This window comes from Streptococcus tangpeifui, from assembly GCF_011038795.1.
GTDB classification, from domain to species: Bacteria; Bacillota; Bacilli; order Lactobacillales; family Streptococcaceae; genus Streptococcus; species Streptococcus tangpeifui.
On record NZ_JAAKDU010000006.1, the window covers coordinates 57,672 to 115,342 of the forward strand.

Genomic DNA, 57,671 nt, shown 5'->3' on the forward strand with positions numbered 1-57,671 from the left:
ACTCCTAGGCTCAGTTTTTGTGTGGTTATCTATACATATAGTCCCTAGTCATGGGCATGGTAGATTTTGTTTTGCCTTTCGATAGCAAGTATTGAACGACATCAATATTTCCTGCTTGGAAGGAGCCGGCACAAGCCTGTAAATACAAGTCCCACATTCTGATGAAGCGTTCATCGTGGAGTTTTCGAACTTCTGGCAGGGCTTTATGGAAGTTTTCTGTCCACATCTCAAGAGTCTTCTGGTAGTGACGGCGCAGGAACTCAATATCAGCAACTTGAAGTCCAGCATCAGAAATATGATCTAGATTTTCAGTTAGCCGAGGAATGTAACCGCCAGGGAAAATATATTTATTAATCCAGCCATTATAGCCATTGCCGTGGTTTCCTCCAGCTTGGCCAGTAATCCCATGAATTAATGCTAATCCGTCATCTGCTAGGTAACGAGAGATGGTATCAAAGTACTGGCCTAAATTCTCTTTACCGACATGTTCAAACATGCCAACACTGGTAATATAATCGTAAGGCCCCTCTTCAATATCGCGGTAATCTTTGAGGATAACCTTTGCCCGATCTTCCAGACCTTTTTCTTTAATGCGTTGATTGACATAATTGGCTTGTTCTTCACTAAGCGTGATACCTGCGACTTTCAAGTCATATTCTTCACAGGCTGTTAGCATGAGAGTCCCCCAGCCGCAGCCAATATCCAATAATGTTTTTCCAGACTTAGGATTTAGTTTCTTAATAATATGGTGGACCTTATTGATTTGGGCCTCTTCCAAGCTATCATCCTCATGCCTGAAGTAAGCACAAGAATAGGTTGCTGTTTTATCAAGCCACAGGCGATAAAAATCATTTCCAATATCATAATGACTTTGGACATCGGATTTGCTATCACTTTTAGTATGGGATTGCTTCGGTAAGAAGCGGGCAAATTTACTGTTTTTCAAAAAACTATCAGAGGCACGGTAGGCCGATACAATCAATTCTTGAATCGATCCCTCAATTTCAATATCGCCATCCATGACGGCTTCCCCTAAAACAATTGAAGCATTTTGGGTTAGATTAGCTACTGAAATTTTCTTATTAAATTTAATTTTAACTCGTGGATTTTCACCATTATAAACCTCAGTTTTGCCATTAGGATAAGTAACCTGCAGCGGGATATCAAATGAATTTTTAATGAGTTGTTTAACAATTAAGTTATCCATCATGAGAGCAAAAACCTCCAATTCTAATTTTAGTTCTATTATAGTTCTTGGAGAAGCTGAACGTAAAAAATTTGATTTGTTCTTGGACAAATCAAGGGAAAGTGTCTAATTTTAAAAAATAGGATGTTTGGGTTGAATAATTATTGATATCAATGCTGACATAGGAGGTCGCTTTTAAGATGCAAAGCCGCTCTATTCTCTGAGAAATCATTAATTGGAAGTAGGGAATAGAGAGTAGACTAGGTTTTCCGCTTTGAACTTGAGGCAAGAGGAAAACCAGCCAGCAGGGTTCATTGGTGCTAAAGTATCTAATAAATGGTTCAGGAGTAATACTTCTTGGCGTAGCCAACAAGTTTTGCTGCCATCTACTGCGCCGAAAGCTGGTTTCTAAACAGGAATATTGGACGAGTTTTTGTCTAATATCAACGAAAGGCATGAAGGAATTCAAAGAATGTGAGATTCCTTTCGTATAATTGTTGCTTTTTAATTTTGAAACCAAGCTTCAACAGTTTTTCCCCAGCTTGCTGAACTTCCTAGAGTGGCAGTCGGATTCAATATAAAACGAAACCGTTTTCCTTATTGGTGCGGAAAAAGTTTAACTGGTCATTTTTCATCTGCCCTCTTATAATGTAAATGAGTCAGTGTGTGACTGTTCAAAAATCAGATCAAGTATCTTTAGTGGCGCTGTGCTTCTTCAAAAATTAGTTGTTTAACGGCTTAGATCTTGATAATTGAACACGGTCTGTGGATTGTGTCAAAAAGATAAGTTCTCCCAGAATCCTTAGTGATTCGTCGTCGTACTCCCTATTTTGACTTTATCCGCGGGCGCCCTTTGTATCTTATCAATTGAACACGGGACTAATTCCCTTGGAAAAAAGATAGCTTGTCTCTGAAATCAGGATTTCCGACCAACCTTCTATTTTTCTGTCGGGAATTTTCGCTAAAGCGAACCGTCCCTTTGTATCTTAAAATAATAGAGGAGGCAGATTATGTCTAAATTACCAAACAACTTTTTATGGGGCGGTGCGGTAGCGGCCCATCAATTGGAAGGCGGCTGGCAGGAAGGCGGCAAGGGGATTTCCGTTGCTGATGTCATGACAGCAGGCCGACATGGTGTCCCGCGGGAAATCACTGATGGTGTGATTGAAGGCAAATACTACCCCAATCATGAAGCTATTGATTTCTACCATCATTACAAGGAAGATATCAAACTCTTTGCAGAGATGGGTTTCAAGTGTTTCCGGACGTCTATTGCTTGGACCCGCATCTTTCCAAATGGGGATGAAACTGAGCCCAATGAAGCAGGTTTGCAGTTTTATGATGACCTCTTTGATGAATGTCTCAAATATGGCATAGAGCCTGTGGTGACTCTGTCGCATTTTGAGTTGCCTTATCATCTAGTTACTGAATATGGTGGCTTTACCAACCGCAAGGTTATTGATTTCTTTGTCCGTTTTGCAGAAGTTTGCTTCCGTCGTTATAAAGACAAGGTCAAATACTGGATGACCTTCAATGAAATCAATAATCAAGCTAACTACCAAGAAGATTTTGCACCTTTTACCAATTCGGGTATTGTCTATAAAGAAGGCGATGACCGTGAAGCCATTATGTACAAGGCGGCCCACTATGAGCTGGTGGCTTCTGCGCGTGCAGTCAAGATTGGCCATGAGATTAATCCTGACTTGCAGATTGGCTGCATGATTGCTATGTGCCCTATCTATCCGGCAACCTGTAAGCCATCTGATGTTTTGATGGCGCAAAAAGCCATGCAAAAACGTTATTACTTTGCTGATGTACATGTGCATGGCTATTATCCAGAACACATCCTAAAATACTGGGAACGTAAAGGCATTGATGTTGATGTGACTGATGACGATAAGGCAGACTTGTTAGCTGGTACAGTGGATTATATCGGATTTAGTTACTACATGTCCTTTGCGATTGATAGTCACCGTCCAAATAACCCACATTATGACTATCTGGAAACCGAAGACTTGGTCAAAAATAACTACGTTAAAGCATCTGAATGGGACTGGCAGATTGATCCTGAAGGCCTGCGTTATGCTCTCAACTGGTTTACTGATATGTATCACCTGCCGCTCTTTATTGTAGAAAATGGTTTTGGCGCTATTGACCAAGTGGCAGAGGATGGCATGGTGCATGATGATTATCGGATTGATTACCTAAAAGCCCATATTGAACAGATGATTAAGGCTGTTGATGAAGACGGTGTTGATCTCATGGGCTACACGCCTTGGGGCTGTATCGACCTTGTATCTGCAGGAACAGGTGAAATGCGCAAGCGCTATGGTTTTATTTATGTGGACAAACATGATGATGGCACAGGAACCTATGCCCGTTCACCGAAGCTGTCCTTCGATTGGTACAAAAAAGTGATTGCCTCAAATGGGGAAAATCTATAATGGCTTCTGCTAGCTATTTGTCCGAAATCAGAAGATGAGATGAGATTTATGTGGAATGTTATTTTGGAAATTTTATCTGTCATTGCTATCCTAGGTTTGATATTTTACCTTATTTTGTGGGTAAGAAAAAGAATAACCACTCCGACCTATCAGGGGAAAAGTGGCAAACCAGCTAGCACTTATTTCATTAATTTTAAGGAAAATGATAAGCCAGATATTCGCCAAAATTCCAAACTGATGGATATTTTATCCATAAAATATGAAACATCGGATGGTTTTGTAGTTGCCTCAACCATCAATGATATCAAGTTGCGGCAGTTAATCATGCGGGAATATCAGCTCAAGCTTAAAAACGTTATTGTAACCTACCGTCAGCTTGTTTAGGCTATTATTTTAGTTGGGTTTTATCGATAAAGAAAAGAAGTCAATCATGGAGGTTGACTTCTTTTTGCGGAAATTTTAGAGAATGCTGTTTTCATAATTTCCGCATTCATAGAGAAATTTTCCGTTGAGATACGGAAAAAGTAGCCATGCACATATTGAAAACGCTGTTATATAATAAAGGTAGAAATAAACTAATAAAGGAGTTCTATATTATGGCAAAACAAGCATTGATTATCTGCGCAGGTGGTATGTCCTCTTCGATGATTGCTAAAAAAACAATGACTATGCTGCAAGAGCAGGGAGAAGATATTGAAATGGATGCGGTAGGCGTACCAGAAGGTCAAAAACGCATTGAAGCTGATGAGTATGACCTTTATCTGGTTAGTCCGCAGACAAAAATGAACTTCAAACAGCTGGCTGATGCTGCTGCTAAAAAGAATAAACCTATCGTTCAAATTCCGCCGCAAGCCTATATTCCTATTCCGATGGGAATTGAAAAGATGGCTGCCTTGGTCAAGGAAAATATCTAAATCTGATGAGGGGAGAGCGTCTTATGCTGAATAAACGTGAAAGACAGATTCTCCAAGTTCTTATTAAGAATAAGGATCATTACACGACCAGCCAGGAGTTGGCCGATCAACTAGCCTGTTCAGATAGGACAGTTAGAACCTACTGCAAATCCTTAGTGGATAAATTATCACCCTATCCCAAATTAGAGTTGACCTCAAAGCAAGGACATGGTTACAAACTTATCATTTCCGATGATGATCAGTATTCTGCCTTCTTGGAAGAAAATCATCTGAATCTAGCTCAGCTCCCCTATAAGGAAATTTCTGATATTAACGATCGTTATAATTATTTGCTTAACAAGCTTCTCTTCGAGCAAAATGAGATTTATTTTGATGATTTAGCGGATGAACTCTATGTCAGCCGTTCAACGCTGTCAAGTGACTTTAAAAAAATTCGAGAAAAGTTTATTCCCTACCATCTAGGAATTGAAAGTAAACCTAACAAGGGGGTTTATATTACCGGCAGCGAACGTGATAAGAGACGCTTTATTATGGATTACTTTATCAGTTCGGGTTTTGTCAATACCATGCATACCTATGTCGATAATGATCTTTTCAGCCAAAAAATAAGCTTTGAAGAACTCACCATTATTGTCTTAGATGAGTGCCGAGAGGGAGAATTAAAGCTCTCCGATTATGTTATCCAAAATTTAGTTATTCATATTGCTTTGGCGATTCGGCGGATTACGGAAGGATTCAAGATTAGTAAGCTCAGCGAGGCAGTTGACATAGCCGATTGGTATGAACGCAAGATTGCTCAGTGTATCCTTGACAGAATTAGTTCAGTGACAGGTATTGATTTTCCTAGTGAAGAAGTCGACTATATTACCTTGCATCTAGTGACTAAAAAACAAGCCACTGCTAATCACCTCGTGCAGGAGCAAGAAGATCGTCTCCGTCAGGAATTGCTGGCAGCCATTGAAACCTTAAATCCAGCAGTCAAGAATGATTTTCAGCTGATTGAAGGTTTGTTATCCCACCTCTCAACCATGCTGATACGTTTGGAAAATGAGGTGATTTTAGATAATCCGCTGACGGATGAGATTGAGAAAAAATCTCCAGATATGTATCAACTGGCTGAAAAGACCCTGTCACTCATGCCGACCTTCAGCCAGTTTTCTGTGTCAAAAGATGAGCTGGCCTATATCGCTCTTCATTTTATGGCAGCTAAAGAGCGCTATAAGGAACATAAAAAATATAATATCCTCGTTATCTGTGCGACTGGTTATGGCAGTGCCCAAATGCTCAAAAGCCGTATTGAAAATGAATTGGGGAATATCGTTCGTGTCGTTGATGTGATCGGCTATTATGAAATCAGCGATGAAAAGCTAAAAGATATTGATTTTATCATTTCATCTATTGATTTATCAACCTTGATTTTTAATATCCCCGTATTTACAGTATCGGTATTTTTAGATGATGAGGAAATTAATCATATCAGGCAAGAAATAGCCAGTTTGTACACCAAAAGTCGCCTAGCCCACTATGCTAATAATGAGAGATTTTCACTAGGGCAGGTTTTTGATGAGTTTTTTACAAAAGAGACCTTCTTTATTTTTGACAAGGGTGATAAAGATGAGGTGCTTGCCCAGCTGATCCACAGTATGGCGGATTGTGAAGGAAAACATTTTGAAAGCCGTATGCAGGAGATGATTAAGCAAAGGGAACTGATGAGTTCTGTCGTCTTCAGTGACAGCATTGCTGTTCCCCATCCGCTTAAGGCAGTGGGAACGAAACACCGAGTAGCCGTAGCAATCATCCATCAGGGCTTAAAATGGAGCGACGATTATCCAATGATTAAGTTGATTTTTCTAACGTCCATGTCAATTTATGAAAATGACGGTCTGCCCGTTATTGCCAGCAGTATCGTTGACTTAGTAGACAGGCCTGAATTACAGACTAAAATCCTAGCTTGCCAAACTTTTGAAGCGTTTAAAGAGCTGTTTTTACAATTAGAAGAAAGGAAATAACGATATGAATACAGAAGAGCTACAGGTTGCCGCATTTGAAATTATCCTCAATTCGGGAAATGCCCGTGCCATCGTTCATGAAGCGTTCGACGCTATGCGACAGGGTGACTATGATTTGGCGGAAACAAAGCTCGACCAAGCTAATGAAGAATTTCTGAAGGCTCATCAGTCACAGACAGAGCTTTTACAAGAATATGCAGGCGGGACTGAAATCAAGGTAGAAATTATCATGGTCCATGCCCAAGATCACCTAATGACAACCATGACCCTACGGGAAGTGGCGCTTGAAATGCTTGAGTTGTATAAAAAAGTAAATTAGAAAGGAGTCGGGATGTCCCATCAATCAAATAGAGATTCAAAAAAAGTAGACAGTCAGGAATTAAAACGGCAAATGACTCTGAAAAATAATTTGTTTTCACGCTACCTGTTGTTTAGGTACAGTCTGGCTTTATTTTTCTTTGTGAATCTTTATTGGATACTTTCTCTGGTTTACAGACCAAGTGTCTATCTCATTTTGCCGGTGGTTTTGCTGTTTCTGTTCATTGCAGCCTGTGCTGAGCAGTTTAAACTTTACGGAGCTAAGGAGGTTCATCTTAAACAGACTGAGCGATCCTTAAAAACTCAAATCAGTGTAGAGCTGTTTTTGCTGGCTGTTTCTGTGATTCCCCAGCAGCTACCCACAGCTGTTCCCTTCTTTTCAGATACTGTACCGGCTCACCTATTTTTTGCCCTAGTGCAATTTCTTGGTTTGCTTATCTGTTGGTATAATCTCAAACGTATTAGACAAATCAAGAGCAATGAAGACAAATTTTACCATCGTTTTCATAATCATATTAAAAAATATATTTAATGGAGGAAAAAATTATGGATGAACAAAAGGGACTATTTGGTTTCCTGAATAAGTATCTTATGGGACCGATGAGCGTTATTGCCCAATATAAGGTTGTCCGAGCTATTACGGCAGCGGGTGTTGCTTCTGTACCTTTTACAATCGTCGGATCAATGTTTTTAGTATTTAATGTTTTACCAGATTCATTTAGTTTTTGGCCGGTTGTAAGAGACATTTATGAAGCAACATTTTATAAGTTTTCAAGTCTTTATATGCTTGCTTATTATGTTACTATGGGCTCTTTGTCACTTTATTTTGTTTTAACCATGGGGTATGAGTTAACCAAAATATATGCCGAAGAGGAAGAATTGAACTTGAATCCTTTGAATGGTGCAATGCTCTCGCTCTTTGCTTTTCTGATGACCGTTCCGCAAATTATTTTTAAAGGCGGTTCAATGTCAACAGTTCTTAATCTGAAAAAAGGTAAAGTAGTATCAGATGGTTGGGCAATTGCTGATGGAGCTATTACACGTTTTGGAACATCAGGGATTTTTACAGCTATCATTATGGCTATTTTGGCTGTCATGCTTTATCGCATGTGTGTGAAACATAACTGGGTTATTAAAATGCCGGAAGCTGTACCGGAAGGGGTATCCCGTGGCTTTACAGCTTTGGTACCAGGATTCGTTATCGCATTTGTTGTCTTATTTATAAATGGTGTGTTTGTTGTATTAGGGACAGATATTTTCCAAGTTATTGCAGCACCATTTGGCTTTGTAAGAAGTTTAACAGATACTTGGATAGGTATCATGATTATTTACCTCTTAACACAAGCATTATGGAGCATTGGTATCCATGGAGCTAATACTATCTTTACGCCTTTTGTTAACCCAATTGCCCTTGCCAATATGGCAGCTAATGCTAAAGGAGCTCACTACATTGTTGCCGGTGAATGGTCTAATATGTTTGTTATCGCTGGTGGATCTGGTGCAACTCTAGGGTTATGTATTTGGTTAGCAACCCGTGCCAAATCAGAACAATTAAGTGCTATTGGTAAAGCGTCAGTTGTTCCAGCAATTTTCAATATCAATGAGCCACTTATTTTCGGGATTCCAATTATCTATAATCCCTCTTTGATTATTCCGTTTATTTTAGCACCTATGACCTCTGCTACTCTTTATTACTTTGCCATGAAATTGGATTTGATTAAAGCAGTATTTGCTCAAGTTGCTTGGCCAACTCCAGTGGGAATTGGTGCCTTTACAGGTACAGGAGACTGGAGGGCGATTATTTTAGCCTTAGTTTGTGCCCTTGCTGCCTTTCTTGTTTATTATCCGTTTATTAGAAATTATGATAGAAAATTGCTTAAAGAAGAGCAAGGTGCTTAATTAGATCTCTTTTATAAGCCTGCAAACTTGCGGGCTTTTTTTATAGCCAAAATTTGCATGGCTCCTAGTTTTGTTTTATGATAGGGACAAAAGAATAAAGTGAGGGAATCTTATGTCTAGTTTTGATCAAGCTGTATCGCTTATGGAACCTATTTCTGCGGCAGAAGCCCGTAATCGTATTGCTGCTCAAGAGAAGTTTATCCTTTTTATTGGCCGTCCGACCTGCCCATTTTGTCGGCGTTTTGCGCCTAAGCTGGGTCAGGCAGTGCAAGAGACAGGCGCAGCTGTTGCTTATCTAAACAGCGAGGATATGTCACAAATTGAGGATATTCAAGCCCTTCGCAATCGCTACGGCGTAGCCACAGTACCCGGACTTCTGGTCTCTCAAAATGGTTCTGTAAAAGTCGTTTGTGATTCATCGTTAACACCAGAAGATATTAAAGATTTTATGGGTTAAAGCAAAGCTATAAAAGGGTGCCTACATTCCGTCCCTTTCTATAAGTATCATAAAAATTCCTAACAGTTCATCAAACTGCTAGGAATTTTTTTGTTTATGATATTAGCGTCGCGGTCTTATAGTTCTGGAAAAAGTTTTTCAATAACTCGAGTTGAAACAATCTGTCCGGGCCCTTGAGCACAGTAGGTATGCATATACATGAGAGGGTTGAAGTTGAGCTCGATACAGGTAGCGTTGGCAGCCTCTTTGGAGTAGGGCTCTCGATAATCAGGGATGATGAGATCCACACCGCAGACCCAGGCGTCCATAGCTTCTGCCATTTGAGCAGCTAATTCTAGGTAACTGGGATGCATCTGCTCGGTCATGTCAATCGAATCTCCGCCAGTTGAAATGTTGGAATTCTCTCTCAGATTAATGCGGCTATCCTTGTCTGGGATACTGTCAAGCGTGTAACCTTGCTGTTCTAACATGAGCCGTTCAATCTCTCCCAGCTCAATTTTTTCTAAGGGTGAACGGTGGCCAGTGCCGCGCAGAGGATTGCTGTTTTTCTTGTCAACCAGCTCTTTGATGGTAGAGTGTCCATCGCCAATGATATTGGCTGGCTGCCGTAAAAGAACAGCCAATGTCTCCCCTTCTAAAACAAAGAAGCGATACTCAGTTCCAGCAACATAGTCCTCAACCAAAATGCTGTCGTCTTCCGCAAAAGCCAGCTTCACAGCCTTGGTATAATCATCTTGACTGACATTGTCTTTAAAAATAGAGATACCCAGCCCAAAATTTGTACTCTTAGGTTTGATGACGATCCCCTTCGTATGACTGAAACGGGCAAAATCATCAAGAGCCTCCTCTAAGCAATGGAATTCGGCCCCCTCTGGAACTGGAAAGCCAGCCTGTCGCAGAATTTTTTTAGTGACGGTTTTATTTTCCATGGCCAAGGGAACAATATAGCTATCCTTAGAGGTCATATTCCCATTTTTGACATATTCGGTATGATCGCCAAGGGTCAATTTGAGGAATTGATCACTTTCGTCCAAGATTTCCAGCTGAATCCCCTTTTGAATGACATCAAACATGATAAGCTGGGTCGATAGTTCCATCGTCCCAAAACCCTTGAGAGCATAAGGCGCCTGCCAAGCTAGATTGCTGAAAGTCTGTCCTTGTTTGCGGCCAAATTCTTCTAAAGAGGCCCCTTTGATTTCCTTAGCTAGTCTGCCACCGATGGTCAAACGAGGATCCGCCAATTGGGTTTCCAGCTGGTCAACCAGCTGGCTATAATAAGGAGGCAGGTTAAAGTGTCCAATAATGGCTCGCATGGCCTGCAGCAGGTCCTCGACAGGGGCCTGATTAGGCAGGGGCTCCAGAGGATTTGCCTTGGCAATGTGTTCATTCAGCTTTTCAGCAGCAGTCAGTTCCTTATCAACAGCTTCGGGACCATCCAACCAGAGCAGGGCTAGGACCAGAAGGTGAACGGTGTCCAATGTTTCTTGAGCAATTCCCTGCTGGTCAAAAGGATCAATGTCAAAGCAGCGAAATTCTAAATAAGTAATCCCTCGTTCCAAAAAGTCTCGGCTGCGTTTTGATCCGCGCAGGCGAACCGGCGAGTAAAATTCTTTTTCTGCAATCAGACGCCCATCAGCCACACAGGCCTCGATGTCTGCCACATACTGTTTTAGGCTGCTGTAGGAAATTTTGACAGATTCATGGTTAACATAACCCAGTGAACTGTTGCGAATAGAGCGAACAGGGCTATCCCAATCGTGGTCAAAGAAGCCTTTTTCCGCAATCGGACTTGCTCCATAAAGATAGGTCAGGAACCAGCGGTACTTGATAAAGTTTTGGGCCAGCTTGAGATAAAGATCATTTTTAAAGGCAACCAAATCCTGATAATTACTTTGCTGGAAAAGCTGGTTCAATAAATCCGTTCCCAGCCCAAAATTATAATGAATACCTGAGATAGTCTGCAATCTTTTACCGTAGACTTTAGCGAGATGCTCCCGATATTCCCGTTCAAAAGCATCCTCTAAGTGAGCAATAACGATCTCGTCTTCGCTAACCTGCGGTGGCATAGATAGAGGCCAGAGATAGTCTTCTTTAGCGATGGAACGGCCAGCGACATCTGTGATAGCCCGCAAAAAGCGGCGTGCTTCCTTGGTCGATTGGCTGATTGGTGTAATCAGTTCAATCTGAGGCTCGCTGTAGTCGGTCTGAATATAGGGATGAAAATTGCGTGAGCCCAGCCGATCAGGGTGGAATCTTTGGGACAGGCGGTTACTTTGGCGGTCAATCCTCAGACTTTCATGTTCCAGTCCAAAAGTCCCTTGGAGAATGGGAAGGCTGGTGGAGCTATTTTGTAGGATTTGGTCGACAGTCATAAAATCTCCTCTTCTAGCAGTTCTTATATCCTATTAAATGAAATAATCAGTCTACCCCCACTATACAACGAAATACCTTGGCATTCAAACGTTGGCTATAGATTAGTCATAGTTTTTTCTTATGGCAGGAGAAATGGTTTCATCAGGAAGAAAAAACTAGAAAGTTCGGCTTTTGCTTACAAAATGATATTATAAAAAGTTTTTCCTTCACTTTTAGCCAATTTCATTGACCAAATCTTGAAAAAAAGTCAGAAATTTCCTATAATAAGATGTTGTAGAAAGCTGATAGGTGAAAGTCCTATCGTCTATTTTCCAGAAAGGTGAGAGGGTCTTATTCAGTCCCTCCAAAGTATTTATATGACATCAGTAGTAGTCGTCGGAACCCAGTGGGGAGACGAAGGTAAGGGAAAAATTACAGATTTTTTGAGTCAGGATGCAGAGGTCATCGCCCGCTATCAGGGGGGTGATAACGCTGGTCACACTATTGTGATTGATGGCAAGAAGTTCAAGCTTCACTTGATTCCATCAGGAATCTTCTTCCCAGAAAAACTGGCAGTTATTGGCAATGGTGTTGTGATCAATCCTAAGTCTTTGGTGAAAGAGTTAGATTATCTTCATGCAGAAGGTGTCAGCACTGATAACTTACGCATTTCGGATCGGGCCCATGTTATTCTCCCTTATCATATTAAATTGGACCAGCTGCAGGAGGCCGCTAAGGGAGATAATAAAATCGGAACAACCAACAAGGGTATCGGCCCTGCTTATATGGACAAAGCGGCCCGTGTCGGGATTCGTATTGCCGATCTTTTAGACAAAGACATTTTTGCAGAACGTTTAAAAGTTAATTTAGCTGAAAAAAATCGGCTCTTTGAAAGGATGTATGAATGTTCTCCCCTTCAATTTGAGGATATTTTCCAAGAATACTATGACTATGGTCAAATCATTAAGGACTATGTCACAGATACTTCTGTTATATTAAATGATGCCCTTGACAGCGGCAAACGCGTTCTTTTCGAAGGAGCGCAAGGAGTTATGCTGGATATCGACCAAGGAACTTATCCTTTTGTCACCTCATCCAATCCTGTTGCTGGTGGCGTAACCATCGGTTCTGGTGTTGGGCCAAGCAAGATTAACAAGGTTGTCGGAGTCTGCAAGGCTTATACCAGTCGCGTTGGAGATGGTCCTTTCCCGACAGAATTAAATGATGAAACGGGTGATCGTATTCGGGAGATTGGCCATGAATATGGGACAACAACAGGTCGCCCGCGCCGGGTTGGCTGGTTTGACTCCGTTGTCATGCGCCATAGCCGCCGGGTTTCAGGGATTACCAATCTTTCGCTGAATTCTATTGATGTTTTATCGGGCTTAGATACGGTGAAAATCTGTGTCGCTTACGATTTAGACGGTGAACGCATTGACCACTACCCAGCTAGCTTGGAACAGCTCAAACGCTGTCAGCCAATCTATGAAGAATTGCCGGGGTGGTCAGAAGACATTACTGGTTGCCGCAGTCTCGATGAACTGCCGGAAGCTGCTCGCAACTACGTTCGCCGTGTCGGTGAATTGGTCGGTGTCCGCATTTCGACCTTCTCAGTCGGACCGGACCGCGACCAAACCAACATTTTAGATAGTGTGTGGGCGAATATCTGATTAAGGGACAAAGCTGTTAAGTGACTTGAAGAAAATAGGAGGTTTGTACTTTTTTCAAATCCTTGTGGCGCGTTCAGTTATATAAAATATAAAGTAATGAGTTGTTTAAGAAAACTATTGCGCATTTATTGGCATAGACAAGAAAAACCTCGACTAGTTTAAACACTAGTCGAGGTTTTTATCAGTCTTACCACACTTACCGCTTAGCCATGGTGACAAAGGTAAATTTATCAGGGCGGTAACTAATGGTACCGTATTGAAAGAGCTGGCCGTTTGAGAGATAGGTCAGGCTGGTGACAACCGCTACCATATTGAAGTCGCCAAGATCCATATTATCCTTTTCTTCCTGAGTAGCGTAGCGGAAGGAAATTTCTCGACGAGAATGGGTGATTTTTAATCCCAGCTGATTTTCTAAATACTGATAGATGGACGTTTCGGCGATCTCTTTATTAAGATAGGGAACTACCCGACGGTCGAAGTAGGAGAGTTCAAACTCCAACCTTTCATCATCAATCAGACGGCTGCGGCTAACACGGTAAAAATCAACACTGTCATCAACCTTGAAGATATCCATCAGCTCTTGCTCTCCTTGAACAATGTAGAGATTGTCTAGCTGAGTTTTGATATCCAGATGTTCATCGCGGTTGAGTTCATCAGAGGTTTTGATTTCAGAGAGATAGTTATTTTTAGTGCGGCCGTGCTCCATGACGATAGAATTGCGGCCTCGCATCTTTTGGATGTAGCCATCCAATTCCAAGAGCGATAAAGCCTTACGAATGGTGTCCTTGGAGTAGCCATAAATGGCCATCAATTCATTTTCGGTTGGCAATTCTTGATTGGGCTGGAGCTTGCCTTCTTCAATTTGTTTTTTTATATCTTCATAGACCTGCTTGTACTTGCTCATCATCATTATATCCTTCAGTTTTATACGATTATTCTACCATAAATTATCGTTAAAAACCAGTTTAATACGTATCAAAGAAAGAGTAGAAAAAAGAATTACGTAAAACTATTGACAAAAGAAATCGCTTCCACTATAATGAAGACTGTAAAATGAAACTTTAAGACCGTTCCGGCGAGCCTAAACAAAGCTCTAGTCTGGTAATTATGGAGGATATTTATGAGAAAACGAAAAAGCGGTGTCTTGATGCACATAACGTCACTGGCAGGAGACAGGGGGATCGGTAGCTTTGGGCAGGCAGCTTATGATTTTGTCGATTTTCTAGTGGAGACCAAGCAAACCTATTGGCAAATTCTGCCACTGACCACGACCAGCTATGGAGATTCCCCCTACCAATCCTTTTCAGCTATTGCTGGTAATACCAATCTGATTGACTTAGATATTTTGCTTGATCAAGGTTGGCTAGAAGAGGAAGATTTAGCAGGCCTTGATTTTGGAGACAATCCTAATAAGGTTGATTATGGCCTGCTTTTTGAGGTTCGACGTCCTCTTTTGGAAAAGGCCGTAAAAGCCTTTTTAGTGGATAAAAATGCCCAAGAGGCTCTGGCTAAATTTGAAAAGGATAATCAATCTTGGTTAGCTGACTATGCGGAATTTATGGCCATCAAGGAGCATTTTGGACTTAAGGCCCTGCAAGAATGGGATGATAAAAAAGCTATCCAGCGTGATCAAGCAACCCTAGTCAAGCTGCGTAAAAACTTGGCAGATACCATTGCCTATCACAAAGTGACTCAGTATTTCTTCTTTGAACAGTGGCAGGCGCTTAAGGTCTACGCCAATAGAGCAGGGATTGAAATTATCGGTGATATGCCAATTTATGTTTCGGCTGATAGTGTGGAAATGTGGACCCAGCCTCAACTCTTCAAGGCTGATGATAATCGTAAACCACTCTATGTAGCGGGCGTACCTGCCGATGAATTCAGCGATGAAGGTCAATATTGGGGCAATCCTATTTATGATTGGGAAGCCCATAAGAAGACTGGCTATGCTTGGTGGATTTACCGCATGGAAGAAACCCTCAAGCTCTATGATGTTATTCGGATTGACCACTTCAAAGGTTTTTCTGATTTCTGGCAGGTTGATGCCAGTCATGATACGGCTAAGTACGGGACCTGGCAGTCTGGCCCTGGTTATGAGCTCTTTGCAGCAATCAAGGAAGCGCTTGGCGACTTACCTATTATCGCTGAAAACTTAGGTTATATTGATGAAAAAGCTGAGAAACTTTTAGCAGACACAGCCTTCCCAGGCATGAAGATCTTGGAGTTTGGCTTACAAGGGCCGGATGAAAGCAATGTCGATTTGCCACACTTCTACACGAGTCACTCAGTAGCTTACACAGGCACCCATGATAATGAAGTAGTGCGCGGGTGGTATCAGGGCTTAAGCGAAGAAGCAAGAGCCTATACTGACCGTTACACCCATCGGGCACCGGGAGAGCCCGTGACACAAGCACTGCTACGAACCCTCTACGCATCGGTTAGCGATATTGCCATCGCCGCCATGCAGGATGTTCTTGATTTGCCGGCCTCCAGTCGGATGAATACGCCAAATACCGTCGGTACCAACTGGCAATGGCGGATGACAGCCGACCAATTAACGGATGATAAGAAAGAATTTTTAAAGACTATTACAGAAACCTATCACAGAGGATAAGAAAATGAGTATTACACAGTATATAGAAGAAAAACAAGGGACTAAGCTAGCAGATTTGGATAACAAGGCCATCTATTTAGCTCTGATGGACTATGTTAAAGAGAAGGCTAGTCAGCTTCCTAAAAATAGAGGTAAACGCAAGGTCTACTACATTTCAGCTGAGTTTCTAATCGGGAAGCTCTTATCCAATAACCTTATTAATTTAGGAATTTATCAAGAAACCAAAGAAGCCCTAGCAACAGTTGGGAAATCCATTACCCAGATTGAAGATGAAGAACTAGAACCATCCCTTGGAAATGGCGGACTGGGGCGTCTAGCCTCTTGTTTCATTGATTCTATGTCAAGTCTTGGTATCAATGGTGAAGGTGTTGGACTTAACTACCATTGTGGCCTTTTTAGACAGGTCTTCCACGATAATCAGCAAGAAGCTGAACCCAACTACTGGATTGAAGATGACTCTTGGTTGGTACCGACAGATATCAGTTATAACGTGCCTTTTAAAGAATTTACTCTCAAGTCCCGCCTGAATCGTATCGATGTGCTGGGTTACCACAAGGATACTAAAAACTACCTCAATCTCTTTGATATCGATGGTTTGGACTACGACCTAATTGAGGATGGCATTACTTTTGACAAGGCACAAATCCAAAAGAACCTAACCCTCTTTCTCTATCCGGATGATTCAGATAAGAACGGTGAGCTTCTGCGGATTTATCAACAGTATTTTATGGTCTCAAATGCGGCCCAGCTTCTGATTGATGAAGCCTTGGAACGTGGTTCTAATCTCTATGACTTGGCGGATTATGCCTATGTCCAAATCAATGATACTCACCCATCCATGGTTATTCCAGAACTCATTCGACTCTTGACAGAGAAACATGGGATTGATTTCGATGCAGCAGTGGCTATCGTCTCTCAAATGGTCGGTTACACCAACCACACTATTTTGGCGGAAGCCTTGGAAAAATGGCCTCTGGATTATCTCAATGAGGTAGTACCACATTTAGTGACTATTATTGAAAAACTGGATGCCTTGATTCGAGACAAGTACAGCAATCCAGCCGTGCACATTATCGATAAAGACCAACGTATCCACATGGCCAACATGGATATCCATTACTCGACCAGTGTCAATGGGGTTGCTGCTCTTCATACGGAAATCCTGAAGACTAGTGAACTTAAAGATTTCTATCAACTTTACCCTGAGAAATTTAATAACAAAACTAACGGTATTACTTTCCGCCGCTGGTTGGAATTTGCCAATCAAGATTTGGCGGCCTATCTCAAAGACCTGATTGGTGATAGCTATCTGACCGATGCTATGAAATTGGAGAAACTCTTGGCTTTTGCTGATGATGAGAGAGTTCAAAATCATCTGGCTGAAATCAAATTCAATAACAAGCTAGCCCTTAAGCGTTACCTCAAGGATAATAAGGGTATTGATTTGGATGAGCATTCTATCATTGACACTCAAATAAAACGTTTCCACGAGTATAAGCGGCAACAGATGAATGCCCTCTATGTTATCCATAAATACTTGGAAATCAAGCGAGGCCATCTGCCTGAGAAGAAAATTACCGTCATCTTCGGTGGTAAAGCAGCGCCGGCCTACACCATTGCTCAGGACGTCATCCACCTTATTCTCAGTCTGTCAGAGTTGATTAACAATGACCCTGAAGTTAGCCCTTACCTTAATGTACATCTGGTGGAAAATTACAATGTTACTGTAGCTGAGCATCTGATTCCAGCAACCGATATCTCAGAACAAATTTCTTTGGCCTCTAAAGAAGCTTCAGGTACAGGAAACATGAAGTTTATGCTCAATGGTGCCCTGACCTTAGGGACCATGGACGGAGCCAATGTCGAAATCGCCGAGCTGGCTGGGAAGGATAATATTTATAGCTTTGGTAAGGATTCTGATACCATCATTGACCTTTACGCTAAGTCTGGTTATGTTTCTAAAGATTATTATGACAAGGATGCTGAAATTAAAGAAGCTGTAGACTTTATAGTTAGTCCTGAACTTAAGACGGTCGGTAATGAAGAACGGCTCAACCGCCTTCATCATGAATTGATTTCTAAGGACTGGTTTATGACCTTGATAGATTTAAAAGACTACATTGCAACGAAAGAAAGAATGGTGGCAGACTATCAAGATCAAGCAGCTTGGAATTGTAAGGTTATCCATAACATCGCCAAGGCTGGTTTCTTCTCTTCTGATCGGACCATTGCTCAGTACAATGAAGATATTTGGCATAGCTATTAACCCTTGACCTTACAAGGAGAAAATAAATTGGCTGGAAGCTAAGGCTTCTGGCTTTTTAAATACCATACAGTGAGACTTTTATTTCGGAATTGAATTGAAAAAAATAAAAAGAATTCCGTAAAACATATTGACAAAAGAAAGCGCTTACGGTATAATGAAAAAGTCTTAAGGAGATTAAGGGAATTATTTACTAATTCCCTTATGAAAGGAGTGTGGAGATGAATCTATTAAGCTTGAATGTTCATGCTTGGTTAGAAGAAAATCAAGATGAAAAGCTTGAACATTTAGCGGAAACGATTGCTGAGAAAAATTACGATGTCATCGCTCTGCAGGAAGTCAATCAGACGATCTCAGCACCAAAAGTTAGCGGAGAGCTGGGAAAGGATAATTACGGCTTGATTCTGCTTGATTTGCTTAGGCAGAAGGGATTGACGGCTTATTCTTACCATTGGTCAATGTCTCATATTGGTTATGATATCTACGATGAAGGAATTGCCATTCTGACCAAATACAAGGTTTTAGAAGCTGAGGGCTTTTACACTTCAAAAAGTCAGGATATTCATACCATTGATTCGCGGAAAATTATTCGGCTCAAGCTGGAAGTTAATAATAGGTTGTTGGAAGTTTATTCCTGCCACATGAATCTACCGACTAGTCAAAGAGAAAGTCAGATTGATAATTTGCAAAGATTAGTTAACCATTCTCATTTCTCTGGGCTTAAAATTTTTATAGGAGATTTTAATACCGATGCCCTTGGCAATCCAGAAGACTACCAAACCATCCTTGATCAGGGGCTGCTGGATACTTACCAGCTGGCTAAGAAAAAGGATTCTGGCGTGACAGTTTCCCAATCCATTGATGGTTGGAAAGGCCAAAAGCAGGATAAGCGTCTGGATTATATCTTCGTCAATCAAGAAATTTCAGTCCAATGCAGTCGGGTCATCTTCAATGGCCAGAACAAGCCAGTCGTTTCCGACCACTTCGGATTAGAAGTGACTTTGAAGATTTAAGGGACAAGAATTCGACCGAACAATTTATGAAAGACCTTGGTTAGCAAATTCTAGTTTGCTCGCTGGGCTTCTAATTTTCCATCATCTTAATAGTTTAATGTCACTAAACTCGAACTAAATTTCTTAGAAAAAAGATAAACTATCTTGTATCTCGCTGAGACTGCACTAGTTTCCCATTTTCTAAGAAATTTTCGCAAGACGAAATGGTTCTTGGTAATATATATACACAAAGGAGTAGCTTTACATGAAAAATCTTAAAAGCTTAGCTAGTTTCGAATTTTGGCAAAAATTCGGGAAATGTTTAATGGTTGTTATCGCTGTCATGCCTGCTGCAGGTTTGATGATTTCTCTCGGTAACTCTCTTGCTTTGATTGCCCCCAATAATACAACTTGGACACAAATCACCAATCTGATTTCTCAAATCGGTTGGGGTTTCCTTAACAATTTGCATCTGCTCTTTGCTTTAGCTATTGGTGGCAGCTGGGCTAAGGAAAAAGCTGGCGGTGCCTTTGCTGCAGGTATTTCCTTTATCCTGATTAACTTAATTACTGGTAACTTCTATGGAGTAACCACTGACATGTTGGCCGATGATAAAGCGGTTGTTCACAATATTTTTGGCGGCACCATGCGAGTTGCTGACTACTTTATCAATGTCCTTAACCAGCCAGCCCTCAACATGGGAGTCTTTGTTGGTATCATCGCTGGTTTTGTTGGTGCGACCGCCTACAACAAGTACTACAACTTCCGTAAGCTTCCGGATGTTTTGACCTTCTTCAATGGGAAACGTTTCGTACCATTTGTGGTTATCCTGCGTTCTGCTATTGTTGGTCTTGTCATGGCTATCTTCTGGCCATTGGTCCAAACAGCGATCAACAACTTTGGCCAATGGTTGGCTAACTCACAAGATACTGCTCCATTTTTGGCGCCATTCCTTTATGGAACTCTAGAACGTCTGCTTCTGCCATTTGGTCTGCACCACATGCTGACTATTCCTATGAATTATACTCAGCTTGGCGGGACCTATCACTCAATCACTACGGGCAAAGATGTCCTTGGACAAGACCCGCTGTGGTTGGCTTGGGTAACTGACTTGATTCATCTTAAAGGTTCTCACCCTGGACAGTACCAACATTTGTTGACTCATGTCACACCTGCTCGTTTCAAAGTGGGTCAAATGATTGGTGCATCCGGTATTCTGATGGGAATGACTGTTGCTATGTACCGTAATGTTGATCCTGATAAAAAGAAAAAATACAAATCAATGTTCATCTCAGCAGCAGCGGCAACCTTCCTGACAGGGGTTACAGAGCCTCTTGAATACATGTTCATGTTTGCTGCAATGCCACTCTACCTTGTCTATGCCTTTATCCAAGGCTGTGCCTTTGCTATGGCTGACCTTGTTCATTTGCGCCTCCATTCTTTTGGTAATATCGAACTCTTAACCCGTACCCCAATGGCTATTAAGGCTGGTCTGGGTGTAGATGTCATCAATTTCATTTGGGTATCTGTCCTCTTTGGCCTGATAACTTACTTTATCGGTAACTTCATGATTCAAAAGATGAATCTTGCAACTGCTGGACGTAACGGCAATTACGACAGCGAAGAAGTTGATGAAGCCATCCATGCCAACAACGGCGATGCTAATACTTCTGTTGATTCCCAAATCGTTCAAATTATCAATCTACTTGGTGGTCGAGACAATATTGACGATGTTGATGCTTGTATGACACGCTTACGTGTAACGGTTAAAGATCCAGAACAGGTTGGCGACGAAAATGACTGGAAGAAAGCTGGTGCCCTCGGTCTAGTTGTCAAAGGGCATGGTGTTCAAGCCGTTTATGGGCCTAAGGCTGATGGTCTTAAATCTGACATCCAAGATTTGCTTGATTCCGGTGCTCGTATCCCAGTGGTTGACTTCTCTAAGAAAGAAGACGTTGCTGCCCCTGAAAATACCTTCAAGGGCGTGACAGAAAATGTACTCTCTGTTGCTGAAGGGGAGATCATCCCAATCGACCAAGTTAAAGACCCAGTCTTCTCTGGTAAGATGATGGGGGATGGCTTCGCAGTTCAACCAACAGATGGCAATATTTACTCACCAGTAGCTGGTGTGGTTACGAGTGTTTTCCCTACGAAACACGCTTATGGCCTCCTGACTGATGAAGGCCTAGAAGTTCTGGTTCACATTGGTATTGATACCGTTAGCCTTAATGGAATTCCATTTTCGCCTAAGGTGACAGATGGTCAACGTGTAGAAGCTGGCGATCTTTTAGCAGTAGTTGATTTAGAGGCTCTAGAAGCCGCGGGTAAAGAAAAATCTGTCATTGTTGTCTTCACGAATGCGGCAGAAGTTAAATCCGTTACCCTAGAAAACTTAGGCAAACAACCAGCTAAGACTTTAGCCGCTAAGGTTGAAATCTAAGAGAAAGTCTCAGTCTATCAAGAAAAAAGCTTGTTAGCCTCAGGAAAGAATGTTTAAGAAGTCGGACTGGCCGACTTCTTTTTTAGATGCAAATCTGAGTGACATCTTTTTCATATTTTGATAGAATAGTAAGGCTAAAATCGCCCTTGCAAGGGGCTTACAAGGGAGAACTATCAATGACTGATGTACCGATTAAATATCGTCTGATTAAAAAAGAAAAACACACAGGTGCCCGCCTAGGGGAAATTATCACCCCGCATGGCACCTTTCCAACTCCCATGTTTATGCCAGTGGGGACTCAGGCGACGGTCAAGACCCAGTCACCTGAGGAACTTAAAGAAATGGGATCAGGGATTATCCTCTCCAACACCTACCACCTCTGGCTGCGTCCGGGAGACGAGCTGATTGCTGAGGCTGGTGGTCTCCACAAGTTTATGAATTGGGACCAGGCTATCCTGACAGATAGTGGCGGTTTTCAGGTCTACTCACTAGCTGATAGTCGTAATATTACAGAAGAAGGCGTTACGTTCAAAAACCATCTCAATGGGGCTAAGATGTTCCTCTCACCTGAGAAAGCCATCTCTATCCAGAATAATTTGGGATCAGATATCATGATGTCTTTCGATGAGTGTCCTCAGTTCTACCAACCTTATGACTATGTTAAAAAATCCATCGAGCGTACGAGTCGTTGGGCTGAGCGTGGTCTCAAGGCCCATCGCCGCCCGCATGACCAAGGCCTCTTTGGGATTGTGCAGGGAGCCGGATTTGAAGATCTGCGCCGGCAATCGGCAGCTGACCTTGTCAGCATGGACTTTCCTGGTTATTCTATTGGGGGTCTAGCTGTTGGAGAAAGTCATGATGAGATGAATGCGGTCCTAGATTTCACGACCCCGCTCTTGCCAGAAAATAAACCCCGTTATCTTATGGGCGTCGGAGCACCAGATAGCTTGATTGACGGAGTTATCCGAGGAGTAGATATGTTTGACTGTGTGTTACCTACTCGTATCGCCCGTAATGGGACTTGCATGACCAGTCAGGGACGTCTTGTGGTCAAAAATGCTGCCTTTGCTAAAGATTTTGGACCTTTAGATCCAGATTGTGAGTGTTATACATGCCGAAACTATTCACGCGCCTATCTGCGTCACCTGCTTAAAGCAGACGAAACCTTTGGTATTCGCCTGACCAGCTATCACAATCTTTACTTCCTAGTCAACCTAATGAAGAAAGTTCGCCAAGCTATTATGGATGACAACCTGCTGGAATTCCGACAAGATTTCATGGATCGTTATGGTTATGGTAAAAATGGCCGCAATTTCTAAACAAAACAATCACTCCTCATAAGGGGAGTTTTTAATCGCCCTATTTGTTAACCTCTATAAAAAAATAAGTTGACGAGCAAAAACTAAGATGGTAGTATAAGATTATACTTAGGAGAAAAAAATGCTAGAAATTTTAGGCTTAGATTTAGATAAAGCAGGTCGTTGTCAACACTACTACGGTCCCAATGATGTTCTTGCTTTGAAGTGCCGGGACTGCCAGAAATTTTATGCCTGTTACCAATGCCATGATGCTCTTTGCGACCATCCCTTTAAAGCTATGGATAAACGGGAAGTAAAATTGGTCCTTTGTGGCAATTGCCGGAGTCTCTTGAATTGGCAGGATTACCAGACGGGAGCTTGTCCTTCTTGTCACCACGTTTTCAATCCCAAATGTTCTTACCATCACGATATTTATTTTGAATAGAATTGAACCCGCCTACACTTCTGCGAAAAAAGACCCACCTGTCTTGAATTTATAGGATTCATTGTCCGGTTTGCTTTTCTTCGGAGTGCTTGACAGTTTAGTATCTTATGAAAGGAAGTCTTATGAAGACTAAAGATTTGGCTGCGATTGCCATGATGACAACGCTTCTAGTCGTTCTCAGTTATATTCCAGGAATTCCTTTGGGCTTTATTCCTGTTCCTATTGTTTTACAGAATCTAGGAGTCATGCTGGCTGGCTGCTTGTTAGGCGGTAAAAAAGGAAGCTTATCGGTTTGCTTACTCTTTTTAGTCGGCTTGGCTATTCCGGCTTTTTCTGGCTTTACTACAACTATTCAGGTTCTCATTGGCCCAACCGCTGGCTATGTTTGGACTTGGCTATTGGTTCCTCTCTTGCTCGACTGGGGGCTGTCTCATCTGCGAAAAATTACGGCTTTGACCAGTTTTATTGTCATCTGGTTGACTGGTGTTTTTTTCGTTGACTTACTGGGTGGTCTCTATTTGGCGGTCTATACAGGGATGTCGATCTTTACAGCGGTCGTTTCCAGTAGTCTCGCTTTTATTCCTGGGGATAGTCTTAAAGTTTTAGTAGCGACCCTTGTTTTTCTGCGTTTTCATAAAATTTCAGCAAGTCATAAGTCTTAGAAAAATTTTTATCTGTCGCCGTCCTTTGAGGTCAGGCGACTTTTTTACATTGACAACCCCCATCAAGCGTAATAGAATAGTAGTATTAAACTGTATAAATGACAAAAGGGTTTAAAAGATCAACCTATCTGCCCTTTGAAATTGATAGTGAAGGAGTTTACTGTGAAAACAAGGAAAGATTTAAAAGAGCAAGCAAAAACAGCCCTTCGAGGGAATTGGCCCTGGGCAGTTGGGGTCCTTTGGGTTCCAACTATCATTCTGGGACTCATCTCCACCTTCTTGCTGGGAGTGCTGGCTCTGGTTTGGAGAGCAGCTTCATCAGATTTTACTGCCACATCTAATGTTGTCCTGATTTTTATCGTAATGGCTTTCTTGCTGCTGGTGCTCTTTACCTTCTTTGCCTCTGTTGGTATAGGTGCCGGAGCCAGTTATGCCTACTTGGATTTGATTCGTGGTCGTAAGCAATCCTTTAGAGAAGCGGCAACTTATGCTTTCAAGGAGCAGCGCTTCGATAGTATTTTTGGGGTCGTTTTGATGACTGCCATTTATACTTTACTTTGGATGGTGCTTTTGATTATCCCTGGCTATATGAAAGCCGTGTCCTATTCCCAAGGACTTTTCATCCTCAAGGATGATATGGAAGCAGGTAAGGGAATTACCACAACCTCTGCTATTACCAAAAGTAAAGTGATAATGGAAGGACACAAGAGAGATTACTTCATGCTCATCTTGAGTTTTTCGAGGTGGTTCTTGGTGCCGGCAATCTTTGTTGCTTTGTCAGTTTTCCTTTTCGCCAATCAGCAAGTGGTTTGGGGGGCTTTCTTTTTCCTTTGCTATTTCCTTACTCTGGCTGTTTGGATTCCCTATGTGGCAACAACTCAAGCAGCTTTCTATGAAGATTTGATCCATCAGGAACAGCCCAAGGAAATTGTCCAGCTTGAAGAAAAACTAGCCAATGCTAAGTTAGAGGCTGATAAAGCTATGTCGGATTATAATGACCGTATCGCCGACCGTAAGGCTGATAAGAAAAAGGCTCACGACAAAAAGATGGCCAAAAAGTTGAAGGCTAAGAAGGAACGTGAAGAACAGCGTCGTGAAAGAGTTGCTAAGAAACGTCGAGAGCGTGAAGAAAAAGAAGCGAAAAATCCTAAAAAGAAAGCGTCTAAAAAATCCAAAGTGGCCGATAAGCAGCCTGTTGAGTCCAAAAAAACAGAAAAACTGTCTAAAAAAGTAGAGGATGCTAAGCCAGAAACTCAAGAAGAATCTAATAAGAAAATCATTAAGGCTGAAAAAGAAGTAACAGAGCAAACAAATCAATCGTCCAAGAAGTCAGGACCTAAGTCAGATAAGGTTCATCACTCAACGTCTAAAAAGCCTAAGACCAAAGCCAAAAAGAAAAAAGGTAAGAAACGTAAGTAATTGTCTAAACTTTTTGTATTTGTGAAAAAGTAAGGTAATCAAGCCGTCTAAAACTAAGTACTTAAGGAGTGGGATAGGCAGCTGCAGTCAAACTACCCTATTTAAAACAGAGTGGGACTCAATCAGTAAACCGTGATTTATCACGGTTTTGATTTTCCTCGCTCTCCCGTTTTAAGGCTCAGGCCTCTGCCACTTTCTTATTTTTAGGTGGCAGGCTTTGGCAGTCTATCCCCAGATTGCCAAAGTCCACTGGAGCATTTTGACACTTGCTTTGCAAGCTTTATTTCCCGATTAAAAAGCTCTACCAGAGCGTTTTAACCCACCTTCGCACAGCTCAAACATATTAAGATTAGTAGTGATAAACTCCCCCGACGGGAGACAGTCCTCACTACTTTTTCTTTATGATAAAGTAGAGGAGTCTTGTTAAGTCGTAAGACCTTTTGAGGTTGGAAATAAGATGAACAAGCTTCATCAGATTAGTAACCTCCAACAGTTTGGAAAACTGTTGGAGCTATCACTTACGTGGTAATTAAACAGTCCTGTAGACTGTTTAAGGGGTGCCTGAAAATGAGACTGCGCCCTAGCCCCAAGATAAGGATCGCCAATCAGCAGTGGTTCATTGGTGCTAAAGCACCTAATGAACTGTGCAGGAGTAAGACTTGTTGGCATAGCCAACAAGTCTTACTCCCAGCCACTGCGTCAATCTAGTTAAATCTATAATCATGTTAACGAGACAGGACCTTGTCCAGTCTTTTTTTGATTTGGTCTTGGCTAAGGGAACTTATGGTTTAAATATGCTATAATATAAGGGCTAAATTGGCCAAGGCTAGGTTGAAAGTTGATCCAAGGGCCTAGGTCAAATGCTACAAGTATCGTCAGGAAACTCGTCATTTTAGGAAAAAACGGGAGTCAGTCATGTCAGAGCTATTTAAAAAATTGATGGAACAGATTGAAATGCCGCTTGAGATGAGACAGTCTCAGGCCTTTTTGTCTGCTGATATCAAGGAAGTCAAGGTACATGCCCTTAGTCGTCAATGGGATTTTCATTTTAGTTTTGAGCAAATTTTACCGATTGCGCTCTATCAAGAGCTGGCTTATCGTCTTGTTTCGACCTTTAAGGCAGCAGATATTAAAGCTACCTTTACCATTGAGGCAGAAAATAGAGATTTTTCTGATTCTGATTTATTACAGGCCTACTATACAGAGAGTTTTAATCACCCCCTCTGCTCCAGTGCCAGCTTTCGCTCGAGCTTTTCAAATCTGACAGTCACCTATGATCCAACCAAGGAACAGATTCTTATCCATGCTCCAGGCTTTTTGAATAATGACCATTTTAAACAAAACCATTTGCCCAAGCTGGAACAGCAGTTTGCCCAATTTGGTTTTGGTCAGGTCTCTTTTGCCATTGAGGTTGATGAGGATAAGACGCAAGAGCTTACCCAAGCCTTTGAGTCCAGTCGACATAAGAAGATTGAGCAGGCTCAGGAAGAAAATGCCCAAGCGGTTGCTTCTTTGGAAGCTTCTATGCCAGCTCAGGAAGAGTCAGCGCCGGCTCCTCAATTTGATTACAAGGAAAGAGCAGCCAAACGTCAAGCTAGTTTTGATAAGGCGGAAATCACGCCTATGGTTGAGATTGAGACTGAGGAAAACCGCATTGTCTTTGAGGGAATGGTTTTTGATGTGGAACGCCGGACGACGCGGACCGGCCGGCACATCATCAGCTTTAAGATGACCGACTACACTTCTTCCTTTGCTATGCAGAAGTGGGCTAAAGACGATAATGACCTCAAAAAGTACGACATCATTGCCAAAGGAGCCTGGCTCCGAGTTCGAGGAAATATTGAAAATAACCAATGGACCAAGACTTTGACCATGAATGTGCAGGATGTGAAGGAAATTGTCCACAAGGAACGCAAAGATCTTATGCCTGAAGGACAGAAGCGGGTTGAGTTTCACGCTCATACTAATATGTCTACCATGGATGGTCTGCCTACGGTTGAACACTTGATTGACAAGGCGGCTAGTTGGGGCCATACAGCCGTTGCTATTACCGATCATGGCAATGTGCAGAGCTTCCCTCATGGCTATCATCGAGCCAAAAAGGCTGGTATCAAGGCCATCTTTGGTTTAGAGGCTAATATCGTTGAAGACCGGGTGCCAATCACCTATAATGAAGTGCCTATGGACTTACATGAAGCGACTTATGTTGTCTTTGACGTAGAAACCACGGGGTTATCTGCTGTTAACAATTCCTTGATTCAAATTGCGGCTTCCAAGATGCACAAGGGCAATATCATTGATCAGTTCGATGAATTTATCAATCCTGGACATCCTTTGAGTCAATTTACGACAGATTTGACAGGGATTACGGATAACCACCTTAAAGATGCCAAGCCCCTCTTGCAAGTTTTGCAAGAATTTCAGGAATTTTGTAAAGACACTGTCTTGGTAGCCCACAATGCCACCTTTGATGTAGGCTTTATGAATGCTAATTATGAGCGTCATGATCTGCCTACCATTACTCAGCCCGTTATTGATACTCTAGAGTTTGCCCGCAATCTCTATCCTGAATATAAGCGCCATGGTCTAGGGCCTCTCACTAAGCGTTTCCAAGTTGCCCTGGATCACCACCACATGGCCAACTACGATGCGGAAGCGACTGGACGTCTGCTCTTTATCTTCATCAAGGAAGCGCGTGAAAATCGTGGTATCAGTAATTTAGCTGATCTTAATACGAAATTAGTATCGGAAGATTCCTACAAAAAAGCCCGTGTCAAACATGCCACTATTTACGTGCAAAATCAGATTGGTCTTAAGAATATTTTCAAGCTGGTCAGTCTGTCTAATGTTAAATACTTTGAAGGTGTAGCTCGGATTCCCAGAACAGTGCTGGATCAGTATCGAGAAGGCTTGCTTTTGGGGTCGGCCTGCTCAGAAGGGGAGGTCTTCGACGCTGTTCTTTCCCATGGGGTCGATAAGGCTCTCGAAGTGGCCAAGTATTATGATTTTATCGAGGTCATGCCACCAGCCATCTATCGCCCTCTGGTTGCCCGTGAGCTTATTAAAGATGAAGAGGGAATTCAGCAGGTTATCCGTGACTTGATTGAGGTTGGTCGCAAACTCAATAAGCCAGTTCTGGCAACAGGTGATGTCCACTATCTTGAGCCGGAAGACCAGCTCTACCGAGAAATCATCGTCCGCAGTTTGGGTCCGGGGGCTATGATTAATCGTCCAATCGGCCGAGGTGAAGATGCCCAACCCGCCCCCCTGCCGGATGCCCATTTCCGAACTACCAATGAAATGTTGGATGATTTCTCCTTTTTGGGTGAAGACTTAGCCTACGAAATCGTTGTAACCAATACACAAGAATTTGCGGAACGGTTTGAAGAAGTGGAAGTCGTCAAGAATGATCTCTATACGCCTTACATTGATAAAGCCGAAGAGACTGTTGCGGAAAAAACTTATGCCAGAGCCTTCGAAATTTATGGCAATCCTCTGCCGGATATTATTGATCGCCGTATTGAAAAGGAATTAACTTCTATTTTGGGAAATGGTTTTGCCGTGATTTATTTGGCTTCCCAAATGTTGGTTGATCGCTCCAATAAGCGTGGCTATCTAGTCGGTTCACGGGGGTCTGTTGGATCTAGTTTTGTGGCGACCATGATTGGGATTACCGAGGTCAACCCTATGCCGCCTCATTACATCTGCCCAGACTGTCAGTATTCAGAATTCATCACCGATGGTTCGGTTGGATCAGGTTTTGACTTGCCGGACAAAGATTGTCCAAACTGCGGTCACAAGCTAACTAAGGATGGTCACGATATTCCCTTTGAAACCTTCCTAGGATTCGATGGAGATAAGGTTCCCGATATCGACCTTAATTTCTCTGGGGACGACCAGCCATCTGCACATTTGGATGTCCGTGATATCTTTGGTGAAGAATACGCCTTTCGGGCTGGGACCGTTGGCACAGTCGCCGAAAAGACAGCCTACGGCTTTGTCAAAGGCTATGAGCGCGATTACAATAAATTCTACCGTGATGCTGAAGTGGACCGTTTAGCCATGGGATCAGCCGGCGTTAAGCGGACAACGGGTCAGCACCCTGGCGGTATCGTTGTTATTCCAAATTATATGGATGTCTATGATTTTACGCCGGTCCAATACCCTGCTGATGATACCTCAGCAGAATGGCAAACAACCCACTTTAATTTCCACGATATTGATGAAAATGTCCTCAAACTCGATATTCTGGGCCATGATGATCCAACCATGATTCGTAAGCTTCAGGACCTGTCTGGAATTGATCCTACAGATATTCCGGCCGATGACCCAGATGTCATGAAACTCTTCTCAGGTACGGAAGTCCTTGGTGTTACAGAAGAACAAATTGGTACCCCGACAGGTATGCTGGGAATTCCAGAATTTGGTACTAACTTTGTTCGGGGGATGGTTGATGAAACTCATCCGACAACCTTTGCTGAATTGCTCCAGCTCTCTGGACTCTCTCACGGTACGGATGTTTGGCTGGGCAATGCCCAAGATTTGATTAAAGAAGGCATTGCTACTCTTTCAACAGTTATCGGCTGTCGGGATGATATCATGGTTTATCTCATGCATGCAGGCCTTGAGCCTAAAATGGCTTTTACGATTATGGAACGGGTTCGTAAAGGACTTTGGCTTAAAATTTCTGAGGAAGAGCGCAATACCTATATTCAAGCGATGCGGGATAATAATGTGCCAGACTGGTACATCGAATCTTGCGGTAAGATCAAGTACATGTTCCCTAAGGCCCATGCAGCGGCCTATGTTATGATGGCCCTACGGGTAGCCTACTTCAAAGTGCACTATCCTATCTATTACTACTGTGCTTACTTCTCTATTCGGGCTAGAGCCTTTGAACTCAAGACCATGAGTGCCGGACTGAGTGCCGTTAAGGCCCGCATGGAAGATATTGCAAATAAACGCAGGAATAACGAAGCTTCTAACGTTGAAATTGACCTTTATACCACCTTGGAAATTGTCAATGAAATGTTGGAGCGAGGCTATAAATTCGGTCAGTTAGATCTTTATAACAGTGAAGCAACTGAATTCAAGATTGAAGATGATACCTTAATTCCGCCATTTGTCGCTATGGATGGTCTTGGTGAAAATGTTGCTAAACAAATTGTTGCTAGCCGTCAAGAAGGAGAGTTCCTATCTAAAACCGAGCTGCGTAAGCGCGGTGGTGTTTCAGCAACCCTAGTCGAAAAAATGGACGAAATGGGTATTTTAGGCGATATGCCAGAAGATAATCAGCTATCTTTATTTGATGATTTCTTTTGATTATTTACAGCGATTGCTTCAGTGGGGTGCAACTCCTTCGCTAATAGCCAATGCAACACTGTTCGGTTGTCTTTCATCCCATCAGCTGTTAAACAACTTATAAAATTTAGGGAAACCATCTAGCATAAAAATCTACATAAGTATGACAGCTAATGTTAACTCGCGAAAGGAAGACAGTACGAAGGTCGAACAAGAAGGGAGATTTCAATGCAATTAGATATCAAATGGGATGACAAATCAAAAAACGAACATTTTGATTACCATTTAGAAATTTCTGGTAAGCAGGTTTTTGGGGTAACCATGGTCATCTGTGGGACAGTTATTCTAGGAAAATGTTTGAAAACTATATACAGCAATAAACACCACTAAACATTTAGCATAAAGTGGTCAGGACAGACAATTTTTCTTTTGAAATTTATTTGTCATTACATCAAGCTTCTTGATATAAAAAGTAAAACCGAACACATTAGAATTTTCACCTTTAAAAATCTAATCGTGTTCGGTTTTTAATATTACTGTCGGATTATGGTACGTCATACCCTTTGAAAGTCAAAACGATAGGCCGTTGCTTCAGACGATACTAAGTAACAGGTTAGTAAGGAAACAAGGTAAGTTAGTAGGGGATTTGCTTTCGTTAAGGTTCCACAGAACCTGACGTGATAAGCCTGATAGCAGCGGATTTAACCAAGGCCCCGCCTTGTCTATTTTGTGATTTTCAGAAAGTATAAACTGATGAAGCACATGATATTGTCTGTGAGAACGCTGCTCAAAGATGTCTATTCCAGCCTCGAAAGCCTCAAGAAGTCAACTCGCTTGCTTGACGTACTTTTTAGTGCTACAATGAATGAAATTGGATGTCATTTTAGGAAAGAATTACTAATTAGTGCAAAACGTTTGACAGGAAAATTCTTTCGCTCTACAATAATCACACCCTGCTTAATAGCTGGCGCATTTGAGTCAAATTTGCGCATGTGAGCAGAGAAGAACGTAGAAAGGAAGCCTTCCCTAACAGACCCTCTATAACCTGAATCTAGATTTTTCATAATTCCGAGAAGTCTAGATTCTAAAGCTTAGTGGCTAAATGCCTCTTCTGCTTAGGTTGTTCTGTCTCGTTTTGTTGGTTTTAGGAGAACGTCCATGACAAAATTTAAGAATTCTGCTGTCAAGAGTATGGTTGTAATGCGTAAGGCATTTCGAACTATTGATACCAGAGTTTCCGCAACTTTCCGTGATTTTGATTTAACACCTGCTCAATTTAGTGTCTTAGATGTCCTTTATGCTAAGGGTCCTCTGCGTATTGGTGATTTGATTTCTAGTATCTTATCAACGTCAGGCAATATGACCATTGTCATTAAAAATATGGAAAAAAATGGCTGGGTCCAACGTCGGGTCAGCAGAAAGGACCATCGCGCCTATATTATCTCGATTACAGATAAAGGGCGACGCATTATAGAAAAAGCCCTACCGGCTCATATTGAGGCCGTTGAAGAAACCTTTAGCGTTTTGACTGAAGATGAGCAAAACCAATTAATTGAACTTTTGAAGAAATTCAAAACTCTTAATGATAAGGACTGAGCAAATTACTGTGCAGTCTTTTAATTTAATGCTATTATTACTACATAGTAATAATATGCAGGGCAGTTTTATGTCAAGCATTACTAAAAAATCTATTTCAAAAGGAAAACCAAAAAAATGAAAAATATTCTTTTTATCGTTGGCTCTCTTCGTGAAGGGTCCTTCAACTATCAAATGGCTGAACAAGCTGAACAAGTTTTAGCAGAAAAAGCTAAGGTGTCTTATCTTGACTGGTCGCAAGTGCCAATGTTTAATCAGGATCTTGAAACACCAGTCTTGCCGGCTGTTCAAGCTGTTCGCGATGCCGTTGAAGCAGCAGATGCTATCTGGATCTTCTCACCAGTTTACAACTTCTCAATCCCAGGTTCTATTAAGAACCTTTTGGACTGGTTGTCACGTGCTAAAGATCTTTCAGATACAACAGGTGCCTCAGTTCTTCAGGATAAAGTTACAACAGTTTCTCTCGTAGCTAACGGTGGTACTGACCAGACAGCAGAAATTTACCGCAACCTTTTGCCATTCATCCGTACTAATTTCGTTGACGAAGTGACGACTTCTCGTGTTAATGATTCGGCTTGGGCGGATGGTCAATTTGTTGCTGAGCAAGAAACTCTGGCACAGCTGAACAAACAGGCTGATGCTCTTCTAGCAGCCTTGGCTGGCTGATACTAAAGCAATAGAAAAGAGTGTGGGACAGAAGTCGATTTTTTATATAAATTGACTTCGTCGTCCCACCTCCGTACAGTTGATTAAGAAGACCGCTAACAATTGCGGAGTAGTTAAACAGTCCAGTGGACTGTTTAAGGGGGTGCCTGAAATGCCAAGGTAAGGACTCCCAATTACTGCGTCAAACTGTTATTACTGAAAAAATAGAAGGCTGGAATACTTTTTTCCAGCCTCTTTTTGAAAACTGAAAACATCTTCCAGCAAGCAGAATTAGAAAGATTTTAAGATTTTTGAAACCATCAAACGGGTACTGTACGTCCTCTACTTTATTGATTTACATAAGAAAGGTAAACAAGATAGCTACTAGATTATTGAAAATACAGAGGCTGTAGCTTATTCATCACAGTTACAAAACCAATCACAAATCTCCTGTCTTCGTAAATACTCTGAACTTCTGGAGCAGGAAACAAGAAAGGGTGATGAAAAGTTGGAGAAAACCAAAAAGTAGAGAGGCGAAGCCCCCACCCTCCAATCATTTTGGTCAGCTATCACAACTTAAAAGCCTTTTAAGAAGGCATTGCAGGAAATATCTTTTTCAACCATAGGAGCAAATCACAGGTAAAAAAGATGGGGTAAAGGCAAAGGGCATGCCAAGTTTAATGCTGCCTGACTAGCCGAGGTCGTTGTAGGGCTAGCCATCCTCATCACAAAGCCACCGATAGATAAATTTAACAGCTAATAACACCGCGATACCAAAGACGTAAAGACCATATATGTCCCATCTAATCTTTTTACAGTTTCTAGATCCTTGTAATAATTAGAGAAACAGCCAAACTAAGGCGGCAAAGACGACTGAACTCAAATTAGCGACTAAAGCTGGTTCAATTTGTAACAAGTGCTCATGAGTCATAAATAGAATTTGAACCAAGTAGTCAAGAACGAGAAAGGCAGGGACTAAGACAAGCTATTTTATCTTATTTCTAGAGAGAGTTTTTGATCTTATTTTTTATCAGCCACCCCTTTGAGATAGTCTTTTCTCCTAGGGAAGAGGAGGGTCAAAGCCAGCATCAGAATCATGAAAGGAATCCAAATCTTGTAGATGGAGATATAGGCATCTGCCATAGTGCTTGGTGTATAGAGCTTTAGGGCCTTAAGATTATTGGTCGCCATAGAAATGAAGACAGAAACGGCTAGAACAGAGCCGATTTGACGGACAACTCCAAGAACACTTTGGGAGGAAGTTAAGAGCTCCCCTTGCAGACTGGAGGCCGCCAAGACATTGACAGGACCAGCAATAGTCCCAAAGCCGATACCGAGAATAATAGTAGCAGCAGTCATTTCCCAAGTCTTGGCAGGGTTAACGGTGACTAGTAAGCCATAGGAAAGGAGGATGCTCCCCAAACCGATTAGGACCAAAATCCGTGGGCCTAGCCTATTGATGAGCAGGCTTCCTAGGCCACCAAAGATGAAGACAATGATGGACATAGGTAAGAGAATGAGAGCTGCACCAAGCTCCGCCTTACTTTGCACGTTGGTGAAGTAGGTTGGGAGAATAACGAGCACACCGACATAGAAGAATTGCACGACCGTAGCCATGAAGGTAGAGGCAGAGAATTCTCGAAATCTAAATAGATTAAGGTTGATCATAGGATGCTCAATCCACTTTTCAAGGAAAATAAAGATGATAAGAGCTATGAGGAAGACAAGAAAACATACCAAACTTTTAACATCCCAAAATCCCCAGTCACGAATTTTAATAATACCAAGGGAAGCAGCAAAGAGACTCATCATAGAAAGGAGACTACCTATCCAGTCAATCTTGGTTAAAATTCGTTCGTCATTGCGAAAATGATAAGTAAAGCAAATAAGCAAAAAAGCGAATAGAACAAAGGGGAGATTGATAAAGAAAATCCAATGCCAAGACAGACTATCTGTTAAGAATCCACCGAGAGTAGGACCGATAGCGGCAGCTCCTCCTTGGGTCAGGCCTAAGGCAGCAACGACCTTAACCCGATCCTCAATGGGCCAAGTGGAAATACCTAAGGTATTTCCAACGGGCAAGAGAATGGCAGCTCCAAAACTGGCAATGAGACGGCCGACCAGCAGCCAATTAAATCCTGCTGAAAAACCAGATATTAAACTGCCGCAGCCAAAGAGGCAGAGACCAAGTGCAAAGAAATGTCCCTTGCCGTAAATATCGGCGAGCTTACTTAGGGGGATAGTAAAACTGGCAAAAATAATAGTGTAAATATTGATAGCCCAAGACAGTCTGTCCAAGCCGATGTTAAAACTTTTCTGAATAGCTGGAATAGTGATATTCATGATGGTGGTATCTAGCATCACCAGAAAAACTCCCAGACACATGGCCAGTGTCAGTAAAATCTTTTTCAATTTAGTCATAATGACCTCCTTTTATAAAACGTGAGTAAAAGCTCATATTTAAAATGTATTATAATCTTACACGGCAGTCTTGTCAAGATAAAAATGAGTAAATAATCATATTTTTAAATATTTGAGGGGTTCCATTATATGCTATAATAGGAGTAGCTTTGATAAAGAGGAAATCACATGATAGAAAAAAAGGTTCGCTCTCCTCGGCAGGAGAGAAGCATTGAAAAACGAGAAAAAATTTTAAGGATAGCTAAGGAGCTGTTTTCAGAAAAAGTCTATTTTAATGTGACAACCAACGAAATTGCCAAGACGGCTGGTCTGTCTGTTGGGACTCTCTATTCCTATTTTGCCAGCAAGGACGATATTTTAATCACCCTCTTGGAACGCTACAATCACGCCTTTATCGATAAGATTTTTACGGAACTCAGCACCAAGGAGTCTTTAGACCTGTTTGCTCAGGCTCCTAAAAAATGGCTGCATTCTCTGGTAGAGCAATTGCTGCGGGTAGAGGATACAAAATTTCATGCCCAGATCGAAATGCTGGCTTATGCGGTTCCTCAAGCCAAATCTCTTCTTGAAGAGCACAATGAGAAAATAAAAACTCTGACTTATCAATGTTTCTTGGATTACCAAAACAAGCAATCAGATATTAGTCTCAAAACTTTGTCGCTCGTGGTCTTTGATTTTATATCCGCCTTGGTGGATGAACTGCTCTACCATGATCATAGCCCAAAGGAATTTGAACAGATAAAAAAGACTGGTATTGACAGCCTTTACCTGATTATAAATACTTATTTGAATGAAAACCAAAACAAGCCCTGACTTTATTAGCCAGAGCTTGTTCGTTTTTTATTGAATAATCAACATACCTTCCTTGATTTCGAAGGGATTGCTTTCATTGATGCGATCATAAAACATGATACCGTTGGTGTGGTCAATTTCGTGCTGAACTACCATGGAGTTGTAGCCCCGAAGTTTGACCTTTTGTTTATTACTGTTTTTATCCACATATTCAATGGTTACCCGTGAATGACGAACAACGTAACCAGGGACTTCACGGTCGACAGAGAGACAGCCTTCACCGTCGGCTAAGGCTGCATCCTGTACAGAGTGAGACACGATACGAGGATTGTACATAATTTCCTGCAGGCTGTAGGGCTGAGCGGGTGGATTGCCTTCTTCGTCTTCTGGATTGGGGACTAGGACGGCAATAATTCGTTTAGAAATATCTAGCTGAGGAGCTGCGAGGCCGACTCCTCCCCGAAGGCCCATTTTTTCAGCCATGACCGGATCTTGTGAATTTTTGAGAAACTGCATCATTTTTTCGCCTAAAATAATATCTTCATCAGAGAGTGGTAATTCCACATCCTTGGCAACCGCCCGCAAGGTTGGATTCCCTTCACGGATAATATCGGACATATCAATCAGATGACTGGCTTTAATGATTTTTTCTTGTGGTGACATGATTAAACCTCTTTAGATGTAAAATTTATACTTGAGTTCAGTATAGCACGAAAAAAAGGAGAAAGAAAGATTGGGACACTAATCGCGAATACTAGCTATTTCTAATTGTGAACGATCGATAATTTTATAGGTTTTAAAAGCAATCTTTTCTATAATGCCTCGATCCTGCAACTGCCTGATCACTCGTCCAAGGTGCCGATAGGAAGTCCCGAAGACATCGGCTAAGACACTAGGGTGTAACTGGAAGATGTTGTTGTCCTCCTGAGCCAGAATATAAGTAGCCAAGCGCTCCTTGACGGAATAGGAAATATTGGTTGAAGAGATGATGTTTTGCTGCTCCAATTTTTGGGCAAGCTGGCGGCCAATCTGATAGAGAAAGAGGGGATCTCGGTAGAGCTGATCGCGATTGGTCAGGGGCAGCTGGATGACTAAGCTGGGTTTCAGGGCGATAACAGATGAGACACTGACCTCGCTAGTCATCAGCTCAATATCACCGATGAGGGTTGGTTGTTCCTGAGTTTCTAAAATATGTTCCTTGCCATTAAAAAGCCGACGAACAATCTTAATATGGCCTTCGATAAAATAGAAGAGATGCTGTAAATTTTGCCCCTGTTGGCAGATAGCCTGTCCCTTATCGTAAAGCACAAGCTGGAGTTGATTAATATAATGCTGAGGGAAAATACGATCTAGCTGGTATTTGTTTAGATAGTACTCTAAGGACTTTTTTGCCATAGCGACCTCTTTTTAGGACCTATGTCCTATTTTTCTTTTCTAATTTTCATTATACTGGTATCATTACTGTTTTTCAAGAAGGAATTATTATGAAAATAACGATGGAGAAAATCAGCCTCTTGGCCTTATCCCTGATGCTGGTTTCAACCTATGCGATCTCGCCTGCTTTACCAGAAATGATTCATTATTACAACCAGAGGGGGATTAGTTCTGACCGAGTGGAACTGCTTGTTTCCCTGCCTTCCTTTGCTATTATTGCGGTTTTATTAATAACGCCTGGGATTAGTCGTTTTTTTTCTGAACGCTTGATTATCGTTAGTGGTCTTTGTCTGCTGTCGCTAGGGGGCTTTTTTCCTCTAATGAATCAAACTTATAACCTAGTTTTTCTTTCGCGTCTGGTTTTGGGACTAGGGATTGGTCTCATCAATGCTCGTGCTATCAGTATTATCAGTCAACGCTTTACAGGACGAGACCGCATCAAAATGCTGGGACTTCGTGGATCGGCAGAAGTTCTAGGCTCAGCTCTTTTGACCTTTATAGCAGGTCAATTACTGAATTTTACGTGGTCAGTAACTTTTGCAATTTATGCCCTAGGTTTCCTTATTTTAGGGCTTTATTTAGCATTTGTTCCTCAATCTCCCGAGTCATCGCCTGTCCAGCAAGAGCCTATTAAAAAACAGATAAAAACTGATCATTTAATTCCTCGTCAACTGCTGTATATTTTATCCCTTGCCCTCTATGCAGGTTTTGTCATCCTTATTAATTCGGCTAATACCCTGCGAATTCCTCTTGTTGTGACCCAATACGGACTGGGCAGTGCTCAGCAGGCCAGCCTGATTCTCAGTTTGATGATGTTGATGGGGATTGTAGCAGGAACTTTCTTTAGCAGCCTAGTGGAGCTTTTGGGCCGCTCTCTAATGAGTTTAGTTGTCTTCATTTTGGGTTTAGGACTCTTTGTTATGTGGCTGGCTCCTGATATCATTATATTGGGCTTAGGAGCTCTTCTGACAGGCTTTGTCTATAGCTTAGGTGTCACCTATGTCTTCAATCTCATTTCTGAAACCATCCCCAAGCGTCACCTCCACACAGCTACCACCTTGGTTCTTCTGGGCTGTAATCTGGGCGGAGCTTGTGCCTCGCTGGTTCTGCGCTTTTTTGGCTTCTTTGCCAGCGGATCGGGAGCCACTTTTGCTATTTTTGGGGGTCTGAGTATAGGACTGGGTTTAGTTCTTATGTTAAAAAATCTTTTGCTTAAGGGAAATAAATGAGGAAAACAGAATCAAAAAAATTAGAAGAGACAGGAAAAGCTGACTGTTCTAGCTAAGCACGATGAGAAATTATGACTAAAGAAAATCATACAGAAGGACCTATCGAGAAAAATCGAACAATGGCTATCCTAGGTTGGTCGTTTTAGGAGGATGTCTAGTTTGCTTGATCTTTTTGGGAGTTTTAACACTTGCTCTCTGTATAGGCAGTCGCATCGGTCTAGCTCTGCTAAGGACTCTTACTTTTGGACTGAGCCAAAATCTCATGATATTAAGAACTATATGGATGCTGATTATCAGTTCGACTGGACATTAAAGGAAGTTAAGCAATTAAAAATCAATAAAACCATTCTCAATAAAGTGCTAAAGAAACATGGGAAAGCGTCCCAAGCCAGTAGTTACGATGAAGGATAATAGTAAAATATATTTGGATTACAATAGTAACGACAATGATTGGCAGCTTGCTGTCCATTTAACCTTTGAGAAAAATGGATTTGGCAAGTACCAATTGACAGATGTCGATGGAGGCCTAGTAGCTGATGATGTTGAAACTGTCAAACAAGAAAACCCCACAATCGGCTGGTCACGAGAACAATTTAACCAGCTGATTGAAGGTGACTATGAAAACCAAGCCAAGGGTGGGACAAGTTGGAAGACCATTCAAAAAGATCATCCTTACTCAGCCCATTATCTATTTGAATACGATGACACCTCCCCAGATGCAAAAAGAGGATCCCTAAGCTAAAAGCTAGAGGTCAGGTATGGTGATGATATTGATCCCAATGGTATCGTTCTGGAATTTTTGTCCCCAGATAGTGGAAAAAATTTTTACTTGAATGAGAAATCTGGGCCAGACTCTTTTTCAGATTAACTTGTTAAGGGATGAAATTTATCTTGTCCAAATTAAAATACTTTGACAGACCTAACCCAATTTGCTAGAATGTAAGAGTCGCAAAGACAAACTAACTTCTTCTTGGTAGTAGGATTTGCCAAAGCCTACCACTCGGATGGAGCAATAAAAGGAGAAAAAATATGGCAATTTCAAAAGAGAAAAAAAATGAAATCATTGCTCAATATGCTCGTCACGAAGGCGACACTGGTTCCGTTGAAGTGCAAGTTGCAATCCTAACTTGGGAAATCAACCACCTTAATGAACATATTCAGCAACACAAAAAAGACCACGCAACTTACCGTGGTTTGATGAAAAAAATCGGTCACCGTCGTAACCTTTTAGCTTACCTTCGCCGTACCGATGTTAATCGCTATCGCGACCTCATTCAATCACTCGGACTTCGTCGGTAATAAAATGATGCTGAGGGCGATTAAAAGGTGTAGGATTTTAGGAGCCTGTTAAGGAATTTTGATTTCTTAAGACAGATTCCTAAAACCTGTTAGCCCGAGCTTGAATAACTAAGCTTAGTTTTACAACTGAGCTTATTTTTATTGTCTATCAGTCTCAAAGAAAAATAGGGAAGCAGGCAGTGAAGCAAGAAACTTCAAGCCTGCTTTTTTCTTTTTTACAGAGTTGTAGGCTCTGCAAGTCACTTTTTTAGACTTACTAACCGTTTGGTTTGATAGTTTTTTCATAGAAAGGAAAGCAGTTTATTGTATAAATTAAAAAAATCGTGAAAAAATTCACAAAAGTACTTGACATTATTTTGTAAAAGATTACAATATTAATGTGAAGAAAATCACAAACTAATTTTTTAAAAATTCTTATGTGTGATTATCTTCTTAGTCAAACATTCGTTAATGGATTATCGTTGGAGGATAAATTTATGGCAAAAGCAACTAAAACTGCAGAACTCAGTGCTGAAGAATTGGCGCAACAGTATACAGGGGAACTTGTAGACAAAGCCGTAGAAGCTGAACGTGTTTATGCAACTTACTCTCAAGAGCAAGTTGATAAAATTGTTGCAGCTATGGCGCTTGCCGGTTCAGAAGCCGCTCTTGAACTGGCGAAAGAAGCACATGAGGAAACAGGTCGCGGTGTTATCGAGGATAAAGATACTAAAAATCACTTTGCGACAGAATATGTTTATGAACGTATTAAAAATGAAAAAACGGTTGGCATTATTGGTGAAGATAAAGTAGCTGGCAGTATCCAAATTGCAGCCCCTCTTGGTGTTTTAGCTGGTATTGTACCAACAACTAACCCAACATCAACAACCATGTTCAAAATTTTGGTTGCTTTAAAGACACGCAATGCGATCGTCTTTGCCTTCCACCCATCAGCTCAAAAATGTTCAGCGCACGCCGCACAGATTCTCTACGATGCTGCGGTCAAAGCCGGTGCTCCTGAAAATATTGTTCAATGGATTGACACACCATCAATCGCTAATACCAATGCCTTGATCTCAAATAAGAAAATTGCCTCCATCTTAGCAACCGGCGGCCCCGGCATGGTTAATGCAGCTCTTAAATCTGGTAACCCATCAATGGGGGTTGGTGCTGGTAATGGTGCTGTTTATGTAGATGCAACGGCCCACCTTGATCGTGCAGTCGAAGATCTTCTTTTGTCAAAACGTTTTGATAACGGCATGATTTGTGCAACAGAAAACTCAGCAGTAGTTGAAGCTCCAATTTACAAAGAATGGCTGGCTAAAATGCAGGAAAAAGGTGCTTACTTGGTACCTAAGAAAGACTATAAAAAACTTGAAGATTTCGTCTTCAATGACAATCACGGTGTTAACGGACCCGTTGCTGGTATGTCAGCTGCCTGGATTTGTGAACACGCTGGTGTGAAATTACCAGAAGGTAAAGATGTGCTCTTGTTTGAATTGGACAAGAAAAACATTGGTGAAAAATTATCTTCAGAGAAGCTTTCTCCAATCCTTTCAGTTTATAAAGCGAAAGATCGCCAAGACGGTATCGAGATCGTGGCTGCTTTGCTTGATTATCAAGGTGCTGGTCACAACTGTGCTATCCAAATCGGTTCTCAAGCTGACCCATTCGTTACGGAATATGGTGATGCCCTTAATTCATCTCGTGTCTTGGTTAACCAGCCAGACTCAGTCGGTGGTATTGGTGATGTCTATACAGATGCACTGCAAGCCAGCTTAACTCTTGGAACAGGATCATGGGGGAAAAATTCATTGTCACACAATCTATCTACTGGCGACCTCTTGAACGTAAAAACTGTTGCGAAACGCCGTAACCGTCCTCAATGGATTCGTTTGCCAGAAAAAACTTACTACGAAAAGAATGCTATTTCTTATTTGCAAGATGCCTATGAACCAATGACACGCGCCCTCATCGTTGCCGACCCGGGGATGGTTCAATTTGGTTTTGTTGATACGGTTTATGCGCAATTAGCACTTCGTGATGAAAAAGTGGTGACCTCACTTTATGGCACCATCAAGCCAGACCCAACTCTTGGTCAAACAATTGAAATCGCCAAACAAATGCGTGACTTCAAGCCTGATACCGTTATTGCTATCGGTGGTGGTTCTGCGATTGATGCCTCTAAGATTGCTCGTTTGATTTACGAAGTATCTCTTGATCGTGAAGAAGGATGGCTTGATGCTTATGAAAATGTGAGTGAATTCTTCCTTGAATTGCAACAAAAATTCATCGATATCCGCAAACGTATTGTGAAGTTCAAACATCAAACAGAGACTCGTCTCTTCTGTATTCCAACAACATCAGGTACAGGTGCAGAGGTAACGCCGTTTGCTGTTATCACAGATGATTTCACACACGTGAAATACCCACTTGCCGACTATGAATTAACACCTCAAGTCGCTATCGTTGATCCAGAGTTTGTTATGACTGTACCAAAACGTACAGCTGCTTGGTCAGGTCTTGACGCTTTATCACATGCCCTTGAATCTTACGTATCTGTTATGGCGTCTGACTTTACACGTCCATGGTCACTTGAAGCTATCAAGTTAATCATCGAAAACTTGGAAGATGCTTATAACTATGATCCTAAGAATCCAACACTTCGCGGTGAACAAGCCAAAGAAAACATGCATTATGCTTCAACGCTTGCTGGTATGGCTTTCGGTAATGCCTTCCTTGGTATTAACCACTCACTGGCACACAAGACTGGTGGCGAATTCGGCCTTCCGCACGGCCTTGCTATCGCAATTGCCATGCAGCATGTTATTCGCTACAATGGCGTAGCAGGAAATGTCAAACGTTCAGTTTACCCACGTTATGAAGAATACCGTGCACAGCGTGATTATGCAGATATTGCTCGAGCCCTTGGACTTGAAGGTAAAGACGATGCTGAATTGGTTGAAGCACTCTGCGCACGCATTGACAAGTTGATGCATGCAGTAGGTGTTGAACCAAAACTTTCAGCTAACGGGGTTACCAAGGAAGCCTTTGACGCAGCTGTGGATCGTCTGGCTAGTTTGGCTTATGATGACCAATGTACACCAGCTAACCCACGTCAGCCATACATTGAAGATATGAAACAACTTTTGATTGATCAATTCTAAGGTACAATCGGATAAACTAGAAGAAGGCTGGACAAGAATTCGTCCAGTCTTCCTATTTTGGAACAAACTCTTGGCGCAGCAGTTGAGAGTAAGACTTCTTCGTAACCAACAAATCTTACCCTTGCATAGTTCATAGGTGCTTTAGCCTCTATGAACTGCTGCTGGCAGTTTTTCCTTTTGCCGCAAGGCCAAAGTGGAAAACCTAGCCAATTGTGCAGAGGATAGTGGGATAACAAAATCAAAATCGTGATTTTATCACAATTTACTGATTTTTGTCCCACTCTCCTCTTTTTTTGCTGACTTGGCTTTTTAACCTTTATGCTATAATAGAGCCATGTTAGTTCAGCTTCTCTTTATTTTTATTCTAGCCATGCCAGCCTTAGGTCTGGTTTTTCTCGGGCTAGCCCTGTCCTCAGGCTACCGCAAATTGGTCTGGATCAGTTTCTTAGGTATTCTTGTTTTTGGTCTGTCTTTTTACAGTCTTCATCTAAAAAATGATGTCTTTTTTTATAGCTTCTTTATCCTAGGCCCCTTTTTGTTTGGCTTAGGACTGCCACTAAATTTAACCAAGCCCAAGCGGATTCAAGCCGGATTTTCTGGCTTCGGAATTATTGTCGTGTTTTTCTTAGCCTTGTTAATCATAGCTCAGATGCTTAATCGCTTCTAATGCTTTTTGAAAAACTAAATGATATGTCATTGCCTTAGGCCTTGCTTCGTTTCAGTGTTATCAATTGTCGTTTGTCTTATTCCAACCTTAAATCCACTAGATAATTTAAGCTGCCTGTGCTTGATGCCTAGTCTGATTTTATATAAACATAGACTTCAAAGGACAATTTTGAGGCTTTTTCTTAGCTTTAATCCTGTTCCTAATCTTATCATTAGCCTCCTTTTGTGGTAGAATATAAGCGATACCATGATTTTATACAAAATTAAGTCAAGAGGCCTTGCAGTAAATCTTTAAGCTCATCTTTATTTAATTTTGTAAAAAACAGGTATCAATTTTAACTAGAACATTCAAGGATTAGCGAGGGCCAGGCTTTAGCCTATGAAAAAGTTCTTGCTGATTCATGGGTATGAGGTAGATTCATGGCAAAACAAACCTTTCAAATGACTTTTGCAGGGAAACCCCTAGTGGTTGAAATCGGTCAAGTAGCCAAACAGGCTAACGGTGCTGCTGTTGTGCGTTATGGAGATTCAACAGTCCTATCCGCTGCAACCATGTCCAAAAAAATGGCTACAACTGACTTTTTTCCTTTGCAGGTTAATTACGAGGAAAAGATGTATGCGGCTGGCAAATTTCCTGGTGGATTTATGAAACGGGAAGGTCGTCCTTCGACCGATGCCACTTTAACGGCTCGTCTGATTGATCGTCCTATTAGGCCCATGTTTGCCGAAGGTTTTCGCAATGAAGTACAGGTCATCAATACGGTTTTATCCTACGATCCTGATGCTTCTGCTCCAATGGCAGCGATGTTTGGAAGTTCTCTCGCTCTCTGTATTTCTGATATTCCCTTTAATGGACCGATTGCAGGCGTTCAGGTTGCCTACCTAAATGGTGATTTTATCATTAATCCTACAGCTGAACAAAAGGAGGCCTCCAGTCTGGAGTTGACGGTGGCGGGAACTAAGACAGCTATCAATATGGTTGAGTCGGGTGCTCAGGAATTATCCGAAGATATTATGCTAGCAGCTTTACTCAAAGGACATGAAGCCATTCGGGAACTGATTGCCTTCCAAGAAGAAATTGTCGCTGCAATTGGTAAGGAAAAAGCAGAGGTTGAGCTCTTGCAGGTTGCCCCTGAGCTTCAGGCTGAAATTATTTCAGCTTATAACAGTGATCTGCAAAAAGCTGTTCAAGTTGAAGAAAAACTGGCGCGTGAAGAAGCAACGCAGGCGGTCAAAGACCAAGTTTTGGCAATCTATGAAGAACGCTATGCTGAAGACGAAGAACTCGAGCGCATCTTGCGTGATGTTGCTGAAATCTTAGAAGAAATGGAGCATGCTGAGGTTCGTCGCCTGATTACCGAGGAGAAGGTTCGTCCAGATGGCCGCAAGGTCGATGAAATTCGTCCTTTAGAGGCTGAAGTCGATTTCTTACCCCAAGTGCACGGCTCAGGGCTCTTTACCCGAGGCCAAACTCAGGCTCTGTCGGTTTTGACTCTGGCACCTATGAGTGATAGCAAGATTGTCGATGGCTTGGATCCAGAGTACCGCAAGCGCTTTATGCACCACTATAATTTTCCTCAGTATTCTGTCGGAGAAACAGGTCGCTATGGAGCGCCTGGCCGCCGAGAAATCGGTCATGGTGCTCTGGGGGAGCGGGCTTTGGCTCAGGTTTTACCGCGTTTTGAAGACTTCCCCTACGCTATCCGTCTGGTGGCAGAAGTACTGGAATCCAATGGCTCTTCATCCCAAGCTTCCATCTGTGCTGGCACTCTAGCCTTAATGGCAGGGGGAGTTCCCATCAAGGCTCCGGTAGCAGGTATCGCCATGGGACTGATTTCTGATGGCAACAACTACACCATTCTAACAGACATTCAAGGTCTTGAAGATCACTTTGGTGATATGGATTTCAAGGTGGCCGGAACCCGTCAAGGGATTACAGCCTTGCAGATGGATATTAAGATTTCAGGGATTACTCCAGAAATTCTTAAGGAGGCTTTAGCTCAAGCCAAAAAGGCCCGTTTTGAAATTCTCGATCTGATTGAACAAACGATTCCAGCTCCGCGGCCTGACTTGGCTCCAACCGCGCCTAAGATTGACACTATTAAGATTGATGTCGATAAAATCAAGGTGGTCATCGGCAGAGGCGGTGAAACTATAGATAAAATTATCGAAGAAACAGGGGTTAAGATTGACATCGACGAAGAAGGAAATGTGCAAATCTACTCTCCTGACCAAGCAGCCATTGCTCAAGCCAAGGAAATCATTGCCAATCTAGTGCGTGAAGCCAAGGTTGGTGAGATTTACCATGCCGAAGTTGTCCGTATCGAAAGCTTTGGTGCCTTTGTCAATCTCTTTGATAAGACTGATGCCTTAGTCCATATTTCAGAATTAGCTTGGGAACGAACTAATAAAGTTGAAGATATCGTTAAAGTGGGTGATAAAGTCGATGTTAAGGTGATTAAAATAGATGATAAAGGTCGGGTCAATGCTTCCATCAAGGCTCTCTTGCCAAAACCTGAAGGAAACGAGGGACAAGAGACTAAAAAGCATCATTATAAGAAACGGAACCATCAGTCAGCAGGACAGCATCCAATGATTGAAAAAGATGAACACCATCACCGCAAAGGTCACCACCCCCATCAATCTAAGAATCAAGAAGAACAAGTAGTAGAATCAGAAGAAGGTCATCATGAATAAATTTAACTCAGAACTCGATTTTGCCTTACGTAATTTTATTGCTAATCCAGAGAACTTTTTAGACGGGTTGACCCTAGTTAACTGTCTTCATTCTATTCCAGTGATAGCAGCTGCCCAACCCTATGCTGTTGCTATGCAAGGTCAAAAAGTTATTCCTGTTTTCAGTAATAAAAGTGATTTGGATACTTTCAAAAAAGAACACCCTAGTGCTAAAACGCAAGACTGGGTAGAACGGCCTAGTATTGAAGTTTTAGAAGAGGCGGTAACTAACCGCTTGCATGGTTTGGTCTTTAATATTAAAAAAGCTGGCGACTTTGCCAACTCCACTATTTTCAAGAGCAGTGAATTGATTCAACTCATCAATACTTACACCAAGCTTTTGAATGATGTTTTAGGGGAAGAAAATCAAGGTCGAGATAGCTTGCAACGTCAATACTTTGTCCCTGTCATTATCTTGGCTAGCGAAGATGGCAGCTATCAACGCAGTTACCCGGCTTTGACAATTGAAAATGAAACTTACATCCCATCCTTTTCTAACATTCCTAGCTTTGCTAAATGGTATAATGACGGGGATTTAGGCTATCCTTTCCGTCTAGCCAAGGGAACAGTCATGACTTGGACTGTGGATCAGATTGCCCATCCAGCTCAAGGAGAGAGCGGTGTTGGCGATACCAAGGGTGTGGTACTTGATCCCCTCAACGAAAATCAAACCTTGGTGGATTGGGCTAGTATCGAAAATTAAGTGAGGTGCCTATGGGTTGGTGGAAAGAATCAATAGATATTGTTAAGCAACAGGATCCAGCGGCCCGGACTTCCCTAGAGGTGATTTTAACCTATCCGGGAATCAAAGCCCTCGCTGCTCATCGGATTTCTCACTTTCTCTGGCGACACCACCTGCGACTGCTGGCTCGAATGCACAGTCAATTTTGGCGCTTTTGGACAAATATTGAGATCCATCCAGGAGCTCAGATAGCCAGCGGGGTCTTTATTGACCATGGAGCGGGATTGGTTATCGGAGAGACAGCTATTGTTGAAAAGGGAGCTATGCTCTATCATGGTGTTACCCTAGGTGGAACCGGTAAGGATGTTGGCAAACGACACCCCACTATCCGCCAAGGAGCCCTAATCTCGGCTCATTCTCAACTGATTGGTCCTATTGAGGTCGGTCCCAATGCTAAAGTAGGTGCAGGAGCTGTTGTCCTATCGGATGTCCCAGCAGATGTCACCGTAGTCGGAGTCCCAGCTAAGGTTGTTCGAGTCCATGGGCGAAAAGATGAGGTGGCCATCAAAACTTTGCAAGAAGCTCGTGAAGCTAGCTATCATTCATCCCACCTGTAGGCTAGTAACTAGCGATTACCCAGATGTGAGAATCTCGTCAGTTCGGACACCGTAAAAGAGGGAATAATGAACTTTATTAAGAAAAATTGGTTAAATTTACTGGTCATTATTTTGGCCTTTCTCAATGTTGGTCAGCAATGGCTCAATGGCAGTCGTAGCTATGCTTATATCTGGCTGGCTATCGGTATCTTTTGGGTTATCCTGACCTTTATCATCAAAGATGATGGGCCAAAGAAGAAATAGGCTAAGCCTAAGTTTTGTGCTTTACTCTTGTTAGGTAAATACTTGTCTAGTTCTTGATGACAGTGGACTTTGAGAAATCTGAGAATATTATGAGAGGGGACTCAATCGATAAATCGTCATGAAAGGCGATTTCGATTTTCCTCGCTCTCCTATTTTAAGGCTCAGGTCTCTGCTGCTTTCTTATTTTTAGGTGGTGGGCTTTGGCAGTCTATCCCCAGACTGCCAAAGCCCACTGGAGCATTTTGACACTTGCTTTGCAAGCTTTATTTCCCGATTAAAAAGCTCTACCAGAGCTTTCTAACCCACCTCCGCACAGTTTAATCAAGACATAAAGCTGCTAAGCCTGCAAAGGAATTTAGGAAAATCGACGCAGGTGTAAAACACCTGAGAGATTTTATACTGTCAGAGCCATATTTGTAAAGTACTAAAGCACCAACAACTATGTCTCTAATTCCACAGCACTGTAGGCGTGCTCGATTATTAGCTATCTCTTGTATGGCACTTAAACAGTTCAGTGGACGGTTTAAGAGGGACGCCTGAAAATGGGACTGCGCCCCAAGATAAGGACTTCCAATCATCAGTGGTTCAGTGGTATTAAAGTACCTAATGAACTGTGCAAGAGTAAGACTTCTCGGCATAACTAACAAGTCTTACTCCTAACCACTGCGTCAAACTACTCTATCTAAACTAGTTAATAGGAGGCAGGACTTTTGTCCCACCCTCTGACTATTTCATGAGGAAAAACATTATGATAAAAATCTATGATACCATGACGCGAAGTTTGCGCGACTTTGTCCCCCTACATAAGGGTCAAGTCAATATGTATGTCTGCGGACCAACAGTTTACAATTATATTCATATTGGTAATGCTAGATCCAGTGTAGCCTTCGATACTATTCGTCGCTATTTTGAATACGCTGGGTATCAAGTTAACTATATTTCCAATTTCACTGATGTTGACGACAAAATCATCAAGGCAGCCAAGGAAGCTGACATGCTCCCAAAGGACTTGGCTGATAAGTTCATCGCAGCCTTCATGGCCGATACCAAAGCGCTAGGGATCAAACCAGCTACGCAGAATCCTAGGGTTATGGACTTTATGGATCACATTATTGATTTCGTCCAAGTCTTGATGGATAAAGGTTTTGCCTATGAAGTTGAGGGAGATGTTTATTTTCGTGTGCAAAAATCGCAAAATTATGCAGCTTTGGCCAATAAAACTCTAGCTGATCTGGAAGTTGGAGCCAGTGGCCGCACTGATAGTGAGACTGAGCTCAAGGAAGACCCCCTCGATTTTGCTCTGTGGAAATCAGCTAAACCGGATGAAATTTCTTGGGACAGCCCATGGGGAGCCGGTCGACCAGGCTGGCATATCGAGTGCTCGGTGATGTCGACTACTATTTTAGGAGACACTATTGATATTCATGGTGGCGGAGCAGATCTTGAGTTTCCTCACCATACCAATGAAATTGCCCAGTCTGAAGCCAAGACGGGGAAAACCTTTGCTAACTATTGGATGCACAATGGTTTTGTTAATGTTGACAATGAAAAAATGTCCAAGTCCCTGGGTAATTTCGTAACTGTCCATGACCTTCTCAAAACAGTTGATGGTCAAGTGCTTCGTTTCTTCTTAGCAACCCAGCACTACCGCAAACCTATCAACTTCACCGAAAAGGCCCTCCACGATGCCAAGACCAATCTCAAGTACCTCAAGAATACCTATACGCTTCCGCTGAGTGATCAGGTTGATCAAGCCGGCTTGGACAAGTTTCTAGCAGATTTCAAGACTGCCATGGATGATGATTTCAATGCCGCTAATGGCATTACGGTTATCTTTGAATTGGCCAAATGGATCAATTCAGGTCATTATAACCAAACTATAAAGGAATCGTTTGCTAAGATGCTGGAGGTTTTTGGCATCATCTTCCAAGAAGAGCGTTTAGACAACGAAATTGAGGACTTAATTGAAAAACGCCAAGCCGCCCGGGCACAAAAAGATTTTGCGACAGCTGATAAGATTCGTGATGACCTAGCAGCTCAAGGGATTAAACTGTTGGATACCAAAGATGGCGTGAGGTGGACCCGTGACTAAAGTCAATGTCAATCTCATAAACGGTATCGCCCTAGCTTTTGAGGGAGATGCTGTTTACTCCCTCTATATTCGCCGTCACCTGATTTTTCAAGGACAGACTAAACCTAACCTGCTTCATCGTCTAGCTACTCACTATGTATCAGCCAAGGCTCAAGCTATGCTGATTGAGGCCATGCTGAACCGCAATCTTTTAACGGAAGAAGAAGTGGTTATTTATAAGCGGGGCCGTAATGCACACAGCCATACTAAGGCTAAAAACACCGATATTATCACCTACAAGATGTCAACCGGTTTTGAAGCCATCATGGGGTATCTCCACATGACTGAACAAATCACCCGACTGGAGGAACTGATTGACTGGTGTATCAGTTATGTCGAAGAAAATAGGGGGAAAAAATAAAAGAGCTAGACTCAATTGTTAGGACAAAGCTAACAATTGAGTCTAGCTTTTTAGTTGCAGGGTTCAAAAAAATCGTGACTATGATATGAACGACTGTCCTTTTCCTTAAGACTCACTTTTTAAAACAGCACAGCGTTTGAAAGTGATTTATCACACGAAAAAAGTTTCCTCCTAAACTTCCTTTCCCGCACAGTTGGATTGGATTTCCGCTTTGGTCTTGTGACAAAGAAAAGCTAGCCAGCAGTGGTTTATTGGTGCTAAGCACCTAATGAACTGTGCAAGGGTAAGGCTTCTTGGTATAGCAACAAGTCTTACCCACCTGTGTCCGTCTGATAAATCTAGAGTCATAACAAAAGAGGCAAGACTTTTATCTCGACCTCTTGTTGCATCTTACTTTATAGCTTTTCGTTGACGTAGCGGACGAAGTGGTTCCACCATACCTTGAGGAAGAAACTCTTTTTGACAGGTTTCTGAGCTACTAAGGTTACTTGCGGTGGACCATCTAGATAACCTGTACCGATTAAATCGGGATCATCGTAGGTCAGAGTACCAACCTTGGTACCTTTTTTGATTGCTGCTGTGACCGGCTTAGTCTTAGCTTTAGCACTTGGTTTATTGTCGGAGCCAATCTTAGTGACTACACGGAAATCGTCTTTGGAAACTGCAGAGACGTTTTTTGATTTACCATCCAAGACTTGAGCCTTACTGGCTTTGTAGGCCTCTCCTTCGACTGTTAGGTTAGTCAGTTGGAAATTATAAGCTACGTAGTTGAGTAATTTATTTGTAGCATCAAATCGAGCATATTCATTGGTGTCAGCATGATCCGCATGGAGAATAACCGAGATAATTCGCATACCATTTTCAGTCGACGTTGCGACGAACGACTGACCAGCTAGTTCAGTCGTTCCTGTTTTCAGACCATCGACGCCTTCACGAGCATAAGGCATTCCATCTAACATAAAGTTAAAAGTAGTCATGGTTGTACCATGAAAGTCTGCCTTGGTTTTCTTACTAATATTCAGAACATCGGGATAATCTTTAATCAGGTGCTGGGCAATAATAGCAACATCGCGAGCGCTCATGAGGTTTTCGTCATCAGACTTAGAATCAGGATAAATATGGTCGCCAAGATAGCTATTGTTGAGGCCAGAGGCATTGACCAGTTTGGCATCCTCAATTCCCCACTCCTTAAGTTGGGTCTGCATCATATCGACGAAGGTCGGTTCGTCCCCCCCAATTTTCTCAGCCAAGGCAATAGCAGCACTGTTGGCACTGGCAATCATAGCAGCCTTGACCAATTCTTTAACTGTGTATTCGCGGTCATCCATAGGGACATTGCTGGCTTCAGAATTGGTCGTTAGTCCATAGGCATAATCGGAAATTTTAACTTTAGTACTCCAAGAGAGTTTGCCATCATCAATAGCCTTGTAGACCATATAAACGGTTAAAATTTTGGTAATTGAAGCAATGCCGTCTGGACTGGTAGCATCCTTTTCATAGAGTACTTTCCCAGTTGAAGATTCAACGGCAATAGCATGCTCAGCGGGGGCCTCGAAGTCATCAGCCTGGACTAGATTGCCAGCAAGGATTAGAGCAAGAGCCATTAAGAGGCTAATAAAAAATTTCTTCATAATCATTCCTTTTTAAAGTAGACTGGGACAGAAAAAAGAACGTCAATCAAAAATAAGAGGTCTTCACCTTCCCATCCTTTTATGAGTCAAGATATATTTTCCGTAAACAATCTCCCTAATTATATCATAAAAGCTAAGGTTACGAGATGACAATCTGATTAAGGCTAAGAATGCTTTTAATTGAGCAAGGCAAAATAAAAGCCCTCGAACTGAGAGCATTTGAAAATTATTTATCCTGACCAAAGAAAGCCTTATAAATCGCCCGAACTGCTGTTTTTTCATGGCTGGACTTGATAACCAGCATGACGGAAACTTCACTGGAGCCTTGGGAAATCATTTCGATATTAATGCCTTTATCAGACATAGCTTTAGTTGCAGTTGACATAACCCCAACTTGATTTTTCATGTTTTCTCCAACAATCATAATGATGGAAAGATCCCTTTCAAATTCGACCTCATCGACACCCAAGTTACGGGTTAGTTGCGTCAGAATCTCTCTTTCTTTGATAGGGGTCAGTTCTCTTTCCCGTAGAATGATGGACATATCGTCAATTCCGGTTGGAATGTGTTCCCAACGGATGTTGAGGTCTTCCAAAACTTGCAAAACCTTGCGGCCAAAACCGACTTCTCTGTTCATCAGGTATTTGGAAATATTGATGCTGACGAATTTATCATCGCCTGAAATCCCTACAACAGGTAGTTCTTGTTTGCTATGTTCTAGGACAATGCGGGTTCCTGGATGGCTAGGATTATTGGTATTCTTAATAACCAGCGGAATCCGTCCTCGATAGGCAGGGATCAAGGCTTCATCGTGCAAGACAGAAAAACCAGCATAGGCCAGCTCCCGCATTTCCCTGTAGGTCAATTCCTCGATGGAGTGAGGCTTATGGACAACACCTGGATGAGCTGCAAAGATACCGTCAACATCAGTGAAATTTTCGTAGAGATCAGCCTTGACACCGGCAGCAACAATAGAACCAGAGATATCAGACCCCCCGCGGGAGAAGGTACAAATTTGCTTGTCAACAGTCACACCGAAGAAGCCAGGGATAACTAGTACCTCATCGCTATCTCGCAATTCTTCCAGTTTATCGTAACTTGAAGGAAGAATTTGGGCGTTGCCGGGTTCACTGGAAACAATAATACCGGCCTTACCAGGGTGCAGGTAACGGGCAGGCAGACCATTCTTACGGAAGTAAGCCGCCACTAACTTAGCATTGTTATCTTCTCCGGCTGCTAGGAAGGTATCGTAGAGAAAATCGTTTCCTTCAATAGGCAGGGTGGCTAATTCTGTAATTGAGGCGGTAATCCTATCAAGGATACTGTGAGATAGGCCTAGTTCATCAATGATACCTTTGTAGCGTTTGATAATCCAATCTTGATCTGCTGAGACATCATCTTCGTTGGTATACGAACGATAATATTTAATGAGAGCATCGGTAACCTTAGTATCCTCAGGGGTACGTTTTCCTGGTGCTGAAACAACTACGAAGCGTCGTTCAGAGTCCGAGCGGACAATATTGAGAACCTTTTTTAACTGTTCTGCAGAAGCCAGCGAACTTCCACCAAATTTAATGACTTTCATAATAATTCCGTCTATCTTTCCTTGTGAGATTGCCTAAAATTATAGCAAAATTCAGACATCTTTTCAAATTCAGTTTTAATCCCCATCAGTCTGCCTGGTGCCTGATTGAACTTTGTCCAGACAGACTCTTTATGGTAAAATGAGGCTGAGGTTTTTCATGAAGCAAGCAATTATTTTTGATATGGACGGTGTTCTCTTTGATACTGAAGAATTCTATTACAGCCGTCGTCAAACTTTTTTAGCAGGTCTGGGAATCTCGATTGACCATCTGCCCCTTAGCTTTTTTGTCGGTGGCAGTATGAAGCAGGTCTGGCAAAAAATTTTAGGTCAAGATTATGAGAACTGGGATATCAACCAGCTACAGGCAAATTATACAGCCTATAAGACCGCCCATCCTCTCCCCTACCAAGAAGTTATTTTTTCAGACGTTCGCTCAAGTTTGGAACGTTTAAAAAGGGCTGAGATTAAAATTGGTTTGGCCTCTAGTTCAACTAAGTCAGATATCTTGAAAGCTCTGGGGGATACGGATTTGACTGCTTATTTTGATGTCATTTTATCGGGGGAAGAATTTCCAGAGAGCAAACCGAATCCTGCTATCTACAATACTGCAGCAGATCTCCTAGGCCTTGCTAAGACAGACTTACTGATTATTGAAGATAGTGAAAAAGGTATTGCTGCTGGGGTTGCAGCTGGTATTGAAGTTTGGGCTCTCGAGGACAAGCGTTTTGGTCTTGATCAGAGTCAGGCAGACCGTCTGATAAGCAGCCTAGATCAGGCTATGGAGCTCCTCCGGATACCTGTGTTAGAAGGATAAAATAAAGATAAGTGAGAGGCTGAGCCTAGCATTCGGCCTCTTTTGTTACAAATATAACAAAGGCAAAAGACAGTAATTCCTTGTCAAACTCGTATTTTCAGATATAATAAATTGGAATACGACAAAACCTTTATTTTTGTTTGAGCATTAAAATAATTGGAGGTATCTTATGAATTTTTCAACCATTCTTTATGGTGTCGAAGATGGTGTCGCCACCCTAACTCTCAATCGTCCTGAGGTTTCTAACGGGTTCAATATTCCTATCTGTGAAGAAATCATCGAGGCCATTAGTCAGGCTGAAAAAGATGAAACTGTGCAAATTTTACTTATCAATGCTAATGGAAAGGTCTTTTCAGTCGGTGGAGATTTAGATCAGATGCAAAAGGCTGTTGATGCTGACGATGTTCAATCACTCGTAAGGATCGCAGAATTGGTAAACACTATTTCTTTCATGATTAAGCGTCTGCCAAAACCTGTTATTATGAGTGTTGATGGACCAGTTGCAGGGGCAGCTTTTAACATGGTGTTGGCGGCAGATTTTACCATTGCCTCCGAAAAAGCTAAATTTATCCAAGCCTTTGTTGGTGTCGGTCTAGCACCCGATGCTGGGGGCCTCTTCCTCCTAACACGTTCAATTGGTATCAATCGTGCTACGCAAATTACCATGACGGGTGAGGCTGTTAATGCTGAAAAAGCTTTAGACTGGGGTTTTATCTACCGTCTAGCGGATTCTGAAAAATTGGAACGTGACACGGACCGGTTGATTAAGCGACTGAAACGCAGTTCACCAAACTCCTTTAAAGCGATTAAAGAAATGGTTTGGAAGAGTGAATTTGCCGGTTGGGAAGAATATGCTGACCTTGAATTGGCACTGCAGAAATCTTTGGCCTTTACTGAAGATTTTAAAGAAGGGGTTAATGCCTTCAGTGCTAAACGTAGGCCGAAATTCATTGGGAAATAGATGGTAGATGGCCTTAATCAACAAAGGATTTTGGGAAAATTAGCTGAAGTATTAAATACCCTGAGAGTGCTTTTTTAAATTCAAGAGTTGTATGAGCCCCAGTTTCAAGGGACTAGATTTTGGGAGAAAAATTCCAGTTCTTTTCTCGTCTTAACCTTATCTTTACATTAAAGTGCTAAATAGTCTTAAATTTACTTTTAATTAGTAATATTGCGACTGAGCCAGTTTTGTCAAGGATAAGTTCCAGTCAGTTAATTAATTGGTAAAATAGGACCTGAAAATAAGCTGAAATCCTGCTAAATCGTTAAGAAAATATTTCATTTTTCTTGCAAAGAGATTTCGCATCTGATATACTTTGAATATCAAATTATTTGAGAATCGAGGTATAAGAGATATAAATTGGATTATAAACTAGTAAATGAATATCTAACCAAAGTTTTCAACAATGTCTTAGTCATTGAGGAAATGAGTTTAAAAAACAGCCGCTTTAATGACGTCTCCATGAAGGAAATGCATACTGTTGATATTATTGGTCATATTCCGGATGCTACCCCAAGCGATATTGCTCGTGAGCTGATGGTGACCTTGGGAACGGTGACAACCAGCTTGAATAAGTTGGAAAAAAAAGGTTATGTTGAACGCCATCGCTCAAAGGTTGACCGTCGTGTTGTTCACCTCAACTTGACCAAAAAGGGTCGCTTGATTTATCGTCTTCATAACCGTTTCCACAAGAACATGGTGACACAAATTACAGAAGGAATGGATGAGATAGAGATTAAAACCTTAGAACGTGGGTTGCATAAGCTCTATCAATTCCTTGAGGAGTTGAAATAATGGCTTTTGCAAAAATTAGTCAAACAGCCTACTATGTACCTGAGCAGATTGTTACTAATGATGATCTGTCCAAAATTATGGATACCAGTGATGAGTGGATTTCCAGTCGAACTGGTATCAAAGAGAGACGTATCAGCCGCAATCAAGAAACAAGTGAATTGGCTACTGAGGTGGCCAAGCAACTGTTGGCAAAATCAGGCAGTCAGCCTGAGGAACTTGACTTTATTATCGTAGCTACTATCTCACCCGATTCTATGATGCCAACGACTGCAGCACGTGTACAAGCTAATATTGGTGCAATCAATGCCTTTGCCTATGACTTGACTGCTGCTTGCAGCGGCTTTATTTTCTCACTATCTACAGCGGAGAAACTGATTAAGTCCGGGGCTTATCGAAAAGGAATGGTTATTGGAGCCGAAGTTTTATCAAAAACTCTGGATTGGTCAGACCGCCGTACGGCAGTTCTCTTCGGAGATGGTGCTGGTGGTGTCCTTCTCGAAACAAGTGAGGAAGAGCATTTTCTTGCTGAGTCCCTTAACACAGATGGCAGTAGGAGCGATAGTTTATGCTCAGGAAAGTCAGGACTTAACTCGCCTTATTCGGAGTCTAGTGAAAATGCTCCATTCATGACTATGGATGGTCGAGCTATCTTTGATTTTGCTATCCGAGATGTAGCTTCTAGCATTAAAGATCTTTTAAAAAGTTCGGAAATTTCTAGTGATGACTTAGACTATGCTCTGCTTCACCAAGCTAATATCCGGATTTTAGACAAGATGGCTAAAAAAATTGGTATTGAGCGGGACAAATTTCTGGCGAATATGATGTCTTACGGTAACACCAGCGCTGCTAGCGTGCCAATTTTGCTGGCAGAGTCGGTTGAAAATGGTATAATTAAACTTGACGGTAGCCAAACAGTGCTCCTATCGGGATTTGGTGGGGGATTGACATGGGGCAGTCTAATTGTTAAAATTTAGTATAGATAACTGTGACAAACAGTATTTATAAATATTATTTTTTATTTTAAAGGAGAAATTTTAAAATGGCAGTATTTGATAAAGTACAAGAAATCATCGTTGAAGAACTTGGTAAAGAAGCAGAAGAGGTTCAAATGACAACAACCTTTGACGAACTTGATGCTGACTCACTTGATGTCTTCCAAGTTATC

General features: G+C 41.9%; 46 protein-coding genes (1 of these 46 only partly in view). 38 read left to right on the forward strand and 8 right to left on the reverse strand.

Annotated elements, in window-relative coordinates:
• Positions 1-25: 25 nt before the first annotated feature.
• Positions 26-1,210 (reverse strand): SAM-dependent methyltransferase, encoded by a 1,185-nt coding sequence (locus tag G7Y32_RS06535; RefSeq protein ID WP_165212219.1) that lies wholly within the window; start codon positions 1,208-1,210, stop codon positions 26-28.
• A 986-nt stretch (positions 1,211-2,196) separates the two neighbouring features.
• On the opposite strand from G7Y32_RS06535, the gene G7Y32_RS06540 reads away from it, so the two are divergent.
• The 8 genes from G7Y32_RS06540 (at position 2,197) to G7Y32_RS06575 (ending at position 9,227) form a co-directional block, all read left to right on the forward strand.
• Positions 2,197-3,630: a 6-phospho-beta-glucosidase gene (locus G7Y32_RS06540; protein WP_165212221.1), complete on the forward strand. Its 1,434-nt coding sequence runs from the start codon at positions 2,197-2,199 to the stop codon at positions 3,628-3,630.
• A 39-nt stretch (positions 3,631-3,669) separates the two neighbouring features.
• Entirely contained in the window at positions 3,670-4,014 is a 345-nt protein-coding gene (locus tag G7Y32_RS06545; protein ID WP_165212223.1) for a hypothetical protein, read from the forward strand.
• Positions 4,015-4,226: 212 nt separating this feature from the next.
• Complete coding sequence (locus G7Y32_RS06550; RefSeq protein ID WP_165212225.1) at positions 4,227-4,544, forward strand: PTS cellobiose transporter subunit IIB; 318 nt, start codon at positions 4,227-4,229, stop codon at positions 4,542-4,544.
• 23 nt (positions 4,545-4,567) lie between these two features.
• Entirely contained in the window at positions 4,568-6,553 is a 1,986-nt protein-coding gene (locus G7Y32_RS06555) for a BglG family transcription antiterminator (protein WP_165212228.1), read from the forward strand.
• A gap of 4 nt (positions 6,554-6,557) precedes the next feature.
• Entirely contained in the window at positions 6,558-6,872 is a 315-nt protein-coding gene (locus tag G7Y32_RS06560) for a PTS cellobiose transporter subunit IIA (protein WP_165212230.1), read from the forward strand.
• Positions 6,873-6,884: 12 nt separating this feature from the next.
• Positions 6,885-7,403, forward strand: a complete 519-nt coding sequence (locus G7Y32_RS06565) for a hypothetical protein (protein WP_165212232.1) — start codon at positions 6,885-6,887, stop codon at positions 7,401-7,403.
• Between the two features lie 14 nt (positions 7,404-7,417).
• A complete protein-coding gene (gene celB / locus G7Y32_RS06570) occupies positions 7,418-8,770 on the forward strand; it encodes a PTS cellobiose transporter subunit IIC (RefSeq protein WP_165212234.1) in 1,353 nt (450 codons plus the stop codon).
• 112 nt (positions 8,771-8,882) lie between these two features.
• Entirely contained in the window at positions 8,883-9,227 is a 345-nt protein-coding gene (locus G7Y32_RS06575) for a DUF6568 family protein (protein ID WP_165212236.1), read from the forward strand.
• Between the two features lie 116 nt (positions 9,228-9,343).
• Here G7Y32_RS06575 and gshAB read toward each other — a convergent pair whose 3' ends face one another.
• Positions 9,344-11,599 (reverse strand): bifunctional glutamate--cysteine ligase GshA/glutathione synthetase GshB, encoded by a 2,256-nt coding sequence (gene gshAB / locus G7Y32_RS06580; RefSeq protein ID WP_165212238.1) that lies wholly within the window; start codon positions 11,597-11,599, stop codon positions 9,344-9,346.
• Between the two features lie 357 nt (positions 11,600-11,956).
• Here gshAB and G7Y32_RS06585 point away from each other — a divergent pair, with 357 nt between their 5' ends.
• Positions 11,957-13,249: an adenylosuccinate synthase gene (locus G7Y32_RS06585; protein WP_165212240.1), complete on the forward strand. Its 1,293-nt coding sequence runs from the start codon at positions 11,957-11,959 to the stop codon at positions 13,247-13,249.
• A 196-nt stretch (positions 13,250-13,445) separates the two neighbouring features.
• Here G7Y32_RS06585 and G7Y32_RS06590 read toward each other — a convergent pair whose 3' ends face one another.
• Positions 13,446-14,156 (reverse strand): UTRA domain-containing protein, encoded by a 711-nt coding sequence (locus G7Y32_RS06590; protein ID WP_004226876.1) that lies wholly within the window; start codon positions 14,154-14,156, stop codon positions 13,446-13,448.
• A gap of 213 nt (positions 14,157-14,369) precedes the next feature.
• Between G7Y32_RS06590 and malQ the strand changes: the two genes are divergently transcribed.
• The 12 genes from malQ (at position 14,370) to G7Y32_RS06650 (ending at position 32,945) form a co-directional block, all read left to right on the forward strand.
• A complete protein-coding gene (malQ, locus tag G7Y32_RS06595; RefSeq protein ID WP_165212242.1) occupies positions 14,370-15,863 on the forward strand; it encodes a 4-alpha-glucanotransferase in 1,494 nt (497 codons plus the stop codon).
• 4 nt (positions 15,864-15,867) lie between these two features.
• Positions 15,868-18,129 carry a glycogen/starch/alpha-glucan family phosphorylase gene (gene glgP / locus G7Y32_RS06600; protein ID WP_165212244.1) on the forward strand — a complete coding sequence of 754 codons (2,262 nt, stop codon included), beginning with the start codon at positions 15,868-15,870 and terminating at the stop codon, positions 18,127-18,129.
• A 218-nt stretch (positions 18,130-18,347) separates the two neighbouring features.
• On the forward strand, positions 18,348-19,139 hold the full coding sequence (locus tag G7Y32_RS06605) for an endonuclease/exonuclease/phosphatase family protein (protein ID WP_165212246.1): 792 nt from the start codon (positions 18,348-18,350) through the stop codon (positions 19,137-19,139).
• Positions 19,140-19,383: 244 nt separating this feature from the next.
• The gene (locus tag G7Y32_RS06610; RefSeq protein WP_165212248.1) at positions 19,384-21,558 is read left to right on the forward strand and encodes a PTS transporter subunit IIBC; all 2,175 of its coding nucleotides are present in this window, start codon (positions 19,384-19,386) and stop codon (positions 21,556-21,558) included.
• A gap of 176 nt (positions 21,559-21,734) precedes the next feature.
• Entirely contained in the window at positions 21,735-22,877 is a 1,143-nt protein-coding gene (tgt, locus tag G7Y32_RS06615) for a tRNA guanosine(34) transglycosylase Tgt (protein ID WP_165212250.1), read from the forward strand.
• Between the two features lie 121 nt (positions 22,878-22,998).
• Positions 22,999-23,301, forward strand: a complete 303-nt coding sequence (locus G7Y32_RS06620) for a CHY zinc finger protein (RefSeq protein ID WP_165212252.1) — start codon at positions 22,999-23,001, stop codon at positions 23,299-23,301.
• A gap of 122 nt (positions 23,302-23,423) precedes the next feature.
• Positions 23,424-23,963: a biotin transporter BioY gene (locus G7Y32_RS06625; protein WP_165212254.1), complete on the forward strand. Its 540-nt coding sequence runs from the start codon at positions 23,424-23,426 to the stop codon at positions 23,961-23,963.
• A gap of 162 nt (positions 23,964-24,125) precedes the next feature.
• The gene (locus tag G7Y32_RS06630) at positions 24,126-25,382 is read left to right on the forward strand and encodes a DUF975 family protein (protein WP_165212256.1); all 1,257 of its coding nucleotides are present in this window, start codon (positions 24,126-24,128) and stop codon (positions 25,380-25,382) included.
• A 915-nt stretch (positions 25,383-26,297) separates the two neighbouring features.
• Entirely contained in the window at positions 26,298-30,704 is a 4,407-nt protein-coding gene (locus G7Y32_RS06635) for a PolC-type DNA polymerase III (protein WP_165212258.1), read from the forward strand.
• A 207-nt stretch (positions 30,705-30,911) separates the two neighbouring features.
• Entirely contained in the window at positions 30,912-31,073 is a 162-nt protein-coding gene (locus G7Y32_RS06640) for a hypothetical protein (RefSeq protein ID WP_165212260.1), read from the forward strand.
• A gap of 768 nt (positions 31,074-31,841) precedes the next feature.
• The gene (locus tag G7Y32_RS06645) at positions 31,842-32,279 is read left to right on the forward strand and encodes a MarR family winged helix-turn-helix transcriptional regulator (RefSeq protein ID WP_004225599.1); all 438 of its coding nucleotides are present in this window, start codon (positions 31,842-31,844) and stop codon (positions 32,277-32,279) included.
• 117 nt (positions 32,280-32,396) lie between these two features.
• Positions 32,397-32,945, forward strand: coding sequence for an NADPH-dependent FMN reductase (locus G7Y32_RS06650; protein WP_165212262.1), 549 nt, complete (start codon positions 32,397-32,399; stop codon positions 32,943-32,945).
• Between the two features lie 999 nt (positions 32,946-33,944).
• On the opposite strand, the gene G7Y32_RS06655 is transcribed toward G7Y32_RS06650, so the two are convergent.
• Positions 33,945-35,345 carry an MFS transporter gene (locus tag G7Y32_RS06655; protein ID WP_165212264.1) on the reverse strand — a complete coding sequence of 467 codons (1,401 nt, stop codon included), beginning with the start codon at positions 35,343-35,345 and terminating at the stop codon, positions 33,945-33,947.
• Between the two features lie 168 nt (positions 35,346-35,513).
• Here G7Y32_RS06655 and G7Y32_RS06660 point away from each other — a divergent pair, with 168 nt between their 5' ends.
• A complete protein-coding gene (locus G7Y32_RS06660; protein ID WP_165212266.1) occupies positions 35,514-36,158 on the forward strand; it encodes a TetR/AcrR family transcriptional regulator in 645 nt (214 codons plus the stop codon).
• A 27-nt stretch (positions 36,159-36,185) separates the two neighbouring features.
• On the opposite strand, the gene def is transcribed toward G7Y32_RS06660, so the two are convergent.
• The gene (gene def / locus G7Y32_RS06665; RefSeq protein ID WP_165212268.1) at positions 36,186-36,800 is read right to left on the reverse strand and encodes a peptide deformylase; all 615 of its coding nucleotides are present in this window, start codon (positions 36,798-36,800) and stop codon (positions 36,186-36,188) included.
• A gap of 78 nt (positions 36,801-36,878) precedes the next feature.
• Positions 36,879-37,532, reverse strand: coding sequence for a Crp/Fnr family transcriptional regulator (locus tag G7Y32_RS06670; protein ID WP_165212270.1), 654 nt, complete (start codon positions 37,530-37,532; stop codon positions 36,879-36,881).
• An 89-nt stretch (positions 37,533-37,621) separates the two neighbouring features.
• On the opposite strand from G7Y32_RS06670, the gene G7Y32_RS06675 reads away from it, so the two are divergent.
• The 11 genes from G7Y32_RS06675 to G7Y32_RS06725 all read left to right on the forward strand — a co-directional run bounded on the left by G7Y32_RS06675 (position 37,622) and on the right by G7Y32_RS06725 (position 50,681).
• On the forward strand, positions 37,622-38,800 hold the full coding sequence (locus G7Y32_RS06675; RefSeq protein ID WP_165212272.1) for an MFS transporter: 1,179 nt from the start codon (positions 37,622-37,624) through the stop codon (positions 38,798-38,800).
• Positions 38,801-39,170: 370 nt separating this feature from the next.
• On the forward strand, positions 39,171-39,542 hold the full coding sequence (locus tag G7Y32_RS06680; protein WP_165212274.1) for a hypothetical protein: 372 nt from the start codon (positions 39,171-39,173) through the stop codon (positions 39,540-39,542).
• A gap of 287 nt (positions 39,543-39,829) precedes the next feature.
• Positions 39,830-40,099: a 30S ribosomal protein S15 gene (gene rpsO / locus G7Y32_RS06685; protein ID WP_165212276.1), complete on the forward strand. Its 270-nt coding sequence runs from the start codon at positions 39,830-39,832 to the stop codon at positions 40,097-40,099.
• Between the two features lie 476 nt (positions 40,100-40,575).
• Positions 40,576-43,245, forward strand: coding sequence for a bifunctional acetaldehyde-CoA/alcohol dehydrogenase (gene adhE, locus G7Y32_RS06690; RefSeq protein ID WP_165212278.1), 2,670 nt, complete (start codon positions 40,576-40,578; stop codon positions 43,243-43,245).
• A gap of 334 nt (positions 43,246-43,579) precedes the next feature.
• Positions 43,580-43,912 carry a hypothetical protein gene (locus tag G7Y32_RS06695; protein WP_165212280.1) on the forward strand — a complete coding sequence of 111 codons (333 nt, stop codon included), beginning with the start codon at positions 43,580-43,582 and terminating at the stop codon, positions 43,910-43,912.
• Between the two features lie 419 nt (positions 43,913-44,331).
• On the forward strand, positions 44,332-46,608 hold the full coding sequence (pnp, locus tag G7Y32_RS06700) for a polyribonucleotide nucleotidyltransferase (RefSeq protein ID WP_165212282.1): 2,277 nt from the start codon (positions 44,332-44,334) through the stop codon (positions 46,606-46,608).
• Complete coding sequence (locus G7Y32_RS06705; RefSeq protein WP_165212284.1) at positions 46,601-47,350, forward strand: SseB family protein; 750 nt, start codon at positions 46,601-46,603, stop codon at positions 47,348-47,350. The genes pnp and G7Y32_RS06705 overlap by 8 nt, the downstream gene beginning before the upstream one ends.
• Positions 47,351-47,361: 11 nt before the next feature.
• Entirely contained in the window at positions 47,362-47,946 is a 585-nt protein-coding gene (gene cysE, locus G7Y32_RS06710; protein WP_165212286.1) for a serine O-acetyltransferase, read from the forward strand.
• A 66-nt stretch (positions 47,947-48,012) separates the two neighbouring features.
• Complete coding sequence (locus G7Y32_RS06715; RefSeq protein ID WP_165212288.1) at positions 48,013-48,189, forward strand: hypothetical protein; 177 nt, start codon at positions 48,013-48,015, stop codon at positions 48,187-48,189.
• A gap of 748 nt (positions 48,190-48,937) precedes the next feature.
• A complete protein-coding gene (gene cysS / locus G7Y32_RS06720; protein WP_165212289.1) occupies positions 48,938-50,281 on the forward strand; it encodes a cysteine--tRNA ligase in 1,344 nt (447 codons plus the stop codon).
• Positions 50,274-50,681, forward strand: coding sequence for a Mini-ribonuclease 3 (locus G7Y32_RS06725; protein ID WP_165212291.1), 408 nt, complete (start codon positions 50,274-50,276; stop codon positions 50,679-50,681). Before cysS ends, G7Y32_RS06725 begins: the two co-directional genes overlap by 8 nt.
• A gap of 395 nt (positions 50,682-51,076) precedes the next feature.
• Here the strand turns inward: G7Y32_RS06725 and pbp3 are convergent, their stop codons facing one another.
• Complete coding sequence (pbp3, locus tag G7Y32_RS06730) at positions 51,077-52,312, reverse strand: D-alanyl-D-alanine carboxypeptidase PBP3 (RefSeq protein ID WP_165212293.1); 1,236 nt, start codon at positions 52,310-52,312, stop codon at positions 51,077-51,079.
• Between the two features lie 226 nt (positions 52,313-52,538).
• Positions 52,539-53,897 carry an aspartate kinase gene (locus G7Y32_RS06735; RefSeq protein WP_165212295.1) on the reverse strand — a complete coding sequence of 453 codons (1,359 nt, stop codon included), beginning with the start codon at positions 53,895-53,897 and terminating at the stop codon, positions 52,539-52,541.
• A 157-nt stretch (positions 53,898-54,054) separates the two neighbouring features.
• Between G7Y32_RS06735 and G7Y32_RS06740 the strand changes: the two genes are divergently transcribed.
• The 5 genes from G7Y32_RS06740 to G7Y32_RS06760 form a co-directional block, all read left to right on the forward strand.
• The gene (locus G7Y32_RS06740) at positions 54,055-54,711 is read left to right on the forward strand and encodes an HAD family hydrolase (protein WP_165212297.1); all 657 of its coding nucleotides are present in this window, start codon (positions 54,055-54,057) and stop codon (positions 54,709-54,711) included.
• A gap of 169 nt (positions 54,712-54,880) precedes the next feature.
• Positions 54,881-55,672 carry a trans-2-decenoyl-ACP isomerase gene (fabM, locus tag G7Y32_RS06745; RefSeq protein WP_165212299.1) on the forward strand — a complete coding sequence of 264 codons (792 nt, stop codon included), beginning with the start codon at positions 54,881-54,883 and terminating at the stop codon, positions 55,670-55,672.
• A 399-nt stretch (positions 55,673-56,071) separates the two neighbouring features.
• On the forward strand, positions 56,072-56,506 hold the full coding sequence (gene fabT / locus G7Y32_RS06750) for a fatty acid biosynthesis transcriptional regulator FabT (RefSeq protein WP_004229930.1): 435 nt from the start codon (positions 56,072-56,074) through the stop codon (positions 56,504-56,506).
• Positions 56,506-57,480 (forward strand): beta-ketoacyl-ACP synthase III, encoded by a 975-nt coding sequence (locus tag G7Y32_RS06755; RefSeq protein ID WP_165212301.1) that lies wholly within the window; start codon positions 56,506-56,508, stop codon positions 57,478-57,480. Before fabT ends, G7Y32_RS06755 begins: the two co-directional genes overlap by 1 nt.
• A 65-nt stretch (positions 57,481-57,545) precedes the next feature.
• Positions 57,546-57,671 carry the 5' portion of an acyl carrier protein gene (locus G7Y32_RS06760; protein ID WP_165212303.1) on the forward strand. 99 nt of this gene lie beyond the right edge of the window, so only the first 126 of its 225 coding nucleotides appear in the window; the start codon lies at positions 57,546-57,548; its stop codon lies off the right edge, out of view.

Bases quoted from the DNA above. Each gene is read 5' to 3' on its own strand.
- G7Y32_RS06695 (WP_165212280.1), top strand. From the start codon at position 43,580: ATGTTAGTTCAGCTTCTCTTTATTTTTATTCTAGCCATGCCAGCCTTA.
- G7Y32_RS06625 (WP_165212254.1), top strand. From the start codon at position 23,424: ATGAAGACTAAAGATTTGGCTGCGATTGCCATGATGACAACGCTTCTA.
- pbp3 (WP_165212293.1), bottom strand. From the start codon at position 52,312: ATGAAGAAATTTTTTATTAGCCTCTTAATGGCTCTTGCTCTAATCCTT.
- tgt (WP_165212250.1), top strand. From the start codon at position 21,735: ATGACTGATGTACCGATTAAATATCGTCTGATTAAAAAAGAAAAACAC.
- G7Y32_RS06740 (WP_165212297.1), top strand. From the start codon at position 54,055: ATGAAGCAAGCAATTATTTTTGATATGGACGGTGTTCTCTTTGATACT.
- G7Y32_RS06670 (WP_165212270.1), bottom strand. From the start codon at position 37,532: ATGGCAAAAAAGTCCTTAGAGTACTATCTAAACAAATACCAGCTAGAT.
- G7Y32_RS06650 (WP_165212262.1), top strand. From the start codon at position 32,397: ATGAAAAATATTCTTTTTATCGTTGGCTCTCTTCGTGAAGGGTCCTTC.
- G7Y32_RS06715 (WP_165212288.1), top strand. From the start codon at position 48,013: ATGAACTTTATTAAGAAAAATTGGTTAAATTTACTGGTCATTATTTTG.
- adhE (WP_165212278.1), top strand. From the start codon at position 40,576: ATGGCAAAAGCAACTAAAACTGCAGAACTCAGTGCTGAAGAATTGGCG.
- G7Y32_RS06545 (WP_165212223.1), top strand. From the start codon at position 3,670: ATGAGATTTATGTGGAATGTTATTTTGGAAATTTTATCTGTCATTGCT.
- cysE (WP_165212286.1), top strand. From the start codon at position 47,362: ATGGGTTGGTGGAAAGAATCAATAGATATTGTTAAGCAACAGGATCCA.
- G7Y32_RS06565 (WP_165212232.1), top strand. From the start codon at position 6,885: ATGTCCCATCAATCAAATAGAGATTCAAAAAAAGTAGACAGTCAGGAA.
- celB (WP_165212234.1), top strand. From the start codon at position 7,418: ATGGATGAACAAAAGGGACTATTTGGTTTCCTGAATAAGTATCTTATG.
- G7Y32_RS06640 (WP_165212260.1), top strand. From the start codon at position 30,912: ATGCAATTAGATATCAAATGGGATGACAAATCAAAAAACGAACATTTT.
- G7Y32_RS06555 (WP_165212228.1), top strand. From the start codon at position 4,568: ATGCTGAATAAACGTGAAAGACAGATTCTCCAAGTTCTTATTAAGAAT.
- G7Y32_RS06620 (WP_165212252.1), top strand. From the start codon at position 22,999: ATGCTAGAAATTTTAGGCTTAGATTTAGATAAAGCAGGTCGTTGTCAA.
- G7Y32_RS06560 (WP_165212230.1), top strand. From the start codon at position 6,558: ATGAATACAGAAGAGCTACAGGTTGCCGCATTTGAAATTATCCTCAAT.
- malQ (WP_165212242.1), top strand. From the start codon at position 14,370: ATGAGAAAACGAAAAAGCGGTGTCTTGATGCACATAACGTCACTGGCA.
- cysS (WP_165212289.1), top strand. From the start codon at position 48,938: ATGATAAAAATCTATGATACCATGACGCGAAGTTTGCGCGACTTTGTC.
- G7Y32_RS06755 (WP_165212301.1), top strand. From the start codon at position 56,506: ATGGCTTTTGCAAAAATTAGTCAAACAGCCTACTATGTACCTGAGCAG.
- G7Y32_RS06680 (WP_165212274.1), top strand. From the start codon at position 39,171: ATGGGAAAGCGTCCCAAGCCAGTAGTTACGATGAAGGATAATAGTAAA.
- fabM (WP_165212299.1), top strand. From the start codon at position 54,881: ATGAATTTTTCAACCATTCTTTATGGTGTCGAAGATGGTGTCGCCACC.
- rpsO (WP_165212276.1), top strand. From the start codon at position 39,830: ATGGCAATTTCAAAAGAGAAAAAAAATGAAATCATTGCTCAATATGCT.
- G7Y32_RS06645 (WP_004225599.1), top strand. From the start codon at position 31,842: ATGACAAAATTTAAGAATTCTGCTGTCAAGAGTATGGTTGTAATGCGT.
- G7Y32_RS06550 (WP_165212225.1), top strand. From the start codon at position 4,227: ATGGCAAAACAAGCATTGATTATCTGCGCAGGTGGTATGTCCTCTTCG.
- G7Y32_RS06660 (WP_165212266.1), top strand. From the start codon at position 35,514: ATGATAGAAAAAAAGGTTCGCTCTCCTCGGCAGGAGAGAAGCATTGAA.
- G7Y32_RS06675 (WP_165212272.1), top strand. From the start codon at position 37,622: ATGAAAATAACGATGGAGAAAATCAGCCTCTTGGCCTTATCCCTGATG.
- G7Y32_RS06655 (WP_165212264.1), bottom strand. From the start codon at position 35,345: ATGACTAAATTGAAAAAGATTTTACTGACACTGGCCATGTGTCTGGGA.
- G7Y32_RS06585 (WP_165212240.1), top strand. From the start codon at position 11,957: ATGACATCAGTAGTAGTCGTCGGAACCCAGTGGGGAGACGAAGGTAAG.
- G7Y32_RS06705 (WP_165212284.1), top strand. From the start codon at position 46,601: ATGAATAAATTTAACTCAGAACTCGATTTTGCCTTACGTAATTTTATT.
- G7Y32_RS06575 (WP_165212236.1), top strand. From the start codon at position 8,883: ATGTCTAGTTTTGATCAAGCTGTATCGCTTATGGAACCTATTTCTGCG.
- glgP (WP_165212244.1), top strand. From the start codon at position 15,868: ATGAGTATTACACAGTATATAGAAGAAAAACAAGGGACTAAGCTAGCA.
- def (WP_165212268.1), bottom strand. From the start codon at position 36,800: ATGTCACCACAAGAAAAAATCATTAAAGCCAGTCATCTGATTGATATG.
- gshAB (WP_165212238.1), bottom strand. From the start codon at position 11,599: ATGACTGTCGACCAAATCCTACAAAATAGCTCCACCAGCCTTCCCATT.
- G7Y32_RS06735 (WP_165212295.1), bottom strand. From the start codon at position 53,897: ATGAAAGTCATTAAATTTGGTGGAAGTTCGCTGGCTTCTGCAGAACAG.
- G7Y32_RS06610 (WP_165212248.1), top strand. From the start codon at position 19,384: ATGAAAAATCTTAAAAGCTTAGCTAGTTTCGAATTTTGGCAAAAATTC.
- pnp (WP_165212282.1), top strand. From the start codon at position 44,332: ATGGCAAAACAAACCTTTCAAATGACTTTTGCAGGGAAACCCCTAGTG.
- G7Y32_RS06635 (WP_165212258.1), top strand. From the start codon at position 26,298: ATGTCAGAGCTATTTAAAAAATTGATGGAACAGATTGAAATGCCGCTT.
- G7Y32_RS06535 (WP_165212219.1), bottom strand. From the start codon at position 1,210: ATGATGGATAACTTAATTGTTAAACAACTCATTAAAAATTCATTTGAT.
- G7Y32_RS06605 (WP_165212246.1), top strand. From the start codon at position 18,348: ATGAATCTATTAAGCTTGAATGTTCATGCTTGGTTAGAAGAAAATCAA.
- G7Y32_RS06540 (WP_165212221.1), top strand. From the start codon at position 2,197: ATGTCTAAATTACCAAACAACTTTTTATGGGGCGGTGCGGTAGCGGCC.
- G7Y32_RS06590 (WP_004226876.1), bottom strand. From the start codon at position 14,156: ATGATGAGCAAGTACAAGCAGGTCTATGAAGATATAAAAAAACAAATT.